The 57,671-nt window shown below is 42.4% G+C and carries 59 protein-coding genes (1 of these 59 running past the window's edge); 39 read left to right on the forward strand and 20 right to left on the reverse strand.

Going from position 1 to position 57,671, the window contains the following annotated elements; translation table 11 throughout:
• Positions 1-171: 171 nt before the first annotated feature.
• Positions 172-1,380 (forward strand): NAD(P)/FAD-dependent oxidoreductase, encoded by a 1,209-nt coding sequence (locus FCL54_RS13685; protein WP_138127209.1) that lies wholly within the window; start codon positions 172-174, stop codon positions 1,378-1,380.
• Between the two features lie 23 nt (positions 1,381-1,403).
• Here the strand turns inward: FCL54_RS13685 and FCL54_RS13690 are convergent, their stop codons facing one another.
• Positions 1,404-2,642, reverse strand: coding sequence for an erythromycin esterase family protein (locus FCL54_RS13690; RefSeq protein ID WP_138127457.1), 1,239 nt, complete (start codon positions 2,640-2,642; stop codon positions 1,404-1,406).
• Positions 2,643-2,751: 109 nt separating this feature from the next.
• Between FCL54_RS13690 and FCL54_RS13695 the strand changes: the two genes are divergently transcribed.
• The 5 genes from FCL54_RS13695 to FCL54_RS13715 all read left to right on the forward strand — a co-directional run bounded on the left by FCL54_RS13695 (position 2,752) and on the right by FCL54_RS13715 (position 6,951).
• Entirely contained in the window at positions 2,752-3,129 is a 378-nt protein-coding gene (locus tag FCL54_RS13695) for a hypothetical protein (RefSeq protein ID WP_138127210.1), read from the forward strand.
• Between the two features lie 82 nt (positions 3,130-3,211).
• A complete protein-coding gene (locus FCL54_RS13700; protein WP_138127211.1) occupies positions 3,212-3,655 on the forward strand; it encodes a MarR family winged helix-turn-helix transcriptional regulator in 444 nt (147 codons plus the stop codon).
• Positions 3,656-3,820: 165 nt separating this feature from the next.
• Positions 3,821-4,219 carry a DoxX family protein gene (locus FCL54_RS13705; RefSeq protein ID WP_138127212.1) on the forward strand — a complete coding sequence of 133 codons (399 nt, stop codon included), beginning with the start codon at positions 3,821-3,823 and terminating at the stop codon, positions 4,217-4,219.
• A gap of 158 nt (positions 4,220-4,377) precedes the next feature.
• Complete coding sequence (locus FCL54_RS13710) at positions 4,378-5,964, forward strand: long-chain-fatty-acid--CoA ligase (protein WP_138127213.1); 1,587 nt, start codon at positions 4,378-4,380, stop codon at positions 5,962-5,964.
• Between the two features lie 105 nt (positions 5,965-6,069).
• Positions 6,070-6,951: an NAD(P)-dependent oxidoreductase gene (locus FCL54_RS13715; RefSeq protein WP_138127215.1), complete on the forward strand. Its 882-nt coding sequence runs from the start codon at positions 6,070-6,072 to the stop codon at positions 6,949-6,951.
• A 111-nt stretch (positions 6,952-7,062) separates the two neighbouring features.
• Here the strand turns inward: FCL54_RS13715 and FCL54_RS13720 are convergent, their stop codons facing one another.
• The gene (locus FCL54_RS13720; protein ID WP_138127217.1) at positions 7,063-7,365 is read right to left on the reverse strand and encodes a hypothetical protein; all 303 of its coding nucleotides are present in this window, start codon (positions 7,363-7,365) and stop codon (positions 7,063-7,065) included.
• A 600-nt stretch (positions 7,366-7,965) separates the two neighbouring features.
• Here FCL54_RS13720 and FCL54_RS13725 point away from each other — a divergent pair.
• A complete protein-coding gene (locus FCL54_RS13725; RefSeq protein ID WP_138127219.1) occupies positions 7,966-9,252 on the forward strand; it encodes an MFS transporter in 1,287 nt (428 codons plus the stop codon).
• A 39-nt stretch (positions 9,253-9,291) separates the two neighbouring features.
• Here the strand turns inward: FCL54_RS13725 and FCL54_RS13730 are convergent, their stop codons facing one another.
• Entirely contained in the window at positions 9,292-10,356 is a 1,065-nt protein-coding gene (locus FCL54_RS13730) for a DctP family TRAP transporter solute-binding subunit (RefSeq protein ID WP_138127221.1), read from the reverse strand.
• Between the two features lie 92 nt (positions 10,357-10,448).
• Between FCL54_RS13730 and FCL54_RS13735 the strand changes: the two genes are divergently transcribed.
• From FCL54_RS13735 to FCL54_RS13775, 9 genes are all read left to right on the forward strand, one after another.
• Positions 10,449-12,044, forward strand: coding sequence for an ATP-binding protein (locus FCL54_RS13735; protein WP_138127223.1), 1,596 nt, complete (start codon positions 10,449-10,451; stop codon positions 12,042-12,044).
• Positions 12,045-12,060: 16 nt separating this feature from the next.
• Positions 12,061-12,753, forward strand: coding sequence for a response regulator (locus FCL54_RS13740; RefSeq protein ID WP_138127225.1), 693 nt, complete (start codon positions 12,061-12,063; stop codon positions 12,751-12,753).
• A gap of 260 nt (positions 12,754-13,013) precedes the next feature.
• Entirely contained in the window at positions 13,014-14,072 is a 1,059-nt protein-coding gene (locus tag FCL54_RS13745) for a TRAP transporter substrate-binding protein (protein WP_138127227.1), read from the forward strand.
• Positions 14,073-14,388: 316 nt separating this feature from the next.
• Positions 14,389-14,895: a TRAP transporter small permease gene (locus FCL54_RS13750; protein ID WP_138127229.1), complete on the forward strand. Its 507-nt coding sequence runs from the start codon at positions 14,389-14,391 to the stop codon at positions 14,893-14,895.
• Positions 14,895-16,316: a TRAP transporter large permease gene (locus FCL54_RS13755; protein WP_246055267.1), complete on the forward strand. Its 1,422-nt coding sequence runs from the start codon at positions 14,895-14,897 to the stop codon at positions 16,314-16,316. Before FCL54_RS13750 ends, FCL54_RS13755 begins: the two co-directional genes overlap by 1 nt.
• A gap of 27 nt (positions 16,317-16,343) precedes the next feature.
• On the forward strand, positions 16,344-17,795 hold the full coding sequence (locus FCL54_RS13760) for an NAD-dependent malic enzyme (RefSeq protein WP_138127231.1): 1,452 nt from the start codon (positions 16,344-16,346) through the stop codon (positions 17,793-17,795).
• A gap of 135 nt (positions 17,796-17,930) precedes the next feature.
• Positions 17,931-19,139 carry an MFS transporter gene (locus FCL54_RS13765; RefSeq protein WP_138127233.1) on the forward strand — a complete coding sequence of 403 codons (1,209 nt, stop codon included), beginning with the start codon at positions 17,931-17,933 and terminating at the stop codon, positions 19,137-19,139.
• A gap of 10 nt (positions 19,140-19,149) precedes the next feature.
• Entirely contained in the window at positions 19,150-20,208 is a 1,059-nt protein-coding gene (locus tag FCL54_RS13770) for a tartrate dehydrogenase (protein WP_138127235.1), read from the forward strand.
• A gap of 25 nt (positions 20,209-20,233) precedes the next feature.
• A complete protein-coding gene (locus FCL54_RS13775; protein ID WP_138127237.1) occupies positions 20,234-21,154 on the forward strand; it encodes an AEC family transporter in 921 nt (306 codons plus the stop codon).
• 123 nt (positions 21,155-21,277) lie between these two features.
• Here the strand turns inward: FCL54_RS13775 and FCL54_RS13780 are convergent, their stop codons facing one another.
• Complete coding sequence (locus FCL54_RS13780) at positions 21,278-22,198, reverse strand: zinc dependent phospholipase C family protein (RefSeq protein ID WP_138127239.1); 921 nt, start codon at positions 22,196-22,198, stop codon at positions 21,278-21,280.
• A gap of 257 nt (positions 22,199-22,455) precedes the next feature.
• Here FCL54_RS13780 and FCL54_RS13785 point away from each other — a divergent pair, with 257 nt between their 5' ends.
• The gene (locus FCL54_RS13785) at positions 22,456-23,010 is read left to right on the forward strand and encodes a GNAT family N-acetyltransferase (RefSeq protein ID WP_210238527.1); all 555 of its coding nucleotides are present in this window, start codon (positions 22,456-22,458) and stop codon (positions 23,008-23,010) included.
• Between the two features lie 598 nt (positions 23,011-23,608).
• Here FCL54_RS13785 and FCL54_RS13790 read toward each other — a convergent pair.
• The 6 genes from FCL54_RS13790 to FCL54_RS13815 all read right to left on the reverse strand — a co-directional run bounded on the left by FCL54_RS13790 (position 23,609) and on the right by FCL54_RS13815 (position 30,987).
• On the reverse strand, positions 23,609-24,535 hold the full coding sequence (locus tag FCL54_RS13790) for a DMT family transporter (protein ID WP_138127240.1): 927 nt from the start codon (positions 24,533-24,535) through the stop codon (positions 23,609-23,611).
• A gap of 12 nt (positions 24,536-24,547) precedes the next feature.
• Positions 24,548-26,008 (reverse strand): amidase, encoded by a 1,461-nt coding sequence (locus tag FCL54_RS13795; RefSeq protein ID WP_138127242.1) that lies wholly within the window; start codon positions 26,006-26,008, stop codon positions 24,548-24,550.
• A 15-nt stretch (positions 26,009-26,023) separates the two neighbouring features.
• Positions 26,024-26,581 (reverse strand): ribonuclease FAU-1 family protein, encoded by a 558-nt coding sequence (locus tag FCL54_RS13800; protein ID WP_138127244.1) that lies wholly within the window; start codon positions 26,579-26,581, stop codon positions 26,024-26,026.
• The gene (locus FCL54_RS13805) at positions 26,578-27,030 is read right to left on the reverse strand and encodes a GNAT family N-acetyltransferase (RefSeq protein WP_138127246.1); all 453 of its coding nucleotides are present in this window, start codon (positions 27,028-27,030) and stop codon (positions 26,578-26,580) included. The genes FCL54_RS13800 and FCL54_RS13805 overlap by 4 nt, the downstream gene beginning before the upstream one ends.
• A 79-nt stretch (positions 27,031-27,109) precedes the next feature.
• Positions 27,110-28,876, reverse strand: coding sequence for a B12-binding domain-containing radical SAM protein (locus FCL54_RS13810; protein WP_138127248.1), 1,767 nt, complete (start codon positions 28,874-28,876; stop codon positions 27,110-27,112).
• A 545-nt stretch (positions 28,877-29,421) separates the two neighbouring features.
• Positions 29,422-30,987 (reverse strand): hypothetical protein, encoded by a 1,566-nt coding sequence (locus FCL54_RS13815; RefSeq protein ID WP_138127250.1) that lies wholly within the window; start codon positions 30,985-30,987, stop codon positions 29,422-29,424.
• A 298-nt stretch (positions 30,988-31,285) separates the two neighbouring features.
• Between FCL54_RS13815 and FCL54_RS13820 the strand changes: the two genes are divergently transcribed.
• Positions 31,286-32,332 carry a class I SAM-dependent methyltransferase gene (locus FCL54_RS13820; protein WP_246055269.1) on the forward strand — a complete coding sequence of 349 codons (1,047 nt, stop codon included), beginning with the start codon at positions 31,286-31,288 and terminating at the stop codon, positions 32,330-32,332.
• Positions 32,333-32,380: 48 nt separating this feature from the next.
• Here FCL54_RS13820 and FCL54_RS13825 read toward each other — a convergent pair whose 3' ends face one another.
• The gene (locus FCL54_RS13825) at positions 32,381-33,148 is read right to left on the reverse strand and encodes a DUF4931 domain-containing protein (RefSeq protein ID WP_138127252.1); all 768 of its coding nucleotides are present in this window, start codon (positions 33,146-33,148) and stop codon (positions 32,381-32,383) included.
• 36 nt (positions 33,149-33,184) lie between these two features.
• Positions 33,185-33,718: a DinB family protein gene (locus FCL54_RS13830; RefSeq protein WP_138127254.1), complete on the reverse strand. Its 534-nt coding sequence runs from the start codon at positions 33,716-33,718 to the stop codon at positions 33,185-33,187.
• Between the two features lie 155 nt (positions 33,719-33,873).
• Here FCL54_RS13830 and FCL54_RS13835 point away from each other — a divergent pair, with 155 nt between their 5' ends.
• Together FCL54_RS13835 and FCL54_RS13840 are read left to right on the forward strand one after the other, a co-directional pair.
• On the forward strand, positions 33,874-34,347 hold the full coding sequence (locus FCL54_RS13835) for a glutathione peroxidase (RefSeq protein ID WP_138127256.1): 474 nt from the start codon (positions 33,874-33,876) through the stop codon (positions 34,345-34,347).
• A gap of 572 nt (positions 34,348-34,919) precedes the next feature.
• A complete protein-coding gene (locus FCL54_RS13840) occupies positions 34,920-35,528 on the forward strand; it encodes a DedA family protein (protein ID WP_138127257.1) in 609 nt (202 codons plus the stop codon).
• A gap of 11 nt (positions 35,529-35,539) precedes the next feature.
• Here the strand turns inward: FCL54_RS13840 and FCL54_RS13845 are convergent, their stop codons facing one another.
• Positions 35,540-36,187 carry a DUF429 domain-containing protein gene (locus tag FCL54_RS13845; RefSeq protein ID WP_138127259.1) on the reverse strand — a complete coding sequence of 216 codons (648 nt, stop codon included), beginning with the start codon at positions 36,185-36,187 and terminating at the stop codon, positions 35,540-35,542.
• 73 nt (positions 36,188-36,260) lie between these two features.
• Between FCL54_RS13845 and FCL54_RS13850 the strand changes: the two genes are divergently transcribed.
• From FCL54_RS13850 to FCL54_RS13880, 7 genes are all read left to right on the forward strand, one after another.
• Entirely contained in the window at positions 36,261-37,334 is a 1,074-nt protein-coding gene (locus FCL54_RS13850) for an aromatic acid exporter family protein (protein WP_171016845.1), read from the forward strand.
• Positions 37,327-37,737, forward strand: coding sequence for an SLAP domain-containing protein (locus FCL54_RS13855; RefSeq protein WP_138127263.1), 411 nt, complete (start codon positions 37,327-37,329; stop codon positions 37,735-37,737). The genes FCL54_RS13850 and FCL54_RS13855 overlap by 8 nt, the downstream gene beginning before the upstream one ends.
• 122 nt (positions 37,738-37,859) lie before the next feature.
• Complete coding sequence (locus FCL54_RS13860) at positions 37,860-38,852, forward strand: TAXI family TRAP transporter solute-binding subunit (protein ID WP_138127265.1); 993 nt, start codon at positions 37,860-37,862, stop codon at positions 38,850-38,852.
• A 154-nt stretch (positions 38,853-39,006) separates the two neighbouring features.
• Positions 39,007-39,540 carry a DUF1850 domain-containing protein gene (locus tag FCL54_RS13865; protein WP_138127461.1) on the forward strand — a complete coding sequence of 178 codons (534 nt, stop codon included), beginning with the start codon at positions 39,007-39,009 and terminating at the stop codon, positions 39,538-39,540.
• A 19-nt stretch (positions 39,541-39,559) separates the two neighbouring features.
• A complete protein-coding gene (locus FCL54_RS13870) occupies positions 39,560-41,506 on the forward strand; it encodes a TRAP transporter permease (RefSeq protein WP_138127462.1) in 1,947 nt (648 codons plus the stop codon).
• 348 nt (positions 41,507-41,854) lie between these two features.
• The gene (fumC, locus tag FCL54_RS13875) at positions 41,855-43,243 is read left to right on the forward strand and encodes a class II fumarate hydratase (RefSeq protein WP_138127267.1); all 1,389 of its coding nucleotides are present in this window, start codon (positions 41,855-41,857) and stop codon (positions 43,241-43,243) included.
• Positions 43,244-43,376: 133 nt separating this feature from the next.
• On the forward strand, positions 43,377-43,742 hold the full coding sequence (locus FCL54_RS13880) for a VOC family protein (protein ID WP_138127269.1): 366 nt from the start codon (positions 43,377-43,379) through the stop codon (positions 43,740-43,742).
• Between the two features lie 75 nt (positions 43,743-43,817).
• Here FCL54_RS13880 and FCL54_RS13885 read toward each other — a convergent pair whose 3' ends face one another.
• The 3 genes from FCL54_RS13885 to FCL54_RS13895 form a co-directional block, all read right to left on the reverse strand.
• A complete protein-coding gene (locus FCL54_RS13885; RefSeq protein ID WP_138127271.1) occupies positions 43,818-44,159 on the reverse strand; it encodes a YflT domain-containing protein in 342 nt (113 codons plus the stop codon).
• A 303-nt stretch (positions 44,160-44,462) separates the two neighbouring features.
• Complete coding sequence (locus FCL54_RS13890) at positions 44,463-45,308, reverse strand: TerC family protein (protein ID WP_138127272.1); 846 nt, start codon at positions 45,306-45,308, stop codon at positions 44,463-44,465.
• Between the two features lie 471 nt (positions 45,309-45,779).
• Positions 45,780-46,328: a beta-class carbonic anhydrase gene (locus FCL54_RS13895; protein ID WP_138127274.1), complete on the reverse strand. Its 549-nt coding sequence runs from the start codon at positions 46,326-46,328 to the stop codon at positions 45,780-45,782.
• Positions 46,329-46,428: 100 nt separating this feature from the next.
• Here FCL54_RS13895 and FCL54_RS13900 point away from each other — a divergent pair, with 100 nt between their 5' ends.
• The 3 genes from FCL54_RS13900 (at position 46,429) to FCL54_RS13910 (ending at position 47,988) form a co-directional block, all read left to right on the forward strand.
• The gene (locus tag FCL54_RS13900) at positions 46,429-46,713 is read left to right on the forward strand and encodes a YwdI family protein (RefSeq protein WP_138127276.1); all 285 of its coding nucleotides are present in this window, start codon (positions 46,429-46,431) and stop codon (positions 46,711-46,713) included.
• Positions 46,714-46,896: 183 nt separating this feature from the next.
• Positions 46,897-47,628, forward strand: a complete 732-nt coding sequence (locus FCL54_RS13905) for a hypothetical protein (protein WP_138127278.1) — start codon at positions 46,897-46,899, stop codon at positions 47,626-47,628.
• A 75-nt stretch (positions 47,629-47,703) separates the two neighbouring features.
• Positions 47,704-47,988 carry a hypothetical protein gene (locus FCL54_RS13910; RefSeq protein WP_138127280.1) on the forward strand — a complete coding sequence of 95 codons (285 nt, stop codon included), beginning with the start codon at positions 47,704-47,706 and terminating at the stop codon, positions 47,986-47,988.
• A 2-nt stretch (positions 47,989-47,990) separates the two neighbouring features.
• On the opposite strand, the gene FCL54_RS13915 is transcribed toward FCL54_RS13910, so the two are convergent.
• From FCL54_RS13915 to pxpB, 3 genes are read right to left on the reverse strand one after another with little or no spacing between them, the layout of a single operon-like run.
• The gene (locus FCL54_RS13915) at positions 47,991-48,932 is read right to left on the reverse strand and encodes a 5-oxoprolinase subunit C family protein (RefSeq protein ID WP_138127282.1); all 942 of its coding nucleotides are present in this window, start codon (positions 48,930-48,932) and stop codon (positions 47,991-47,993) included.
• Positions 48,929-49,699 (reverse strand): LamB/YcsF family protein, encoded by a 771-nt coding sequence (locus tag FCL54_RS13920; protein WP_138127284.1) that lies wholly within the window; start codon positions 49,697-49,699, stop codon positions 48,929-48,931. The genes FCL54_RS13915 and FCL54_RS13920 overlap by 4 nt, the downstream gene beginning before the upstream one ends.
• Positions 49,696-50,427, reverse strand: coding sequence for a 5-oxoprolinase subunit PxpB (pxpB, locus tag FCL54_RS13925; RefSeq protein WP_171016846.1), 732 nt, complete (start codon positions 50,425-50,427; stop codon positions 49,696-49,698). Before pxpB ends, FCL54_RS13920 begins: the two co-directional genes overlap by 4 nt.
• A gap of 125 nt (positions 50,428-50,552) precedes the next feature.
• Between pxpB and fliW the strand changes: the two genes are divergently transcribed.
• From fliW to hag, 3 genes are all read left to right on the forward strand, one after another.
• The gene (gene fliW / locus FCL54_RS13930; protein ID WP_138127286.1) at positions 50,553-51,014 is read left to right on the forward strand and encodes a flagellar assembly protein FliW; all 462 of its coding nucleotides are present in this window, start codon (positions 50,553-50,555) and stop codon (positions 51,012-51,014) included.
• A 6-nt stretch (positions 51,015-51,020) separates the two neighbouring features.
• A complete protein-coding gene (csrA, locus tag FCL54_RS13935) occupies positions 51,021-51,257 on the forward strand; it encodes a carbon storage regulator CsrA (RefSeq protein ID WP_138127288.1) in 237 nt (78 codons plus the stop codon).
• Between the two features lie 131 nt (positions 51,258-51,388).
• A complete protein-coding gene (hag, locus tag FCL54_RS13940) occupies positions 51,389-52,285 on the forward strand; it encodes a flagellin Hag (protein WP_138127290.1) in 897 nt (298 codons plus the stop codon).
• A gap of 385 nt (positions 52,286-52,670) precedes the next feature.
• Here hag and FCL54_RS13945 read toward each other — a convergent pair whose 3' ends face one another.
• Positions 52,671-53,525 carry a DNA endonuclease gene (locus tag FCL54_RS13945; RefSeq protein ID WP_138127292.1) on the reverse strand — a complete coding sequence of 285 codons (855 nt, stop codon included), beginning with the start codon at positions 53,523-53,525 and terminating at the stop codon, positions 52,671-52,673.
• Positions 53,526-53,614: 89 nt separating this feature from the next.
• Between FCL54_RS13945 and flaG the strand changes: the two genes are divergently transcribed.
• The 6 genes from flaG to motB form a co-directional block, all read left to right on the forward strand.
• Positions 53,615-53,956, forward strand: a complete 342-nt coding sequence (flaG, locus tag FCL54_RS13950) for a flagellar protein FlaG (RefSeq protein WP_246055271.1) — start codon at positions 53,615-53,617, stop codon at positions 53,954-53,956.
• A 108-nt stretch (positions 53,957-54,064) separates the two neighbouring features.
• On the forward strand, positions 54,065-55,537 hold the full coding sequence (gene fliD / locus FCL54_RS13955; protein WP_138127296.1) for a flagellar filament capping protein FliD: 1,473 nt from the start codon (positions 54,065-54,067) through the stop codon (positions 55,535-55,537).
• A 2-nt stretch (positions 55,538-55,539) separates the two neighbouring features.
• Positions 55,540-55,923: a hypothetical protein gene (locus FCL54_RS13960; protein WP_138127298.1), complete on the forward strand. Its 384-nt coding sequence runs from the start codon at positions 55,540-55,542 to the stop codon at positions 55,921-55,923.
• Positions 55,924-55,938: 15 nt separating this feature from the next.
• Positions 55,939-56,319 carry a flagellar export chaperone FliS gene (gene fliS / locus FCL54_RS13965; protein ID WP_138127300.1) on the forward strand — a complete coding sequence of 127 codons (381 nt, stop codon included), beginning with the start codon at positions 55,939-55,941 and terminating at the stop codon, positions 56,317-56,319.
• 32 nt (positions 56,320-56,351) lie between these two features.
• Complete coding sequence (gene motA, locus FCL54_RS13970) at positions 56,352-57,167, forward strand: flagellar motor stator protein MotA (protein ID WP_138127302.1); 816 nt, start codon at positions 56,352-56,354, stop codon at positions 57,165-57,167.
• Positions 57,167-57,671, forward strand: partial view of a flagellar motor protein MotB gene (gene motB, locus FCL54_RS13975; RefSeq protein ID WP_138127304.1) — the 5' portion only. It continues 275 nt past the right edge of the window; the window shows 505 of its 780 coding nt (coding positions 1-505); the start codon lies at positions 57,167-57,169; the stop codon falls past the right edge of the window. The genes motA and motB overlap by 1 nt, the downstream gene beginning before the upstream one ends.

Raw genomic sequence — 57,671 nt, forward strand, 5'->3', positions numbered from 1 at the left:
TGGGGAACTAACGAAAAGAAAGCCGGATGCGGGAAAGCCGCACGTCCGGTTTGATGAGGGGTCCGAGGGCGAAAGCCCTCGTCCTACTCTACTTGATGAATAATACGGACATAGAGTTCAAATAATGAAAAAGATCATGTGATTCGAAAGCTTCATAAGGAGGCCGCAGCAATGGATTTAATTTCGGGTAAGTTTTATTGGCCCACGACGTTTCAAGATGCTCCAACATACCCGGTGTTAGAAGAGGATATCGATTGTGATGTTCTGATTATTGGCGGCGGAAGTTCTGGTGCCCAATGCGCATACTATTTAAGTGAAACCGATCTGGATATCGTAGTGGTTGATAAAAGAAGAATTGGAGCGGGAAGTACCAGTGCCAACACTGCACTTATGCAGTATTCCGGCGAGAAAATGTTCTATGAGCTTGTTAATGCTTTTGGTGAGGAAATAACGGCCAGGCATTATAAATTATGCAAAGAAGCGATGAAAGAGATCGAGAAGCTTTCCGGCAAGATAGATATTGAATTTAAACTAAGAGACACACTCTATTATGCAAGCTATGAAGAAGATGTAAAAAAGCTTGAGAAGGATTACAGTTATTTAAAAAAGTACGGCTTTGAGCTTGATTGGCTGAATCAAGAACAGATTGGATCCATTTATCCCTTTGAAAAGCGTGCTGCAATTTATTCATATAACGACGGGGAGTTTAACCCCTATAAGTTGACTTTCGGATTACTGGAAGAAGCGAAGAAGAATGGTGTACGGGTCTTTGAGCATACAGAAATTAATGGTAAAAAGCTGGAAAGCGACAATGCAACCTTTTATACAAAAGGGAACCATGCTATCAAAGCCCGCCAAGTGATAGTAGCATGCGGATACGAAACATTAGAATTTAAACTTGAAAAAAATGCGTTGTATACGAGTTCATATAACGTAGTTACAAAGCCAGTAAAAGACTTTAACGGTTGGCATAACCGAACACTGATCTGGGAAACGGCTCGCCCGTATGTATACATGCGGACAACTGCTGATGATCGAATAATCATCGGAGGACTTGATGATAATACAACCTACCCCGAAGATAGGGACTCTAAAATATTGAATAAAAAGGATAAACTGATAGAAGAATTCAATGAACTGTTCCCTGATATACAGGTTGAACCTGACTTTTATTTAGCTGGTTTCTACGGCTCGACGCATGATGGTCTGCCTATTATAGGGATATATGATGTATTCCCAAATTGCTATTTCCTCTATGCATATGGAGACAACGGTACGGTATACAGCCAGATGCTTTCTAAAATACTCAGGGATGTAGTTGCAAAAGGATCAAACCCTGATCTGGAAATCTATCTTCAAAACCGTCCGCTTGTTAAATAATAAAGGAGAGAAATGATCTCTCCTTAAATTTGTTTAAGCGGGTTCAACGCATTTGTCTGGTCATGGTAAATGAAAGCATCATAGCGGCTCGCCATCACAGAAGGAACATAATTCCCATACCGTTCATAGTCAGGGTTATACACAACCCCTATTGCCCGATGTCCGACGGTTTCCTTATATGAAGTGCTATTTTGGCCTAACAGCAGCATTTTATCTTCTTCTCCGGCCAGGTGCATAAGGTCTTCCCAGCTGCCGCTCATCGCTGGAGGAACCATCATTTTCTCCATTGGAGCTCCCCATTCGGACCCTGCGATCACAGTTCCGCGATGAGTCCCAAAACCGATCGCAAAGACATTTTCCTGCCCTTCATTTTCGCGGATAAGCTGGCCGACATTGACCATTCCTTCTTCTTTCATGTCCGTAGCCCTCGCATCACCGATATGGGTATTATGTTCCCAAACGATAGCTTTTGCGTCTTTTCCGTGAAAGTCCATCAGCCTGTTGAGCGCTTCAACCATGTGCATATCACGGATATTCCAGGAATCCGGACCGCCTTGAACCATAGACCGGTAATACTCTTCGCCGTTTTTGGCTACAAGTGCATTGATTTCAAGGTTAAGCGATGATTCTTCATCGTGTTTATACTGGCTTTTATGATTCTGAATTTCCATCAGTAATGCAATTACTTCGTCCACGCAATCCTCGGATAAAAACGAAGCTGATACGCCATAGTCCTGCTCAGTTCGCTCATATGGCTGGAAGCAGGAAAAAGCCCTTTTTGCAATCTTTACATCCTCAGAGCCTATCTTTTCTAAGTAGTTTATAATCTCTTCCATGCTTTCGTACAAACTGTAAATATCGATACCGTAAAAACCTATCTTTTTGTCCTGCTTGGAGTTGCTGTTAAAGTCCTTTAGCCATTCGACAAGTTCTTCGATCTCTACGTTAGCCCACATCCAGGTTGGCCATCTTCTAAAGTCTTTCATTGCGTCATCTACACTTGTTGATGCACCCTCATAAGATTTGATATAGCGGTTGAGTTCGTAACAGGAGGGCCAGTCCCCTTCTACTCCAACAAAGTTAAACCCTTTATCTTTCACAAGGCGTTTTGTTAGTTCGGCACGTGTTTTGTAAAATTCCGAAGTACCATGGGAAGCCTCGCCAAGAAGGACGTATTTTGCATCACCAATTTCATTTATTAAGTAATCAAGGTCATCATAGTTAGTCAAACGGACAGCATCTTGTTTAATTTGTTCCACCATTTTCTTATTGTCCAAACAAGATCCCTCGCTTTCATAAATTTCTTATAGTATCTTTAACCTTAAGAATAGCTTTTAAACGATGAAAATAAGCTGAGGTGGCGTTTTTTATATGAAAGAAAATGTACGTTTCATTCAAGCCTTTGTCGGCGGGTTCATGGGTCCTTCTTATGAAGTTTCAATTGATTTAAAGGATAAGACAGTAACATACAAATCTTTTGAGAACGGCTATGAAGAAAAGGGTAAAATGGTAAAACACCTGGAAAAAGCGGAAGAGGATTTTTTATTGAACAAATTATCTTCTTGCAACATATTAGAATGGAAAAAGAGATATGAGCCTGACTACCCTGTGATGGATGGAACTAACTGGAGTGTGAAAGTGGAAACGGAGAAGGATAGTTTAGAAAAATCAGGTTCGAATGCCTATCCAGAAGAGTGGTGCTTGTTTTGTAGAACAATGGAGGAGATAACAGGAAAAGAATTTCGATAATCTAAGGGCTTGACATACTACCTGAGGATTTTATATAATTATCTCGAATTCAAGATATTTATTTTCGAAAGGTTATGATTGAATGGACCATTTAACAGAGAAAGATCTATCGTTAAAATTGTTTATCGTTCTTGCCAGGGCAAGCCGGACGATTACCGATCATGCGAAAAAAGATATCCAGAAGCACGGGCTCAATCATACTGAATTTGCTGTTCTTGAGCTTCTTTACCATAAGGGGGACCAGCCGCTGCAACAGATCGGCGAAAAAATCCTGCTGGCAAGTGGAAGTATTACGTATGTCGTTGATAAGCTCGAACAAAAAGGGTACTTGCAAAGAAAGCCATGTCCGAATGATCGCCGCATCACGTATGCCGTGATTAGTGAAAAGGGCAGAGGGCTAATGGATGAGATTTTTCCAAAACATGAAGAGTGGATACACAGCCTTCTTTCCGGACTTTCGAATGAAGAAAAACAAACAGCAATTAAGTTGTTGAAAAAGCTGGGGCTACATGCAGAAAAGCTGTAAGAGGCGGCTTTTCTTGCCTAATATCTTGAATTCAAACTATTTTGCTTCAACGTATTATTGCTTCAAAAGGCATAACTAGGAGAAAAGCTTTTATTTTTTAAAAATATATCTCGAAATAGAGATAATTGGTTTCGAGATAAAATCACAGAAAGGGATGAAAGAAAAATGATGAGTATTGGTTTGTTGTTGATTCGAGTAGTAATTGGTCTAACGTTTGCAGCCCATGGCACGCAAAAGCTTTTTGGCTGGTTTGGCGGACACGGAATTAAAGGGACAGGTGGATTCTTTGAATCGATTGGTTTGAAGCCCGGGGTTACGCTGGCAGTTATGGCCGGTATTGGAGAGGTTGCCGGTGGCGTATTATTTGCACTTGGCTTCCTTACGCCACTAGCAGCATTGCTGATCATTGTTCCTATGCTTGTTGCTATTTTAAAAGTACACGGTCCCAACGGTTACTGGATAACACAGAATGGCTATGAGTATAATTTGATGCTGATCGTTATCGCACTGGGTATAGCACTCATTGGTCCTGGAAGTTACGCTGTTGATGCTTTACTTTTCTAACATAAAGATTGTCTTAAGAACCTTCTTGATAGGGAGGTTCTTTTTGTTCGCTCAATTGTTATATAACAATAGATAGTTTTTATAGTACAGAGAAAAAGCTTGTGATATAATGACGTTAGAATTTTCAGAATAAATAAATGAAGGAGCGGGTTGAAATTATGAATGTCCCTTTATTGTTAACCGAATTTCTAGATCGGGCAGTTCGTTTATACGGAGATAAACCAGCCATTATCAATGAGGACGACACGTATACTTACAAGGAATTGAATAAGAGGGTCAATCGGCTATCACACGGCTTGCGGGCCCTTGGCATCCAGAAAGGTGACAGGGTTGCTTATCTTGCTCCAAATACATTGGAGATGCTGGAAGGTTTCTATGGGATTTATCAGCTAGGGGCGGTGATGGTTCCTTTAAACATTCGGCTAACACCAGAAGATTATTTGTATATTTTAAACCACAGTGAGAGCAAGGCTTTGTTTGTCGATACAGAGCTTTTTCATTTGATCGAACCGATTAAAGAAAAGCTGACAACCGTTACTGACATCATCGTCCACTATGCTGAAGAATCTACTGATCAATACCGTTCCTATGACAACTGGTCAGGTTCTTTTCCTGAAGACGCTTTTGACAGAGAAGAGCTTTCTGAAGACGATGTATGCAGCCTTTTATATACTAGTGGGACGACAGGAAAGCCGAAGGGCGTTATGCTTACCCATCGGAATAACTATTTGCACGCCTTAAGCACGATGCATCATCTTCGTGTGTCCGATCGTGATACATTGCTCCATGTTTTGCCGATGTTCCATGTGAATGGTTGGGGCTCTCCGTTTTATTATACTGCTAACGGTGCCACACAAGTGATGCTTAGAAAGGCAGACCCGGCCATTATACTGGATAAAGTAGAAAAGCATCGGGTTTCCATTATGCACATGGCACCGACTGTTTTAAACGCCGTTCTAGATAAGTATAATTCGAAAAAGCCAGAAATCGAACAGGATGTAAGGGTAGTGATAGCCGGATCTGCTCCACCGCTAGCTTTCGTTTCAAGGGTAGAAGAAGACCTTGGCTGGGAATTTATCCAGGTATATGGAATGACAGAATCATCGCCTTTATCACTTGCTTCCTATATTCGATCCCATCACCTCGATGAGCCAAAGGAAGAACACTATCGAACTAAAGCTAAAGCCGGGGTCGAGATGATCGGAAATGAAGTGAGAGTCGTGAACGATGAAGGAGAAGAGGTAGCCTGGGATGGGACGGAAATAGGCGAGGTTGTTACAAGAAGCAACGGAGTGATGAAAGGCTACTGGAAAAATGAAGAGGCAACACAGGCTGCAATACGCAATGGCTGGCTTCATACCGGAGACATGGGAGTTGTCGACCATAAAGGGAATATAGAAATTGTTGACCGGAAAAAGGACATCATTATAAGCGGCGGAGAAAACATTTCTTCAATAGAAGTTGAGGGGATATTTTATGAACATCCGGAGGTTATAGAAGCCGCAGTTGTGGCGATTCCTCACGAAAAGTGGGGAGAAACGCCGCATGCGATTATTGTACCGCGCAACGGAGCAGAACTAACGGAAACGGAAATGATTCAGTTTGCCAGAGAACGGCTGGCACACTATAAATGTCCGACATCGGTTTCCTTTCTGGAGGAGCTGCCGAAAACAGCGTCAGGAAAGATTCAAAAAGTCCATTTGCGTAATCAGTTCTGGGAAAACAGAGAGAAAAAAGTTAATTAAAAGCTATAAACCTGTCATAATTAAAATGGCAGGTTTTTTCATGGACAGTGACAGGAATAGAAAAAGAAACGTCGAAACGAATCTTAAACAGAAAGGATGATGAACGTGACGGTGACGAAGGAAAATACGACAATCGGCTTCATTGGGACAGGAGTAATGGGCAAGAGTATGGCGAAAAACCTTTTAAAGGAAGGGTATTCGTTAAACATTTATACGAGGACAAAAGCGAAGGCTGTAGAGTTGATAGAACTTGGTGCCGAGTGGAAGGACAGCGTCGCAGAGCTAGCTGCAGAATCGAACGTGATCATTACAATCGTCGGCTATCCAAAAGATGTAGAAGAAGTTTATTTTGGAAACACTGGCATTCTGGAAAATGCAAAACCTGATACATATGTCATCGACATGACTACGTCCAGGCCAGCTTTAGCTGAGGAAATCTATAGCTATGCATTATCGAAAAAGATCTATGCCCTTGATGCACCGGTTTCTGGAGGAGATATAGGAGCACGGGACGGAAAGTTAGCGATCATGGTAGGCGGGGAACAGGAAGCTTATGATGTCGTTTTCCCGATCTTAGATGTGATGGGCGGAAACATTGTCTTGCAGGGGCAGGCAGGCGCCGGGCAGCATACAAAAATGTGCAACCAGATTACGATCGCATCCAATATGATCGGTGTTTGTGAAGCAATCGCCTATGCCCAAAAAGCGGGCCTTGAACCAGAAAGAGTATTACAAAGCATCACGACAGGTGCAGCTGGAAGCTGGTCCCTCAGCAATCTTGCGCCACGGATGATTTCTGGAAACTACGAACCTGGCTTTTACGTGAAGCACTTTATAAAAGATATGAAGATTGCCCTTGAATCAGCAAAAGAAATGGGTGTCATGACCCCGGGGTTAGAGTTGTCATTATCACTGTATAATGAACTCTCGGAAAAAGGAGAAGAAAACAGCGGAACACAGGCGTTAATTAAATTGTTTGAAGATTAATAATGGAGAAGGGCTCGTTGCCCTTCTCTTATTTTAAACATTCTTTTTCTGTAACCGTGTCTTTTTAAAGGGTAAAACAATATAAACCACGAATATAGTAAGTATTGAAGCTTACTTTCGATTTCGTTTTTCCATTTCTTCTGAAACAACAAAAGCAAGGTCATCGTTGCCAAACATCTGCAGTACGCCAAGTACGGTTTGAGCCGGGATCTCTTCCGATTCTTCCTTTGGAACCGTCAGCTCGAGGACTTTTTCAAGAGAGAGGTTCTTTCCCTGATTCGGATACGCACGCTCATACAGTTCCTTTGGATTCAGACCATTGTTCACACACCACTGGGCAAAAACAAGAATCATCATATTTTCATCCTGCTGATAGTTTTCGATAACTTGCTTCTCTATATCTTTTCGATCCATAACGAACGCTCCTTTTAATGCCATAATCTAAAAGCTATAAGTCTCTTTATTTTAAAGGAACAAGACCCTTAATGGCTAGTACTGTTAATCTATTGTAAAAAAACAATAAAAAAATGCCTTTGGGTTCATCACCAAATAAATGGTTTAAATCTTAGGCTGCTTTCAAAAACTATGTTGCTCTTTCGAAGAAGAGTGGCTGATTTACGCTTCAGGATACTCGCTTTCAGCGGAGCGGGCGGTGAACCACCTCGGTGCAAAACATCAGAGGGTTGATCATTATTAGAGGACACCAGTTCCGTTATTTGTGACAAAAGGGTTATTTTTTGAAATTATAGGACACTGGTTCCGTTATTTACTGGGAAAACGCCTATTCTGTTCCGATTTTAAGCAAATAGCGGAATGTATGTCCTCATTTATTTTTAAAGTTGTGTTTTTATACAAATAGAGGACTCAATGTCCTATAAATCCAATCCAACTTTAAGCTGCCTACTGATGCCTTCGGTCGAGGTCTCGCACCTTCCGTTTCCATCAGTGTGAAGAGTGGCCTTTTTATCTGTAAAGGCTAGTATTCTAAAATAAAGTGTTTCTAGGGGGAACGCTATGAAAAAGAAAGAGATTTATTCATGGACGATGTATGACTGGGCCAACTCGGCTTTTGCTACGACTATAATGGCTGCTGTGCTTCCTGTTTACTTTTACGATGTAGCAGCAAAAGGAATCGACAAAACGTTGGCGACCTCTTATTGGGGGTATTCCCAGTCGATCGCCGTTCTGATTGTGGCGGTGATGGCGCCCGTGCTGGGGGCAATCGCGGATTACTCTAATTCTAAGAAAAAGTTTCTTCGTTTCTTTGCATACATGGGGATCCTTGCAAGCGTCCTTCTCGCATTTGTAGGGGAAGGGGATTACCTGTTGGCTTCTTTCTTAATGATAATAGGAACGATAGGTTTTTCCGGGGGAAACGCATTTTATGATGCATTCTTGCCAGAAGTAGCTTCAAAAAACGAGATCGACAGCGTTTCTGCCCGGGGATATGCATTCGGTTATATAGGGGGCGGGCTCCTTCTAGCAATAAACCTGGCGATGATTATGAAGCCGGCTCTGTTTTTCCTTCCGAACACCCTGGTGGCAACACAGGTTTCCTTCGCAAGTGTGGGAATCTGGTGGTTCGTCTTTTCGATCCCTCTGTTTAAAAATGTTCATGAACGGAAACATGCGAACAAAAAGCTGGAAGGTTCCTACATCAAAATCGGTTTTAAACGTGTTGGCAATACATTCAGGGAAATCAACCAGTATAAACAGCTCCTGTTATTTTTAGTTGCTTTCTGGCTTTTTAACGATGGTATCTCAACCATTATTAAAATGGCAACCATATACGGAAGAGACATTGGGATAGGCTCTAATGACTTGATCGCAGCGTTATTAATCACCCAGTTCGTAGGAATTCCGTTTGCATTCTTCTTTGGCTGGCTGGCAAAAAAGATAACTGCAAAACGGGCGCTGTTCCTTGCACTCTGGATTTATGTACTAATCGTTATTCTCGGATACTTTATGACCAGTGCCCTGCATTTTTATATTCTGGCAATGGCGGTAGGCTTCGTCCAGGGTGGGGCTCAGGCTTTAAGCCGTTCTATCTTTGGAAGCATGGTACCTGATAACCGGCATGCCGAATTTTACGGGTTTTACGGGATCTCGGCGAAATTTTCAGCAATCTTTGGGCCATTCTTGTTTGGCCTGGTAGGTCAGCTGACAGGGTCTAGCCGTTTGGGAATCTTTTCGCTCGTCATTTTCTTCCTCGTTGGAATCTTCCTATTAAGCAAGGTAGATATCGAAAAAGGAAAAGAGGAAGCGGAGAGCATGGAACCAGGAAAAGAGATCTCAATATAATAAAAGGAAAAAGAGGCAGTTCATGCTGCCTCTTTTGTGTTACTCCGAATTTAACCGGTACTTGTTTCTTACGCTTTCCAGCTTGTTCATCAGGTCCTTCCCGATCAACGGTTCAAATTTCCGATAGACGCTTTCAAATTCATTCATCCATCTTTCTTTTTCCCCGGGGGTTAAATGATAGACTTTTATATCTGACGTTTCCTCGATTTTATCCAGGGCTGATTTGTTCATAATTACCGCATAATGTTGATTCCATTTCGTTGCTTCTTCCATAGCCTCTGTTATATCTTCCTGGATATCCTCCGGGATGTCTTCCCAAAAATTCTTATCCATTAAAAGAACATAACCTAAAAAGCCGTGATTGCTTATCGTCATATATTTTTGCACTTCAAAAAACTTTTTTGAGTAAATATTTGAGAGCGTATTTTCCTGTCCGTTAAGCCGTCCGTATTCTAAATTTCTATACGTTAGGTTAAAAGGTACCCGGCTTGTGCTGGCATCTAAAGCCTGAAATTGCGATTCGATGACTTCACTTGGCATGATACGAAAAGTTTGGCCTTTAAAATCGTCTGGTTCGATAAGAGGGTTTCGATTGCTTGATACTTGTTTAAACCCATTGCTCCAGAAGGAAAGGCCGACTAAATTCTTCTGCTTCATTTTAGACAACAGTGTTGTGCCTATTTCCCCGTTCAATGCTTCGTTTACGGCTTCATAGGTAGGAAACGCATAGGGCAAGTCGATTATCTGCAACTCAGGTACAACGGAGGAGAGTTTGGAGGTCGCCGGTGCAATCATCTGGATATCCCCTTCTTTAAGGGCTTCCAATTCCTCTTCATCAGAATAAAGCATTCCGTTTGGAAAAACCTCTACTTTTACTCGATTATTCGTTTTTTCCTGTACAAGGTCGGCAAATTTTTGGGCGGCCAGGCCTTTAGGTGTATTTTCTGCAACAACATGACTAAACTTAATAACAATTTGCTCGTTCAGTCCTTCTTGATCATCATCGTAAGCGATTTCATTTTCTTTTGCTTGAAGGTTGTATACGGAAGCAGACAAAATGCCTGCAATGATAATAACTAAGATTGTCCACATAGCATTTTTCATGATGGCACCTCTTAAAGGAGTTTGAAAACATTGTAACACACGTTTTATTCCGTGCTAAAATACATTTACATGGATGAAAGGATTTTTTTAATATGAAGGGTAATGCACTTCCAATACAATTAAAAATTACAATACTAGCGTTCAGTGTTGTTTTGTTCTCGTTACTGATCGGCGTATTTATTTCCGTTAGTAATATTGAAAGCACGAAGGAAGAAGAACTGCGCAAGAGAACGATGATAACAGCAAGAACGGTTGCTCAGGTTCCTGAAGTAAAGCGGCATATCAAGGAACCACAGGGCTGGAAAGCGATCAATCCCATTGTAGAAAGAATCCGGATTATCAACAATGCGGATTATATCGTTGTTTTGAATAAGGAACGGATCAGGTATTCCCATCCTGTAAGCTCCATGCTCGGTACTGTGTCCAAAGGAAAAGATGAAGCGGCGGCATTTGCGGAGCACACCTATACCTCGCTTGCGAAGGGGGAGGCGGGAGTGGCAGTAAGAGCGTTCGTACCGATTTTAAATGAAAGGCATGAGCAAATCGGAGTCGTTATTGCCGGAAACCTGATGCCGACTTTCTGGGAGATGCTGGCCGGAATGAAAAGGCAAGTGGGGCTTATCATGCTGCTGACGCTTGCTTTTGGGATCATCGGATCTGCCTTATTAGCAAGACATATTAAAGAGCAAATGTTCCACCTGGAGCCCCACGAGATTGTACGCCTCCTTGTTGAGCGTACCGCAGCGTTCAATGCGATGCACGAAGGAGTCATAGCGATCGATAATAGGGAGCTCATCACAGTCTTTAACGAAAAAGCGAAAAATATGCTTGGGGTGAAAGGTGATGTTGTAGGAAAACCTATCCGTGAAGTGGTCACGGATACACGGCTACCGGAAGTGCTCCAGCGAAACAATGGCATCTTTAATCAAGAGATACAGGTCCAGCAGCGAAACATCATGAGCAATCGCGTTCCGATCCTCGTAGAAGGCCAGGTTGCCGGGGCGGTTGCTATTTTCCAGGATCGAACCGAAGTGACAAAAATGGCGGAAGAGTTAACCGGTGTTAAAGCTTTTGTGGAAGCTTTAAGGGTACAAAATCACGAACATTTGAACAAGCTCCATACAATAGCAGGCCTGATTCAGCTTGGAAAACAGGAAAAAGCATTACATTATGTTTTCCAGGTGTTTGAAGAACAAGAGGAGCTGACACGTACATTAAGCAAAAACATTGGCCATGACAGCCTGATCGGCCTTCTTTTAAGCAAAGTGAGCCGCGGAAAAGAACTTGGAATCAAAGTCGATATCGATCGAAACAGCAGGCTAGAAGAATTTCCCGAGGGCATCGACCAGCATGATTTTGTCCTGATTTTAGGGAACTTGATCGAAAACGCGTTTGCTGCATTAAACGATATAGAAGACCGTAAAAAACGTGTTTTTGTCGGGATCGAACAAAATGAACAAACGTGCACGATCGTGGTAGAAGATAACGGAAAGGGCATCAGCGAAGAGGAAAAGGAAAAAATCTTTGTAAAAGGCTATACGACGAAACAAGAAGTAGGCCATGGAATAGGGCTTTACATGGTTAAGAATATTGTTGAAAAAGTAAATGGAGAGCTTGAAGTTGATTCATTCATTGATGAGGGGACAAGCTTTGTTATCACGCTTCCAATGCATGAGTTTGACAAATGAGGGAGGGGGTTGAACAATGGCTAAGGCCAAAATCACGGTTTTATTGATAGAAGATGATCCGATGGTCCAGGAGGTTAACAGGCAGTTTGTTGAACGGGTAAATGGTTTCAAGGTTATAGATAAAGCGGACAACGGCAAGGAAGGCATGAAAAAGATCAAAGAATTGAAGCCTGATCTAGTTTTATTGGATGTATTTATGCCTACAAAGGATGGGCTGGAGGTTCTATACCAGATAAGAAAAGGCCAGCTCAGCACGGACGTTATTGCCATCACAGCTGCTTCGGACAGTGAGACGATCAAAACGATGCTGCAAAATGGAGCCGTTGATTACATCGTAAAGCCCTTTAAATTTGAGCGAATAAAAAAAGCTCTGGAGAACTATCGGGACTTTAGAGGAAATCTATCAAACAAAGAAACACTGTCTCAAGAGCAGATTGATCAAATGCTAATGAAGACAACCGGGAATCAGCGAGTGGAGGAAAAGATCGATCTTCCAAAGGGGCTTAACAACTCGACTTTAAAGCAAATCAAAGAATACATTTCCAGGCAATCGATCGCTCAATCTGCTGAAGATGTGGCAGAAGGTATTGGGATTGCCAGGGTTACAGCACGCAGGTACCTGGAATATTTAAAAGAAACCGGCCAAATAGAGTTATCTGTCCAGTATGGCACCGTTGGCAGGCCGGTAAACCGTTACATGAGAAAATAGGCCGTTTTGGTCATTGAGTTAATTTTAATTTAAAAATTCATTATAAAGCCATTTTGAAAGAGAAAACGGTCTTACTTTCAAGATGAGCAAGAATAGCTAAATCTCCCTGATGACAGGGGGGATTTTTTTATTTTACTACCAAAGACCAAAAAGACCAAAATGTCCATTATGTTCATAATATTTAAAACCTGTATTGAAAACGCTACCATTTAGTTAGATACTTAATATTTATTTTTTTCGGAAAACTTAGGAGGGGTAAAATGTTTAAAAGATGGTTAATGCTAACAGTCGCAGCTGTCATGTTAATAGGAGCGCTAGCAGGTTGTGGCGCTCGTTCAGAGAATGCCAGTGGAAATAGTTCGGATTCTGAAAAGGGAAGCGAAGGATCCGACGATAAAATTGTTGTTAAGTTCTCTCACGTTGTTGCAGAGAACACGCCGAAAGGACAAGCAGCAGCGATGTTTGAAGAACTTGCAGAAAAATATACGGACGGAAAAGTTGATGTTCAGGTCTTCCCTAACTCCCAGCTTTACAATGACGACGATGTATTGGCTGCAGTACAGCAAAACAACGTACAAATGGCGGCACCAGCTACTTCAAAGGTTTCAAAGCTATTCCCGGAATGGCAGGTTTTTGATCTCCCATTCGCATTCCCTGATACGAAATCAGTGCAACAGGCAATGGAAAGCGAAGAAATCGGCGGCAAGTTGTTTAAGATGCTGAAAGATGAGCAGCTACTCGGCCTTTCGATGTGGGATAACGGATTTAAGCAGATGACACTTGATGACCATGCATTGATAAAGCCGGAAGATTTTGCGGGACAAAAGTTTCGTGTAATGTCCAGTAAAGTATTGGAAGCCCAATTCGAAGCAGTAAATGCAAACCCAACTCCAATGCCTTTTAGTGAAGTATACAGTGCACTTGAACAGGGCGTAATCGACGGCCAGGAAAACACACTTTCAAATATTTATTCTAAAAAGTTCCATGAAGTCCAAAACTACATGACGCTAAGTAATCACGGTTATCTAGGTTATGCAGTTATAACTAATGACAAGTTCTGGAACGGGCTTCCGGACGATGTACGTAAAAACATGGAAAAAGCACTTGAAGAAACAACAAAATGGGTTCGTGAAAACGGTGAACGCCTGAATAACGAAAACTTAGAGAAGATTAAAGAAGACGGCACGCTAAAAGAAATCCATGAACTTACAGATGAAGAAAAGCAAGCATGGATCGATGCGATGGACCCGGTATACGACCAGTTTGAAGATGAAATCGGTAAAGATCTAATCGACGCTGTTAAAGAACTTCGAAAGTAACAAGAGAGAATGGCTTTTTTCTAAAAGAGGGTTTGTTAAAGGAAATCGCTTCTAGAAAAGTTGATTGGAGCGGAAGGTGCGAGACTCCAGCGGGAGCAGAGGGACAGGTGAGACCCCGGAAGCGCCAACGCGCTGAGGAGGCTCACCTCCCGCCTGCGGAAAGCGAGCAACCTGAAGCGGAGATCAACCACTCCTCTTTATAAACAGCAACCACGTATTATGAAAAAAGTCGAAAGAATGAAAGGGGGCTTCCTCATTAGCCCTCTTTTTTAATAACAAAAAATAAATCGAGTCTTCTCAAGAGGATGTGAAAAAAATGAAGATGATCAATACATTCTTAGATCGAGTGGAAGAGATCATTGTTGCCGTTTCTTTAACGATTGCTGTTGCCCTAACGTTTACGGAGGTCATACTAAGAAAATTCTTCGGTTCCAGCCTTGGTTTTACACAAGAAGCAGTCATTTATCTTTTAATTATCGCAGGACTAATCGGGGCGTCGATCGGGGTTAGAAAAAAAGTACATCTTGGCGTTGACCTTGTAATCCAACAATATTCTCCCAAAGTGCAAAAAGCAATTGTTATTGCAACCACCACAATCAGTGTTTTATTTTGTTTAACATTCACTTTCCTTGGAATAGAGCAAGTGCAAGTAATCGCGACATTCGGCCAGGTAACGCCTGAAATGGAGATTCCACTCTATATTCCTATCATGGTTGTTCCGATTTCATTTGGACTAATGTCGTTTAGGTTTATCCAGCAGTTAGTGAACAATATCAAAACACCTGCTGAAGAGATTTTACAACAGGAAGAAGGTGCGCATTAATGGATATGGCCGTAAATAAACAGACACCTGAGATGAATGAAGGAAATCCACAAAAAAAATCTCCTCTTAAAAAGCTGCTTTCAAGCCTCGTGCTCGTTGCTGCACTTGGCGGTGTCATTTATTCTGTACAAACAAGTAACATGGGGCTGGCGCTGTTTTCCTTGTTATTCCTGTTAATGCTGGTTGGCCTGCCGATTGCCATTTCTCTAGGGTTAGCCTCCTTTTTATCAATCTATTATTTTACAACAGATCCTCTCGCGGATATGGCCGGGAAGATATTTTCAGGATTGAACTCCTTCCCGCTGATGGCGATTCCATTTTTCGTTCTTGCCGGAAATATTTTTACAACAGGCGGGGTAGCCAAGCGGTTGATTAATTTAACGAACGCCTGGGTCGGGCATATTCCCGGAGGGCTTTCTATCGCAGGGATCGTCTCCTGTGGCTTATTTGCAGCGATTTCAGGTTCTTCCCCGGCTACGGTAGTTGCGATCGGAAGCATCATGATACCAGCGATGGTGAAGCACGGGTATGAAAAAGACTATGCGGTTGGTTCTATCTCCACAGCGGGTTCCCTTGGAATTCTGATACCGCCGAGTATACCGATGATCGTATACGCTGTGACAGTTGAGCAATCTGTTGGAAAACTTTTCATCGCAGGAATTATACCAGGGATTTTACTGGCTATTTTACTTGCGTTTGTAAGTTTTACGATCGCAAAGAAGAATGACTTTGCTAAAGCTGAAAAAGCAACATTCACGGAAAGACTGAATGCATTAAAGGCTGCTGTATGGAGCTTATCGCTGCCGATCGTTGTTATCGGCGGAATATACTCCGGTATTTTTACCCCGACTGAATCAGCTGCTGTTGCTGTGGTTCTCGGGCTAATTGTAGGTTTATGGATTCATAAAGACTTACTTTTAAAGGATCTGCCGGGAATTTTAGTAGAATCAGCTAAAACAACGGCAATGTTGTTCTTTATCATTACAATGGCGATGACATTCGCGCATATTCTGACCCTTGAACGTATTCCGCATGAGATCGCTTCCATTATTACAGGCTGGAATGTAGGGCCGATCGCATTCCTTTTAATTGTGAATGTGCTGTTATTCCTTGCAGGGCAGTTTATGGAACCGACCGCTATTATTACGATCCTTGCACCTATTCTCTTTCCAGTCGCGATGGCTTTAGGGATTGACCCGATCCATTTTGGAATCATTATGGTGGTAAACATGGAGGTTGGAATGATTACTCCACCGGTCGGCCTGAACCTGTATGTTGCGAGTGGCATAACAAGGATGCCTCTGATCGATGTTACAAAAGCGGCCTTCCCATGGTTGATCGCCATGATCATCGGGCTGATACTTGTAACATATATACCGGAAATAAGCCTCTGGCTGCCTAACTTATTATATGGAAACTAGTGATGGATAAAGAAAGGACGAACCGCAATGTCTGTACCAAAGAGTGTTAATCACAGCATTATATTACGTTTAGAAATCGATAAAGAAATAGCTTCATTTGGACAAATCGCCACCGTTATCGGCGGGCTTAATGGAGATATAGTCGCGATCGACGTCATCAATGTTGGAAGAGAGAGAACGATACGTGATATAACGGTTACAGTCTCAGGCCAGGAACATAGTGATTTGATCGTCCAGGAAGTAAAGAAAATGTCCGGGGTAAAAGTGATTCACGTGTCAGACCGAACGTTCCTCGTGCATCTAGGCGGAAAAATAGAAACAAAGCTAAAGCTGCCGATTAAAAACAGGGATGACCTATCAAGGGTATATACTCCTGGAGTGGCCCGGATCAGCTCTGCGATCCATGAAGATGAATCACTTGCATATTCTCTCACGATCAAAAGGAATACGGTTGCTGTCGTATCGGATGGGTCTGCAGTGTTGGGGCTTGGCAACATCGGGCCAAAAGCAGCGATGCCAGTGATGGAAGGAAAGGCGATGCTGTTCAAGCAGCTTTCAAACGTCGATGCTTTTCCGATATGCCTTGAGACGCAGGACACTGATGAAATAGTGCAAACGATTAAAGCGATGGCGCCCACTTTTGGTGGGATCAACTTAGAAGACATTTCATCTCCCCGCTGCTTTGAAATTGAGCAGCGTTTAACCGAGGAGCTGGACATCCCTGTTTTTCATGATGACCAGCATGGAACAGCAGTTGTTATTTTAGCGGGACTGTTAAACGCGCTGAAATATGTCGGTAAAAACTTACGGGACTGTAAGATAGTAGTATGCGGAATAGGTGCGGCAGGAATTGCGTGCACCAAAATGCTGTTAAATGCAGGAGCGAAAAATGTCATCGGAGTAGACAGGGATGGTGCCCTGGTCCGGAGCGTTAAATATGAAAGTTCAGCATGGGAGTGGTATGCTGATAATACGAATCCTGACCAGGAAGCGGGACCGTTATCAGATGTGATCAAAGAGGCAGATGTCTTCATCGGAGTTTCTGGTCCCGGTGTTCTAAAACAGGAAGATGTTAAAAATATGGCAGAGGGATCGATCGTGTTTGCGATGGCAAACCCGACACCTGAAATTACTCCGGAAGAAGCAGAACCTTATGTGAGTGTTATGGCGACAGGGCGTTCAGATTACCCTAACCAGATTAATAACGTTCTTTGTTTTCCGGGTATATTCAGGGGTGCTCTGGATTGCCGGGCTTCCAGGATTACAGAAGAGATGAAGCTTGCAGCAGCAAAAGCGATCGCCTCTTCGGTCACTGATGATGAATTGAACCCTGATTATATTATTCCGGGAGTATTCAATGAAAAGGTGGTCGAAAGGGTGCGTAAGGCAGTGATAGAAGCAGCTTACGAGTCTGGCGTTGCCCGTAAAGATCAACAACATACAAGAAAAATAAACACCGAAAGCCTTGAAATGGTTTAATAGGTGATTACTATGGCTGACTTAAATTGGTCTGATATTTTCTGTACAGCGAAACTTTAGGTTGCTGGCAGGTGAATATTGGCGCCTGCCTTTAAGTCAGCCCGATTTTTTCGAGAGGACAGGGGAGAAGTCAACGTGATAGAAGCACGCACAAAAACATTTTGGAAAACAACCATTGCACTTAGCATCGGTTCTCTGCTTATATTTGCCAACGTCTATTTTACTCAGCCAATCCTGCCTGTACTCACAAAGGAATTCCATATATCTCCGTTAATGTCGAGTATGTCAGTTTCATTGGTTATTCTTGCACTCGGGATATCGTTATTCTTTTATGGCCCTTTATCTGACAGTGTCGGGCGGAGGGGAATCATGATCGTGACGATGGCCCTTGCAACCGTTGCAACATTTTTAGCTGCCTTCGCTCCAAACTATGAAACGTTGATTGTTATCCGGATCATTCAGGGAATATGTCTTGCGGGATTGCCGTCCCTTGCAGTCGCTTATATCGGGGAAGAATATGCTCCGACAGCACTTGCGGTGGCAATCGGCATTTATATTAGCGGAAACACGATCGGCGGTATGTTTGGCCGTATGCTGAGCGGCATTTTGACAGATTTATATAACTGGCGTTTAGCCTTTATCGTTATGGGCTGTATCAGTCTTGTTCTTTTTGTTCTTTTTATTTTACTGCTGCGGCCATCCGAGCACTTCACACCAAAAACTTTCAACTGGAAGAAGGCGCTGAATGATTATAAAGGGCATCTTTTAAATCCAGAGCTAAGATTAGCGTATCTTGTAGGGGGTTTACACTTCTTCATTTTTGTTGGCCATTTTAATTATGTTACTTATCTATTAAGCAATGAACCGTATAATTTGCCGACAAGCTTGATCGGTGTATTATTCCTGACCTACATAGCAGGCACGATTAGCTCTCCTATCGCAGGAAAGCTATCTAACCGGCTTGCCCAATCAACCTGTATCAAAATCGGTATCTCCGTCATGGTAGCAGGTTTCTTAGTGACATTGATTCCAAGTGTGTTTGCTATTATTGCCGGTCTGCTATTAAACTGTTTCGGATTCTTCTTTTCCCATTCGATCGCAAGTTCTTGGGTGAGCGGCAGGGCAGAGTACTCAAAGGCAAGTGCATCAGGATTGTATTTGATCTCTTACTATATCGGCGGCAGCCTTGGCCCGTTTTATCTTGATCCGTTCTGGAATCTATGGTCATGGGATGGCGTAGTGATCGGCTGCTTGCTGGTGCTTGGTGCCACCACTTATTTAGCATTTGAAATGAAAAAGCTTGAGCATACATCTGAAAGCACATTATTAAATAAGTCTTACTAGGAGGATAACGATGAAAAAGATGAATATAGGAGTCATTCCAGGAGATGGTGTCGGAAAAGAAGTGATGCCGGAAGCGGTAAAGGTCTTAGATGCCATTGCAGAAGTTCATGGCGGTCTTTCCTTTGAGTATAAGTCGTATCCTTACAGCTGTGAATACTATCTGGAACATGGGAAAATGATGGCAGACGACGGGCTTGAACAATTAAAGAACCACGATGCTGTCTTTCTGGGAGCGGTTGGAAATCCCCAATTAGTTCCTGACCACATTTCGCTCTGGGGTTTATTGATCGCGATAAGAAGAGAGTTTGAACAGGTGATCAATGTCCGCCCCGCCAAGCAATTAAGAGGTATTCAATCACCGCTCGCCAATCCGAAGGGCTTTGATTTTGTAGTGGTACGGGAAAACAGTGAAGGGGAGTATAGTGAAGTCGGCGGAAGGATCCATCGGGGAGCTGATGAAGTAGCGATCCAAAACGCTGTTTTTACCAGAAAAGGAACAGAACGTGCGATGCGTTTTGCGTTTGATCTTGCAAAAGAACGAAACAGCCATGTGACAAGTGCAACAAAGTCAAACGGCATCGTCCATTCGATGCCATTCTGGGATGAAGTATTTCGTTCTGTTGGAGAGGATTATCAGGATGTAGATACCGTTTCGAATCACATCGACGCTCTTGCTGCCTTTTTAATTACCAGGCCCGAAGCGTTTGATGTTATTGTAGCGAGCAACCTTTTTGGTGACATTCTAACAGATGTAGGAGCGGCGATCATGGGTAGTATCGGAGTCGCGCCTGCTGCGAACATAAATCTGAACGGAAAATTCCCTTCGATGTTTGAGCCCGTACACGGTTCAGCTCCCGATATCGTCGGAAAAGGGATCGCCAATCCTGTCGGCCAGATTTGGACTGGAAAAATGATGCTTGATCATCTGGGAGAACAGGAACTGGGCCAGAAACTTCTAGATGTGATAGAAGAGGTGCTGGAAGCAGGGTATAAAACACCTGACATCGGTGGAAACGCTACTACAAAAGAGGTAACAGAAGAAATTGCCCAAAGATTGAAAGCTCTTTAAGAAGTGGAATTCTGGAGCTAGCTAAATGGAATTTTTCTATATTTTTATAAACATTATTGTTCCGGTATTTATTTTGATCGGAATCGGAGCATGGCTCCACAGGGTATTTATGCTTGACCTCTATACACTTGCGAAAGTGAACGTTTATTTTCTTATTCCTGGATTCGTGTTTACCTATTTGTATAAAACGGAATTTTCTCTGCAGTTATTTTCACAGGTTCTACTATTCTTCCTGATATTGATCGTGGTTTTGTACTTTGTCGTGCAACTGATCAGCAAGATGTTCCATTTTAACAAAGGAGTAAGAGTAGTTTTCACGAACAGTGTCCTTTTATTTAACGCTGGTAACTATGGGGTTCCGGTGAACGATCTTGTCTTCAAGCATGACCCGTTCGCATTATCGATCCAGGTAATCGTGATGACATTGCAGAACATACTAGCTTATTCTTTTGGGATCTTTTCTTTTAAAGCGGTAGAAGAAGGGCGTTTGAATGCTTTGATGGGGCTTTTTAAAATGCCTGTTATATACGCCATGGCGATCGGGATATTGCTTAATCTATTAAATGTGGATTTGCCAGGATTTATAACGACTTCAGGTGAGTATATCGCAAATGCAATGATAGGGATCGCATTGGTAACATTGGGTGCTCAGGTCGCCCAGTTGAAGTTTAAGCGCGGTATTTCCTCATTGTACATCAGCCTGTTTGTTAGGCTGTTACTCGGTCCGATTCTGGCATTGAGCATTATCTATTTGTTTGGTTTTAAGGGAGTGTTAGCTCAAGCCCTATTCATTGCTTCTGGAATGCCAAGCGCTGTTAACAGTACGATCATCGCACAGGAATACAAAACCGAAGTTGACCTTGCCGCGCAGATCGTATTGCTGTCCACCATTCTAAGCATGGTTTCCGTAACGGCTGTTATATACTTTTCAAAGGTTTTGTTCTGATAATAAAAACGAGGATGAATCATAAGTGTCTGACTCCCTCCGAAAATCTAGATAAACTTTGCCACGGGTTTATCTAGATAACGTATTGGAGGGTTCTGACACTTTTTTTGAGTAAATCCTCTACTACAAGATCGGTTCAAAATGCTTGTTTTCTAACCCTGCAGTGCAATCCTTCCCGGTATCATAGGAAAGGTTGCCGATTTTTTCTTTAAGTGTTTCTCGTGTTTCCGTATCGTTGGTTTTCCAATATTGCAAAACCAGCTCAAGGATTTCAATGCCCTCATCCTCAGCATTTTCCATTAGTTCATAGAAGGATGCGTTATTTTCTTCTTTTTCTACCGCTGGATGAAGCCAGGTGTTCTTTTCCTCGTTTAGATAATCCTTCTCTTCAAAGTTCTTTTGATAAGAAAACGGTGAGATCAGGTTTCCTAGTATCCGGTTTTTCCAGCCGGAAGGGTCGTATAACACCTTCAACGCTTTGACCATGTGTTGATAGGAAACTTGCACGTAATTGGCAGGCATACGGGAATGGGCACCGGGAAATAACCGATCTACTAAACTTGTAAGCATCTGTTCAATCTGATGATCCAGTTTCTTCCCAACAAAAATCTGCTCATAGACAGGCGTTTTCCATGTCTCAATATTTCGCAGCTTTTTCATTAATAACGTATCGATAATAATCTCTAGCTTTTGATGCCTGTTTCCTTCGTTTCCTGAACGGTAAATAATATATGGATGGGTGTTACGGTCCAGAATATGGTGTGTTATGAATCCGAGGGTGTATGCAGTCAGTTTTGTATCATGCTGGTGTTCTTTTCCATACTCAATCATTTCCATCAAAAACTGTCCGCAACGCGTGTAATGGATCTTTTCTCCGATCTCTTGTACAGGTGTCGATTTCCACGGCCAGAAGTTATGGTAAAAGAAAGGGTCAGGACCCTGGGTGCCGAGTCGAAAGTAAGCTTCAAGCCCAGCGGCAGGATCATATCCAGCTTTCTTTGCAATTTTTTCTCCAAACAAAATGTGTGTCCAGACGTTTGGCAAGACTACCACTCCCAAATTCCACTATTTTCTTCTATTATACAGCAAGGACTTGAGATTCTTGCCAGAAAAATTGGATTGCTTTTAGCAGATTGGAAGATTATAGTTAATTAAACGAATCTAAAGGGGTTGTGAATATTGCGTACGATTATTGCAGTAGACGTTTTTGCACGTGTAACAAAAAACAACACGGAAGCGTCAAAATAGGGGATCGCCCTTGCTGCGCCCCTGCGTCCGTGAAACAAACAGGGGGAAGTAAATTGATCAATACAAGAAAAATTTTAACAGGTTCAAAAATTAAATTACGCGCTATTACAAAAGAGGACTATGAGCCGTTTGCAAGAATCGAGAATGTGATGGAAAGCCGACTGTTGATGAATGACGGCATACCGTTTCCACCAACGATGGAAGAGCATGAATCGTTTCTAAACGGTATCAGCAGTGATAAAGATGATTACATGTTTGCGATTGAGACGCTTGAAAGCCAGGAATTTATCGGCACTATTGCCGTCTACAAAGTTAACTGGAAGAACGGAACCTGCTATGTAGGGATCTCTATCGGTCCTGAACATCAGGGAAAAGGCTACGGAACGGATAGCATGAACACATTGCTGGACTTTATTTTTCAGTACATGAACGTAAATAAAGTGAAACTAGAGGTGTTCGCTTTCAACAAGCAGGCAATTCGTTCGTATGAAAAGTGTGGTTTTTCAGTTGAAGGTACGTTGAGGGAAGAGATTTTCCGTTATGGTAAATTCCATGATGTACTTGTGATGGGACTTTTGCGCAGGGATTATATAGAAAACATAAACTAGATGGAAGCTGGCTTCTCCTTACCGGGGGAGCCGGTTTTTTTCATATTTTCCTTCTCCTACTACCCGGGATGTGGTGTATAAAGCGATGGAGAAGTTAGAGCAGCTAAGCGGAGTTAGTGTGATTGACTGAGAGCCTTTCCTGGCACTGAGTTGTTCTGATGAATAGGAAAAAGAGATACATTATAGCGCAAATGGCAGATGATTAACACGGCTTTGAATTTATAGGACATTGAATCCGCTATTTGCCTTTAAAACAGCAATTAGTGAGTTTTGAGGACATACGTTCCGCTATTTCATCAAAACCGGATCAAAATGGGCGTTTTCACAGTAAATAGCGGCACCAGTGTCCTATAATTATTTAAAACATTACTTTTGGGCACAAATAACGGAACTGATGTCCTCTAATAATAGAGACATCAGGAATATTAAAAGGGACGAACTTCAAAAAGGATTTGTAATCCTTTTGGGGCAGCCCCTCACAAATTTTAATCCCTATTTTTCAAGAAAGTATTTCTCAATATCATTAAGCATCAGGTTTGCGGCTTTAATACCGCCAGCAGTGTTCCAGATTGCATCGCTAACTTTATGGGCGATTAATCTAATGCTGTTGAACCGTCTTACCCTGGTTAACACGTGCTTTCTTTGACTGATGCCTGTGAAAGCGCAGAAAGATAAAAATTCCTGAAAGAATAACAAAACCGCCGGCCATCTGCGAAGCATGGATCTTTTCGCCGAGTATGAAATAAGCCAGGATCGAGGCTCCGATCGGCTCTCCAAGAATGGACATCGAAATTACGGAAACACTGATCCATTTGACTACCCAGTTAAAAATAGAGTGTCCGAGAAGCGTTGGGAACAGGGCTAAAAGAACAAAAATAGTCCAATCTTTTGCAGGGTATCCGACAAGAGGAACCTGGATAATCAGATCGTAGATAACGAGTGTTGCGACTGCCATTCCGTATACGAGGAACGTATATGGAATAAGATCAAGCCGCTTTCGGACATTTTGCCCAAACAACAGGTAGCCGGTAACCATTGCACAGGCCAACAGGGCAAGAACATCTCCAATCAGAGCCATTCCGCTAACTTGGAAATCTCCCCAGCTGATCACAAAGCTTCCGATTATCGCAAGTATTCCACCGGTTATTGCGCCAAACGACAATTTTTCCTTAAAAAACAAGTATGTCCCGATAAAAGCAAATAGAGGCTGTAAAGTTACAAGCACAACAGAGCTGGCAACGGAAGTATAGTTAAGCGATTCAAACCAGAGAATAAAGTGAAAAGCAAGAAAGACTCCGGCAAGCGTACAATACCAGAAGTCTTTTTTCCTGATTCGTTTTAACTGGCTTCGATAGTTTACTAACAGCCAGGGTGACATAAACAGGACGGCGAACAGCAGGCGGTATGTCGCGATAATCGATGCGGGTGCTGACGAGACTTTTACAAAGATAGCTGAAGTCGAAACAGAAAGCACTGCTATGAATATAGCGGCATAGGGATTGATGATCGGTTTATCTTGTTGCATATTCTCATTCCTTTAAACAGGTTCTAGATTGATATTTTTAAGTTCTGCAGTATCTCGGTCATAGGTGGTGCATCGTTTGTAGCCCCGAAACTGCCTTTCGAATCGTTCCCCCAATTGAAATAACGCTTCTTCATTTCCTGTGCTGCTGATCAGTTGAATCGAAAGCGGCATGCCCTCAGCATCTTCAGCTACTGGGATCACAAGAGAAGGGAGCCCCCATACATTTGCATATGCGATATAGGGCATATAAACCTTAAACGTTTTTCGAATGGAAAACAGCTGCTTATACAGTTCTCCGTGAAGAGGTGCACTGCTATGGTATACGGGCAGGACAAGAATCCGCTGGGAAAAATATTCTTCCAGGGCAATGTCACCGCGATGGAGAATCTCCCGAATCTCGCCAACTCGTTTTTTATTGGGCTTAAACAGTCTGGTTCCGATTAAAGCCCATGTTAAATAATAATGTATCTCCGAGTTTTTAAACATCTTTTCTTTCATATATTCCTTTAATGGACTGCCATTTCCTTTGTCAGAAAGCAGCCCGGTGATACCTTTACCGCCGTCTAAAGACATGATCTCCTGCCAGATCAAGGAAGATTCTTCAAAAAAAGGAGGCGTTTGCCGTTCGACCGCATGACTTCCTGAAAAGTCTTCAGCAAAGCGCTCGACGATTCTTTCTGTGTCCTCTCCTAAAGGAAATTCAGGGTGTTTCCTTGGAATCGTAAGGGTGAATGAAGAAAGGTCAACCTTATTCGGTGTAAAGTCTGATATGATGCTGTTGACGAGCCTGGCATCACGGACGGTTTTCCCCATAGCCCCGATTCCAAGCATACGTTCTTGCTCATCGATTTTAATAAAAGGGAAGTTCCCCTGCTGGGACACCTGATTATTTCCAGATTTAAAGCCGACAACGCCGTTGAAATGAGAAGGGAAGCGTATAGAGCCGCCGATATCGGCACCCAGTCCCACTGCAGCACCGCCAACCGCCATCAGTGCTCCTTCGCCGCCGCTCGATCCTCCTGATGTTTTGTTTAGGTCCCATGGATTATTGGTTCTTCCATAATGTTTGTTATCAGTTTCCTGGCAGAAGCAAAGCGCCGGCGTATTTGTTTTTCCGAGAATGATTGCGCCTTCTTCTTTTAATCTGGCAATCACATAAGCATCTTCCTGCTCAATTTTTCCTGCCCTGTAAGGAAGGCCGCCGGTCGTTTTCATTCCTTTTACATGGAAACATTCCTTCACACTGATCGGCACTCCGTGTAGCTTGCCGGAAGCCCTGCCTTCTTCCACCTTCCTATCAGCCTCTAACGCTTCCTTCCTGGCTTCTTCAAACCGATTTTCCACCAGGCAGTTGATCTTAGGGTTGATCTGTTGTAAATGCCTGATATACGTATCGGTTGCTTCTGCAGAAGAGATCTGGCCATCGGCTATCTTTTGGGCGAGCGTGACTGCATCGAGGTCTAATATAGACATTTTTCATCCCCCATTTTAAAAGAATAGTTTCTTATGGCTGGCCTGTAACATGTTCTTAACGTCAGTGGCTGTACGTTGCAACAAAGGGAATAAGGATTGTTCTAGCTGCAGCATAATTTTTTTAGCTTCATTGTTTGCGAGAGTAAAATCTTCTTTTGTAATTTTTTTATTCGCATATGCGTCTAGTAATTCATCTTCATCCAACAAATGGATTTTGCCATTTGAAAAGACCACGATATCTAAGTATAAATCATCGAACCATGGGATGCCGTTTTTGTCTATGCCAGAAGTTTTTATGATATCGATATACCACTGGACAATAGAATGGGAGGTATCTACCATCGTAGTGATGACATGGTTCTCTCCCTCAGGAAAGTGCTGAAACCAATGGTAGCCGCTGTCTGCAGAGCAAATAGCAGTTTCATGATAATGAAAGATCAACGGTTCTCGTACCCGCTTTAACTGAAGCCAGCCGATATAGCCATTGAAGTCTGGCTCTTCCACTTTTTTTACATGAAATTCACGCTCGGGTACACGCGCCCAGTTTCTCCAGTCAGCGTATTTCCGTTTCATAACTTCTCCCTTAAAATTTTTTGGAGGATGATTTTTGGTTCCCCTTTTTCGTCGGTGTATGTGCCAATAATATCAAATCCGTATTTTAAGTTAAGGATTAACATACCCTTCCATTTGTTCTTTGTTTTTGTCTGGATGGATTGATAGCCGGTTTGCAAGCACCAATCATGCTGCTTTTTCATCAGAGTGGAGGCGATGCCTTTTTCCCTATAAGCTGGTGATACGCCGCCAAGCCAGCTGTAATAGTGCCCGGATTTACGCTCATAACCAATTTTATAGGCGATAACAGATTCGTCTATAGCTAGAAAGATAGATGCATTTTCTTTCTTTTTTAAGCTGCTGAGAATGCTTTCTTTGTTCAAATTGCCAAAGATCTCCTGATTCAAACGGAAGATTTGATCCAATTCAGATGCAGGAGGAAGTTCTTGAATGTAGTGTTTGTATTCCATCGCACACCTCTTTCAAAATGCATAATAAAACGTTCTAGAAAGAGGAGAGAATTCCTCTAACCAGAACGTTAAGTTAATATTAATTTACTTGCTGTTTCAAATCCCTTACAGGCGTTGAAAACAAGTAAGGTTTCGCTTCTTTTGGATTGTAATAGACAAGGATCAATGTTTCCGATTCCTTGATTTCTTTCGTTTTAAAATAGTATTCCAGATCAAACGGCAGAAATTCGATCAACGTATGTTTATGAAGGTCGCGCTCTGTTAACTGAAGAGAGCGGAAACCTTCTCTAAGCAGGGCAGGATCTTCCGTGAATCTTTGCAGATATTCAGAGCGGACACTTTTTTCAAGGCGATCATCCCACCATGGTTTACGCGGCTTATGTTTGTGACTCATAAAATAATCGAGCTTCATTAGCCCTTCGATCACTGGCCATTCAACAGTTTTTCTTTCCTGCAGAAACTCCGCAAGACGCTTGAATAGGTCTTCCAGCTGGTGGCCGATTCTTGACCAGCCCTGGTTATCCCAATAAGTCCCAAAATCCTGGAAGAAATCAAACGGCGTCTCAAAAACGCTTGATACGAGAAACTCAGAAGTGTGATCCATCCGGTGGTCGTTCCAGTACTTTTCCAGGACATCTTCTACCTGCTTGATGCGGGTGATGTCATCAAAGGAGAGCACGTTATTGCCGAGTATTTCATATGGCGAGTTATCCATGTAGATATAATCATGCTTTTCTGCCCGCAGCCTTACTCCTGTACCGCGCAGCATTTTTAAGAAGCCAAGCTGGAGCTCTTCCGGACGAAATTCAAATACGTCATTAAACGTTTGTTTGAAAGATGTGTAATCTTCCTCAGGCAAGCCGGCGATAAGATCAAGGTGCTGATCGATTTTTCCGCCTTCTTTTACCATTGTGATCGTCCGGGCGAGCTTTTTGTAATTTTGCCTTCTCATCACAAGCTCATTCGTGGCATCATTTGTAGACTGGATGCCGATTTCAAAACGGAACAATCCAGCTGGAGCGTTTTCGTTTAAAAATTCGAGCACTTCCGGGCGCATGATGTCAGCAGTGATCTCAAACTGGAACACCGTGCCAGGAAGGTGGCTTTTAATAAGAAAATCAAACATGTCCATCGCATAATCCCGCTTGATGTTAAAGGTTCTGTCGACGAATTTGATCGTTTTAGCACCATGCTCCATCAGAAACATGATTTCCTTTTTCATTAATTCTGCGTCGAAGTAGCGTACGCCAACTTCGATGGAGGATAAACAGAACTGGCAAGAGTATGGACAGCCACGGCTCGTTTCCACATAGGTCACGCGCTTTGAAAGCTGCGGAAGGTCTTCTTCAAATCGGAAAGGGGAAGGGACTTCCTTAAGGTTGAGCTTCGCTCTTGCGGGATTAATATGGTTTTGGCCGTCTTTACGATAGGCGATACCATTAACGTTTTCACAGTTTTTGCCCCGTTCTATTTCGGAAAGCAGCTCTTTGAATGTTGCTTCGCCTTCTCCCATGGCGATGAAGTCGATCTCGGGAATCCGATCAAGCCAGTGATAGACATCATACGTCACTTCAGGCCCGCCCACGATAATCTTCAGGTCCGGGTTGATTTTTTTCAGCATACTCATGACAGGGATCGTTTCTTCGATGTTCCAGATATAGCAGCTGAATCCTATAACATCGGGCTTTTTGCTGTAAAGGTCTGTTACGATATTCATGACAGGGTCATTGATTGTATATTCAGCCATCTCGACGTCGAAATCTGGAGCGGCATAGGCTTTCAGATAGCGAAGTGCGAGGCACGTATGGATATATTTTGCGTTTAGTGTACTTATTACAGTCTTCATGTAACCATCTCAATTCATAGAAGGGTATTTTCGAGAACAAAGGGGACGATCATCTTATCTATTATAATAGACAAGCTATTAGAATGTTAATGCTTTTTGATTGGAAAAGGGGCTTTTTTTGGTAGGAGCATTTTCACTCTCCTTGTCGGCTTGTAGGAGGCATAGACTCTTACATGCGAGCATGACGGATCTATGCCTCCTACAAGCCTTGTCGCTACGCTCTTATAAAAAAGATTTGTTAATCTTTTTTTAGGGAGAGCAAAGAAGTTTCGCTTCGTGGTCTAATTTTAAAAGTTTTTGTAATTAGTTTTGTTAAAGGAAAATGCTTCTAGAGAAGTGGATTGGAGCGGAAAGTGTGAGACACCACGAAAATGTATTTCCATTTCCTTCGTGCGATGATTCCCTGCCGAGGCTCACCGCCCGCCCACGGAAACCGAGCAACCTGGAGCGGAAATCAACCCTCCCCTTCTGGATAAAAAAGTTCATGTAAATAGCCAGTAAAAAAATTGCACCCGTTTTATGCCGGGTGCAATTTTTGGAATTTACTAGAGAATGTATGGGCCGATTACGATAAGTACGATCCATGTGTTCAGGGCGATGAAGTAAGAAACTTTTGAGATGCTGCCCCATTCATCGTTGCGGCCAAATTTATTAAAGAGCCAGGTTAACACTCCCAGTAAAAGTGGGAGGATGACGACGCTTCCTGTAAAGGTTAAATAGGAGGGAGCGAACGTGTAAAAGGGATTGTTAAAGATGAAATGTATCAGCGCGATTTGCGTTAATAGATACAAGACGATGGATGTTGTTCTGACCCAGCGTTCATCGTTTTCAATCGCATTCACGTTTACGACAAGCATTGCGAACAGGAAGATCGCGGTAGGAATGATCCACATCATGCTATTAAAGATTACCATCAGCGCACCCATTAAAGCCTGGAATGTATCAGCCGATGCGTTTTTCCAATCTTCTCCGGTGAGCTTCTGGCTTTTTTCGATAACATCGGGATTGGAGCTTGCTGTTGCCAGTGAGTATCTTCCATTCTCATGGTCCATCCAGAAAAGGGTTTGATCGTCTCCAAACACCGGAAGCACGGATTGCTGTTCACTCGTACTCCTTCGATTTGCAAGCCATTTATCATCTTTCTGTATAGCTTCATAAATGTTCACGGAGTCTTTTTTCTGGATACTCGCTCCGCGAGCTGCGAAGAACAATGTCGGCTTCTGGCCTTTTAAGGCAAATTGAAGATAGGCAGGATCCTGCAGCTTTGAACCCGCTTTTTCTTCAAATAGGTTAACCGCTTTAAAGGAAGGCTCGCTTGAAAGATTTTCAAACGGGATACTGGTATGGAGGGCACGGTATTCCCGTTTTCCCTGGCGGATCGCAAAGGTGTTATACACCACTTCGAGTCCGGCTTTGTTTTCTATATAATCAATGCTGAATATATTCTCCCCGGGGTTCATCTCGAGTGTGAACATGTCAGTAGCAGTATAAGAATTTCCTGCCTCTGCTTTATAGTAGGAAAGCTTCTTCACTGTTTCTTTTGGGTTAGAAATCACAATAAAGGAAGGGGCATTTTCAGGAATAACAACGGAAGATATCGGGTCTTTGGTTTCTCCTGCAGGTGTTGCTGCTTTTGTTTCAGTGTTTACGGTGAAAAGTTTATTTTCTTTCCATGCTACGATGGTGCTTTCAGACGCGGATAGCCCCGTAACATTATCTAAGATCGTTGTTTCTTCGTTCCCTTTTAAGGAAAGCAGCGTTCCGTCTTTTATATAAATCGCTTCATTATCTTTTGCCCAGTAAGCATCATCGATACCGATGCCAGCAGGTATGCTGCTTTCGTTTTTAACGTTTAAAGCTTTATCCAGCTTTAGATGAACGATCTTTCCACTTTCAGGTGCATAAACGGAAAATCCATCCTCATCACTTCGTACAAAAGGATCTGTTTCTCCGGTTGTGATCGGCAGCGGAATGGAGCGGCTCCAGCCTTCATCAGGAAGCTGTATTTCATTTTGCAGGTTTTGAAAAATCAATAAGCCGATTAAGACAGCGCTAAGAATGAGCGGAAGCCCTATAGCTTTTAATAAATGCTTGTTTTTAAATTTTGACATTTGTGTCCCCCATTTACCTATTTTCTTTTTAGCTTTGCATTCTCTAATCTTTTGGCTGCAAAGCTGCTTTAAAGCAGTAAAACGGAACGGATTTGATTCAGTCTACCCCCTTTTATATAACGAAAAATTTTCGCCTAAATTAATAATAGTTATACTTAATGGAAAAATCAAACAACTTTTCAAAAAGCCAGGAGATATATCGGGCGGTATTTAAAGTCTGAAAATTAAAACAAATAATTGACGTAAATGAATTTCACATGGGATACTTAAGGAAATCCTTTATGAGGAGTGATTCATTTTGGCAATCGCAAAACCGGTCGTAATCTATCCGTATACAGAAGAGGATTTTGAATATACCGAATTGACGCCAACCTATCGTGCAGACCTTCGCAATGCAACGAATCAGGGACTTGATAAGTTTATCAATGCAAATCTTGTGAGTGATTGGTCACAGTTAACCTGGAAAGATGTCGGGAAGCCTTATGAAGTGAAAAACTTTTCAAAAGATCGATTAGAATGGGAGACTGAGCATCAGCAGACGATGCCTGTAAAAACTTCTTGGGAATATTTTAATAAAGCGTTCCATGAGCTATTCATCACCGATGTTCCAGTTGAATTATCCGCAAAAAAGAAAGCGCTTAAAAAGAGCTTTAAGCAATTTGATTTTAAAGAGGTTAAGAGCGGAATAGGAGATCTTGTACAGCTCTCGTTATGGAATTACGCACATCGGATAGAAGACGGCGTCTGGGATCCGAGGGGGAAACGGGCGTTATTTGAAAGGCTGGACGTAAAGAATCCGAGAATACTGTTCCTTGGAGCGGCAGAGGGGTATGAAGCGATGCAGCTTCATGCGATGTATCCAGGCGGAGAAGTAGTTATGGTAGATTACGACGAGTTTTGCAAAACGGACAGGTTCGGGAAGTTTCCAACGACATATCCGTTTCTAGGATCAAATCCGCAGACCGGAAGCCCTAAAGTCTGGTATAAAGATCAGATGAATATTACATACCTTGTAGAAGATATCCGGAATTTGGAATTTGGAAAGGAATTCGATATCGTCCTTAGCGTCGGTCTTCTAGAGCATGTACCAGATCAGCATAAGCCTGAAATCCTCGACATGCACCGCCGTTTCGTCAAGCCGAACGGATATATGATCATGACAACGCCGCGTAACCAGTTTAAGTCCAGAATGTACTATAGAGTGATGGCGGAAATCATGAATCATACTTACCGGGAGCTGATGGATATCAGGCAGATGGGGCTTTATGTGTACGAGCATGGTTTTGATATCGTAAGGCATGGCTATATAAAGGTCCATAACGGTATTGTTGCCAGAGAACGGTAAAACACTGTAGGTCAACTGCGAAAAAAGGCTCCTTTTTAAGAGAGCCTTTTAAGCATAATGATAGATTTTCTTAATCTGCTCTGCTACTTCACCGACCCTGTTTGCCACCTGAGGGATGGAGTATCCGACAAAAAGGGGAGAGGCAGGGAAACGAGGGATAACTTTTGCAGCTATTTTGCCCTTGATTTGATAGAAAAAGAGATTGTAGCTGTTGCACTTGCTGTGAAAATGGTGAAGAACATAATGGACTGCATCCTGGATATAATCGGAAAAAACTTCGATATCTTTAAGATCACCCATGATGCTATTAAATTCATAAAAGCCCATCCGAGGTTTAGTTGAGATCGTAAAACGGACACTTTTTTCTTCGGCAATCGTGATTCCTTCAAATTGTTCCTCGTTGACGTACTGATGATAGTCAACCTGTTCAAGACCGACGATTTGCATATGCGGGTGTGCGATTGTTCCGCCGGATAACGGTCCATGGTTTTTATAAAACAGCACGGATTGGTATTGCTTGCTGTTTACCATCTCCAGCCATTGCCGTATACCAAAGCGAATAACCCTGTAAAGGTCTTCTTTTGGATAGAGGGAAAGTTCCCCGTCACATTGTTGTGTTTCGATAAGAACAGTTTGATAGGTGTTTTGCAATGTTGGATACTTATTTTTCAATAGAATGATCGGTCCGTCTTCAGCAATAATATCGGTAAGGTTTTCACGGTCACAAAAAGGACAGGCAGCTTTCCGGTTAACGATGCTTTCTGGTTTTTGGCGGCCGAGGTGGGAATCAAATACAAGATGTGTTTTCGAATTCACGTTTTCACCTGCTTTTAAGAGATTTCTGGTTGGATTTTACATGGTACTTTGAAGGTTGTACATTTTCTTTAAGATTCTGATTTGCCCCCTGTGGTTAAGCTCATCTTCTAAGACATGAAACCACTTGAAATAGTTATTGCCAGGTTTTCCGCCCCAGAACATAGACTGTTCATACAACCATGAATCGGGAAGTGTCGCAAAGGTTTCGAGCGTTTTATCACGTGCTTTTTCAAGCTCTTTAAGATAAGCTTCAAAAGGCTTATCCCTGTAAATCCTAGCCTCTGGCCCAAGCTGAAGGGCAGGGTTCAGCGAATCTATTTCTTCTTCAGTCAAATATCTGCCTTCGAAGGTTTCGATCTGGTACGCTTTCTCAATAGCGGCAATATGGGACAGCAACATGCCGATCGAATTGGCGCTTTCCTCATAGCGGAAATCTAGCTGTTCAATCGAAAGCCCTCTTACTTCATCGAGTGTTGTGATTCTAGTAAAACGCAGCATCGCAACTAAACGTGAAAATTCCATTGAATAACCTTCCACTTTATCGATCAAAAATAAACGTGAAGCATCCATATTATCTCTTCCTCTCACAGAAATGGACTCTTTTAAATTTATGATAGCGCTTTCTGGTAAAGAAAGGTAGAAAAACTTTCAGCACATCGATTAGGGCTTTACATTGGGAAAAAGAGTACCACACGTGGTATGAATAGAAGAAAGGAGGAATAAAAATGTCAGTTTATGATTACTCTGCTAAGAAAATATTAGGAGAAGAAAAACCTCTTTCAGATTATGAAGGAAAGGTTCTTGTTATCGTTAATACTGCCAGCAAATGCGGCTTTACCCCCCAGATGGACGGGCTTCAGGAACTCTATGACAAATATAACGATAAAGGATTAGAAATCCTTAGTTTCCCATGTAATCAATTTGGCAAACAGGACCCGGGTTCAAATGAAGAAATCCAGGAATTTTGCTCACTCAATTACGGCGTCTCTTTCCCGATGTTTGCAAAAGTGGACGTAAACGGGGAGGATGCACATCCGTTGTTTCAATATTTGACAAAAGAATCTCCTGGAATCCTTTCTGAGAAAATAAAGTGGAATTTCACAAAGTTCCTCGTTAACCGTGAAGGAGAAGTTGTAAAGCGCTTTGCACCTATGACAGCTCCTGAAAAAATGGAAGAAGAGATCCAGAAGCTATTATAAGGGAAACTCTTCGATTGAGGAGCTAGGCGAAGACAGAGGGAGAGCTGTTTTTTATGGTGCAACTTACACCCGGATAAAATATTCACCGTAAGCATTTAAATATAATGCAACTCATCCAATATATACGCCTGGAAATCCGGGGTTTGGAATTATAGGTCATTGAATCCTCTATTTGCGAAAAAAAACTACTTTTCAAAAAAATGAGGTCATCTATTCCACTATTTGCTTAAAACCAGACCAAAATCAACGTTTTCTCGGTAAATAACGGCACCAGTGACCTATAATTGTTAAAAAATCTCTCTTTGTCACAAATAGCGGATCTAGTGACCTCAAATAATGATGGTAATGCCCTTTGCGACGAGTAGGCTATCCACCCGCCCAGCGGAAAGCGAGCATCTTGAAGCGGAAATCCACCATTCCTTGGTTTAAAAAACAATAGAGTTTGCAAAAACAGTCTAAGATTTTAACCACTATCTTTGTAAATATTCTTGAACCTTTTGATTGTTTCATACGTCTTTAAAGTGTGTTGGTTAAATTCGGTTAGATGGATATGCGAATGGAGTTGGTATGAAGTGGAGATTGAATCGGTAATACGTGCGGTGGAGGGATATGGTTATCTTGGAATATTTCTTAGTTTATGTTTCGGCTTGATCGGTTTGCCCGTGCCGAATGAGATATTTGTGATGGCGGTGGGGTTTGCTGCATCTTCTGATTTCCTTTACACGTTTCCAGCCTTTTTGGTCACGCTTGGCGGGATCTTATTCGCTCTGACATTAAGCTATGCGGCTGGAAAATATATTGGACTACCTATCCTAACTTATCTGGAGCAAAAAGAGGCCTTTCGAAAACCGCTGGCTAAGGCCACCAGCATGATAAGCCGTTACCAGGAGAGGGCACTTTTTATCAGTTATTTCTTTCCGGTAATCCGGTACCTTGTTCCTTTTTTAGCGGGAATGGGAAGAATGGGTTTTTCCCGGTTTGCCATTCGTGCCTATAGTTCGGCAATCGTATGGGTTTTACTGTTCTTTAACTTCGGTTTCTGGGCAGGTTTGTCGCATAAGCAGCTGCCTGGCAATGTAACTGTCGTTTTATTTCTTGCAACAGGGGGTTTACTGCTGGTTACTTTGTTTTTAAAATTAAGGACAGGTCTAAAACAGAAAAATAAAGCCCGTCATCCATAAGAAGAAATTTTTCAACAGCTGTAATCAAAAGGATGCTGTGGCGGCTCTGCTTTTTCACACCATATCGACTCTTTATGGAACCATTTCCATGCAGCGAACGCAGCCGCACAGGAATCGATTTTATGAGTGGAACGGAACATATCCCCCGGTATCCCGGTGACCTTTTGCTCTTCAAACCATTGCTTGAGTTTCTTCATTCTTTCCGGCTCTTTTTTATAACGTAAAACGGTCTCAATGTCTTCGTTCCGCAAGCCGATCGCTGCCCCTGGATGCACTTCCACGATTGAAACATTGTTTTTAGCATCTAAAAGACCAATTCCCCTCGAGATGGCAATCCCTCTTAACGTTAAATAAACCATCCTTGTTGTAGTGGGAGTCATAATGGAACCGCTTTTCATTCCTTTTTCGATAATCTCTCTCCGCAATGAACGGTCGCCTGGCCTGTCACCGCCTCCATCATTATAGGAAAGCGGTGCGTCGATCCCGATAACAAGAGGTGATGTTTCTGCTTCTTCTTCCACAATTTGATAAATTTCTCTATCCCCAATCCCGCTCACATTCTTTTTGAAAAACAGCTTGTTTCCTTTTTCTTCAAAAATGGACAGAGACGTATCCGCTTTGTTAGATGGGCCCGCTAAATCGATTCCGATTACTTTCATATCAAAAGCTCCTTTAAGCATCGTTATAAACATATTATAATAAGGGTAGCATATGTTTGTTAGGATGATCACAATGACCACACTAAGACGAAAAGTGTTTAAATTTGTAGGCGGACGGATTCTTAAAACAGGACTAGCAGCTTTTATTACGGCATGGATCTGCGCCATCCTCGATTGGCCAGCTCTATTTGCTGTGATGACCGCAATCGTAACGATCGAGCCGACTGCTGCGGATTCCATTAAAAAAGGGATAATACGTTTTCCTGCTGCAGCAATTGGAGCAGGCTTTGCGATGCTTTTTGAAGCCTTTTTGCATCAAGAGCCTATCACCTATGCGCTTGCAGCCATGTTTACGTTGATCGCCTGCCACAGACTCCATTTGGACGCAGGGATGCTTGTTGCAACATTAACGGCAGTAGCAATGATTCCCGGAACTGAGGCACACTTTATGGAATCTTTCTTTATAAGACTCGGCACAACGATGACAGGAATCGTTGTGTCGACGGCAGTCAATTTCTTTATTCTGCCTCCGAAGTTTAATCCGATGATTACAGAGAGTGTCGACAGGTTGTATGAAACGGCAGGCAGTCTGGTGGCGGATGTTACTAATATTAATATGCATAAACAGAAGCAGGTAGTGGCATACCAGAGGTTGAGCAAGTCACTCGAACGGACTTACCAGCTGATCAATTATCAGCGGGAAGAGTGGAAATACCGCAGACATAGCATCAATGAAATTAGAAGCTTTAATATGCTGTTAAAGAAGCTCGAGTACCTGCAGAAAATTCTCTATCATATTGGGAATTTGATCCACAGGGCGAAAGATGAAGAACCTTTAACAGATAAAGAGAAGGAACTTATTCAAAAAACCGGGCTTTCACTTTCGGCGGTGTTCCGGGATCCGCTTCACCAGATTCCGGCAGAACATTACGTGTTGATCGATGAATTGGATCATGTTTTCAGGCGCTTGAATCAACAGCAGATCGAGCGGGAGTCCAAGAGATACCATCACCATTTTTCTGCCAAAGTCGTCCTTGTATATGAACTGCTTGCCTTGCATGACGTCCTGGAAGACCTCGACCACCTTTGTGACCGTGAACTGAAGGCTGAGCAGCTCTCACCAAAGGAGGAACCGCTCCATGAATAACGATTTAGTGTTTGAGCCTGCATGGGAACGCACATTATCGGACAGGGATCGGAAACTAATACAGAAGCTTCACAGAACAACAACCTTAAGACATGACCAGGTCTCTTTTCATAATCTTAGGGCAGCAGTGAATTATAAAGGAGATTTGCTCGCAACTGTTTTAGTCCAAAATACAACGGGCAAAGAAGTTAGCTTTCCTGATACAAAACTTGTCTATACAGAATCGGGAGTAAGCGTGGCTGAATGGAAGTTTTCTATCTCGTCTTTAACCATTCCTGCTTACAGCAGCATGCCATGGACATTTATCTTTCCAAGTGGCTCTCTCGTTCATCCTCCCGAGATAAAAAATTGGAACGTCGCGAATTTACAGGAAGAAGATACAACACAGGCAGATAGAACATGAAAAAGGAACTGGAAAAAATTCCACGTCTCGTTATTGGCTGATAATTTGACCAATTTTGTTTAATATATGATAAACTAGAATTGTGAAAACATTGTTACATTATTTGTAAAAGGGGGATAAGTATGCGTAAAAAAGGTTTTCTAGCATTAATTCTTATGTTAGCGGTTTCAATGGTTCTTGCTGCATGCGGAGGCAATAACGGAGGAGGCAACGATGGCGGGGGCGACTCTGCTGGCGGAAATGGCTCTCCGGATCAATTAAGCCTTTTAACCGGGGGAACTGGTGGAACTTATTTTCCACTTGGTGGAGAAATTGCGACAATCATTAAAGATGAGACAGGCATTGAAGCAAATGCGCAATCTTCAGGAGCTTCTGTAGAAAATATGCAAACGCTTAAAGATGGAGATGCTGACCTTGCGTTTACCCAGACAGACATCGCAAGCTATGCGACTGAAGGAAAACTTATGTTTGAAGATGCCAAGGTCGACAACGTTCAGGCGATAGGCACGCTCTATCCTGAAACGATTCAAATCGTAGCATTAAAGGACAGCGGTATCAATTCAGTTGAAGACTTGAAAGGGAAAAAGGTCTCTGTGGGAGCTCCGGGAAGCGGAACTTATGCAAACGCTGAACAGGTCCTTGAAATACATGGCATTTCCATGGATGATATCGAAGCACAGCACCTTGCGTTCGATGAATCGACTGAAGGAATTCAAGATGGAAATATCGATGCTGCTTTCATTACTTCCGGAACTCCAACAGGTTCAGTTGAGGCATTATCTGCAACTAAAGCTGTAAAGATCATTCCGATTGAAGAAAGCAAAGCAGAAGAACTACAGGAAAAGTATCCTTACTATGCGAAAGATGTTGTTAAAAGCGGAACGTATAAGCTTGAAGAGGATGTGCCAACTGTAGCAGTTCTTGCTATGCTGGTTGTAAGAGCGGACCTTGATGAAGATTATGTATACGATATCACAAAAGCCATCTTCGAAAACACCGATAAGATCACCCATGCAAAAGGAGAGATGATCACAGCGGAATCAGCGCTTGACGGTGTTGGCATCGACCTTCATCCTGGTGCGGAGAAATACTTTAAGGAAAAAGGCTTGAAATAATAAGTTAGATTAAAGGAGTTGCCAACAGCAGAGGCTGACTAATCAAAAGGTTTTGCCCCTCCGCAGCACTTGAAGCAGCGAAAAAGAAAACGGCTGTAAATGTGCCCTGACAGGAGACGGCCTTACCTTATGAGTCAGCCTCTCTGTGTTATCTATGAGACATCCCAGTAAATTACTGTCTAAGAAAAACTTTGTTGTTTTGCTGCTGTTACTCGTGCTTGTAATAACCCTGTTTGTTCCTATCCGTTCTGTAGTAGCAGTGGAATTTGAAAACACGGGGAAGCTGGTTGCATATTATCCGGCATCCTCTCCTCAGAAATTTGCTATTCGCTATACCCATTCCGTCCATAAAACGCCAGTACTTGAATCGTATCGCCTGGCGAAAAACAATGACATTGTCCAGTATGAATTAACGTATGAGAATTTTGCGATAGGAATGCCTTCTAACGCAGAGGAAGGGGAGAGGTTTGTCCAGAGAGATGGAAAATACATCATCGAAAACATGGACAGGGCTTTTCCGTTTATTGATGTACGTGTCGGACAGGTGGTAGCGAATCATACCCTTATCATAGAGGGGAAAGAAGTACCTTTTCACACCTTTACGAAACCCGGCTCATGGGTAAGATTAAAGGCAAAAAAGATAAGCCTGTGGCAGGCCTGGAAAGGAGTAAATATCCTTGACCGATAAAAATCAGGAAAATAACCAAATGACCGAAAAAGAAACACAGGAACTGATGGCCAAGTATGACCCTGAAGCAGGGCATCGGCAGCTGACCGGGATTCTTGGCTGGGTTGCCATGATCGGTCTTGTCAGCTTTTCATTGTTTCAGCTTTACACCGCAATTTTTGGCGTATTCACCGCACAGATACAGCGCTCTATCCATCTGGGTTTCGCCCTGGGGTTAATCTTTTTATTGTTTCCTGCTTCGAAAAAAAGGAGAACAGGAAAAAAAGGGCGTTTTCAAATCGCCTGGTATGATGGATTGCTGGCTTTGCTCGGCGTCTACGTCGGCTCATACTGGCCGATGAATATCGATGAACTGGTAATGAGAGTCGGACGGTTGAACATGCTTGATTTAACCGTAGGATTTATCGCGATACTCCTTGTTTTAGAGGCTACAAGGAGAGTTGTCGGCTTGCCGATCACCATTATCGCTACTTTGTTTCTTGCCTATGCTTACGCGGGTCCTTATATGCCGGGATTTCTTGAGCATAGAGGGCTTAGCCTTGACCGTATTATCCGGTCAATGTTTTTTACGACAGAAGGTATCCTCGGTACACCACTAGCCGTTTCGGCGACCTTTATCTTCCTGTTCCTCTTATTCGGGGCATTCCTGGTGAAAACCGGGGTAGGGCAATATTTTAACGACCTTGCCCTCGTTATTGCCGGACGCCGTATCGGGGGACCTGCAAAGGTAGCGATTTTCTCCAGTGCCCTGCAGGGAACAATCAGCGGAAGTTCGGTTGCAAACGTAGTAACTTCAGGTTCTTTTACGATTCCGATGATGAAAAGGCTTGGGTATCGTAAAGAATTCGCTGGAGGAGTAGAAGCAGCAGCTTCAACAGGCGGCCAGCTCATGCCCCCTATCATGGGAGCAGCAGCCTTTTTGATGGTCGAGTTTATCGGTGGCATTTCCTATTGGGAAATCGCAAAAGCTGCCGCAATTCCGGCGATTCTATATTTTACGGGAATCTGGATCATGACCCACTTTGAAGCAAAACGGATCGGCTTAAGAGGAATGACAAAAGAAGAGATGCCTGACAAAAAAGAAGTATTGTCCAAAATCTATTTGCTTCTTCCGATTGTGGCGGTTATTTTCTTCTTAATGTCCGGTACGAGTGTAACCCGAGCAGCACTTTATGCGATTCTTACCACAATCCTTGTCGGGGCCGTCAGGAAAGAAACAAGGATGGGCGTCCGAGATATTATTGATGCCCTTGCCAACGGGGCACGAACCGCCCTTGGCGTTGCAGCGGCAACTGCAGCTGCGGGTATGATTGTAGGTGTAGTAACTCTGACCGGATTAGGGCTGAAATTCGCGAACGGGCTTGTTGATATGTCAGGAGGAATCCTGCTGTTAACACTTTTCTTTACGATGATTGCGTCATTGATCCTCGGGATGGGTTCACCGACAACGGCAAACTATGTCATCACGTCAACGATTGCGGCTCCTGCGCTTATTTTGCTTGAAGTGCCGGAATTGTCCGCCCATATGTTTGTTTTTTATTTCGGAATCGTCGCTGACATCACGCCGCCGGTTTGTCTTGCCGCATTTGCTGCAGCAGGCGTATCGGGAGGAGAACCGATACGAACGGGAATACAATCGGCAAGACTCGCGATTGCGGCCTTTATCATCCCGTATATATTCGTCCTGTCACCTGAACTTCTCATGATCGACACGACATGGACTGGAATTGCACTTGTTGTATTAACATCGCTTGCCGGCATGATCAGTATCGGGGCTGGGATGATCGGTTTCTGGATGAGAAAAATTAATCCTGTTGAGCGAGTTCTTGCGGTTGCTGCCGGTTTATTGCTTATTTATCCGGAGGGCTTCTCAGATACAGCAGGCCTTATATTGTTTATTGCTCTATTTGCAATACAAATGTTCTGGAAAAAAGACAGCGGAGACCATCAGCCGCTTAATGCGTAAAACATACAAAAGCCACTATCTTCCAACGAAGATAATGGCTTTTTATTTCCACAATTTTGCGATACGATTATAATAGATACATAAAAGGAATTAATAGAGAGAAAAGCTGATTTTTCTCGAATAATATGGTAGTTTTTAATGCAAAACTCTGGTAAATCACTGTTTTATTTTTTAAAGTTATAATTGGAACCACGAAGCAAAGCATCTTTGCTCTCCCGACTCTTTGTATTTAAGGATTTGTCGTGCTCGCATATAAAAAGCCTTGAACACAGTAGAGTCGACAGGAGAACAAGATGGCTACATCAATATCCAGTAGATTACAGAGCCGAAAATTAAAGGAGGATCCTTATGGATTACAGAATTGAACGCGATACGATTGGAGAAATGAAAGTACCAGCCGATAAAATGTGGGGAGCACAAACCCAGCGAAGCAAAGAGAACTTTGCAATCGGTACTGAAAAAATGCCTTTGGAAGTTGTTAAAGCGTTTGCAATCCTAAAGAAAAGTGCTGCACTAGCGAATCAGAAGCTTGGCAAACTAAGCGATGAAAAAGCACATGCGATTGTACAGGCTGCAAATGAAGTGATCGAAGGAACATTGGATGAGCATTTCCCGCTTGTTGTATGGCAAACAGGAAGCGGTACGCAGTCAAACATGAACATGAACGAAGTAATCGCTTACCGCTCTAACGAAATCCTTAGTGAAAAAGGCGTTGAAGAGCGCGTACACCCTAACGATGATGTCAACATGTCTCAAAGCTCTAACGATACGTTTCCGACTGCATTGCATGTTGCAGCTGTACAGGCCGTTGAAGACAAATTATATCCTGCATTGATCGAGCTAAAAGAAACCCTTTACCAGAAGTCACAGGATTTTGAAGACATTATCAAAATCGGAAGAACACACTTGCAGGACGCTACTCCGCTAACACTTGGTCAGGAGATCAGCGGCTGGCACCGCATGCTCGTTAAATGTGAAAACATGCTTCTTGAAAGCGTGAAATACATGAAAGAGCTTGCGATCGGCGGCACTGCGGTAGGAACCGGCTTGAACGCACATCCGGATTTCGGTGACATGGTTGCTGAAGAGATCAGCAACATTACCGGCAAAACGTTCGTTTCTGCCCAAAATAAATTCCATGCGCTTACAAGCCATGATGAAGTAACACATGTTCACGGCACATTAAAGGCACTTGCTGCAGACCTTATGAAAATCGCTAACGATGTAAGATGGCTTGCAAGCGGCCCTCGTTCCGGTATCGGTGAAATTACAATTCCTGCTAATGAGCCTGGAAGCTCGATCATGCCAGGAAAAGTAAACCCAACCCAGAGCGAAGCATTAACGATGATCGCTGTTCAAGTTATGGGTAACGATGCGGCGATCGGCTTTGCAGCGAGCCAGGGTAACTTTGAGCTTAATGTTTTTAAGCCGGTCATCATCTATAACTTCCTTCAATCAGCCCGTTTGTTAGCAGATGGCATGCGTTCCTTCAACGACAAATGTGCAGTCGGCATCGAGCCAAACGAAGAAGTTATCCAGGAGCATGTGAAGAACTCCCTGATGCTCGTTACAGCGCTCAACCCGCATATCGGTTATGAAAACGCAGCGAAAATCGCAAAAACAGCCCACGCGGAAGGCACGACATTAAAAGAAGCAGCACTAAAAACAGGTCTTCTAACAGAAGAACAATTCGACGAAATCGTACTCCCGGAAAGCATGATCGCACCAAAAGAATAATACCATTACATCAGGCGGGAACCACAGCGGTCCCGCCTGTTTTATAGCTTAGGGTCAGACCCCTATCCACAATGTGGATAAAGGGGTCTGACCCCACTTAAACTGTGGGTAACTTGCAAACTGGAGGTAAATGATGTTTCTAAAGCTTGAATGTGTTTCCATCCACACGAAAGATATTGAAAAGTCAGTTCGTTTTTATAAAGCGATGGGATTAAAAGAGAACTGGAAAATCGAAAGGGAGCGTGAGGGTGGTCAAACCTGGACGTTGATCGGTTTAAAGTTTCCGGATGAAAAAAGTTCTGAGCTTGTTTTGAGCAATCACCCTGAGATTACATTTACAGAAGTGGAAATATTAGTTGAAGATGTAAGGTTAACTTATAAAAAGTTAAAAGAAAATCCTGAAGTGAAATGGATTAGGGAGCCGTTCCCAACAGAATCTGGCCATGCAGCTGTAATGGAAGCCCCGGATGAAAACGTGTTTGTACTGGTTGGAAAATAAGACAGCATAAACCCCCATTCGATTTGAATGGGGGTTTCCAGCTTAATAGGGGATATTAACCAGGGAATTTATTAATTACCAGCCGGATGCTTGATCTTGATCCGTGCAGAAAACAAAGACTTTTCCTTTGTCCATTTCCGATTCATAACGCTCAGCTTCTGATTCAGAAAGGCCGAGCTCTTCCATTTTCTTGCGAAGCTCGTCTCCTTTTTTCTCAAACATTGTTCCGACTGATTCAAGGCCAAGCTCTTTCATTCCTACCGTGTTAGCCTCGGCTTCATCAGCTAAACGATCTGTCCGGTCCTGATCATGAGACATGATATATATATTCTCTTTATCAACACCGCGATCTTTTAGCGCTTCAACGTCCTGTTTTAGCGTTTCAGTATCTTGATATTCTCGAACTAAAGGTTTCATTAAATAACGCCTCCTTTTTTTGTTCACAGGTACTATTCCACGTTTTGCCTACGGGTTAAACTTTTAGCGGGATATTTGAGTAAATCGTGCTAAAATGGTGGAATTTAGAAATTGTGTAAAATAGGAGAGGAAAAGAAAGGGTAGAGATGAAGAAGAAACGGACTTTAAAGAACAAAAAAGATGGAGCGTTTGCCCCATCTTTTGTTACCGTATAGGAGATTGTTCGGAGCGGCTAAAAAGTTTAAACCGCAACTAAGCCTCTGTTTTCCTTTCCTTTAAGGCTTGCCGATCTGTGAGTTTTCTCTATCTGAAATTCCGGTCCATCTGCCTTGTCTCCTGGTCAACAACTTCCTCCAATTCATTCTCACGCCGCTCTTCCTGAGGTGATTCCTCTTTTGTCCCGGATAAAAACCAGCCTGCGATTGCTATCAAAGCAAAGACGCTCCAGAAGATAATTTTCCATGCTTTTGACTCTGGAAAGTGCTCATCAAGATAGCCCAGGGCAGGATGCGCAAGAGTGAATATCGCAAGCTTAACGCCGACCCAGCCAACAATAAGAAATGCCGCAGTCTCGAGCCCTGGCTTTCTATGAAGCAACCGTACAAACCAGTTTGCTGCAAAACGCATGATGATCAGTCCGATTATTCCGCCTAAAAGAACAACAGTGAATTGACCGCCGTCCATACCGCCAATTTTCATCCAGCCGCTCTCAGGAAGCGTCAAAGCAAGGGCAACCGCTGCTAAAATCGAATCAACCGCAAAGGCGATGTCGGCCAGCTCCACTTTGAAAACAGTTGTCCAGAAGCCATGTCCCTTTTCATTCTTCTGTTTTTCTCTATCGGGTTCTTCTTTCTTTTTATGAAGGAAAAACTTTCTTACAATATGATTTGACGCCAGGAACAACAGGTAGATGGCACCGATCGCCTGCACCTGCCATACGTCGACTAAAAAAGAAATCGCAAACAACGAACCGAAGCGAAATACGAAAGCTCCCCCGAGTCCATAAAATAATGCTTTTTTACGTTTTTCCGGCGGAAGGTGCTTTACCATTACCGCCATGACAAGCGCGTTATCCGCTGCCAAAATCCCTTCAAGACCGATCAGAACCAAAAGTACCCAGCCGTATTCTGCCAAAAGAGCCAAGTCCATGAATAAGACCCTCCTTTAAAGTAGTTAACCTAAAATAGAAAAGACCTTACCACGAATGGCAAGGTCAAAATTTCCATCAAAAAAGACCTTTACCATTCGATCGAAGGCAAAGGTCTTGCTAACAACGTACGTTGCCAACAAAGCCGAGGATGAGGTATCCTGGAATGACGACTTTGCTGTACAGCTACTCCCCTTTGGAGAACTATTTGGTTAAATTAAATATACCATGGTTTGAGGGGGAGTCAATATGTTTTTTTGCAAAGGGCTTTGATAAGCATTTCTGCTCTCCCGGGCGGCTCTTAGTGAATCAAGCTTCTTACATGCGAGCATGACGCAGCTTGCTCCACTAAGAGCCTTGTCGCTACGCTCTTACGAAATAGATGGTTTGGTCATCTGTTTTTTAGGGAGAGCAGAGATGTGTTGCTTTGTGGTCTTATTAAAATATTTTCAAAAAGGTTAGGTACTTAAAAGTTAATCAGTTACTTGCTCTAGTTCGCCGTTTTCCGGGTTGATGACGAGGCCGTGGACTGTAGCGTATTTAGGTAAGAGTGGATGGTTTCTTATTCTGTCTACGCTCAGGCGGACGCCTTCGGTGACGTCTTCGGCACCTTGAAGCCAGTTTTTCAGGTCGATTCCAGCATGCTCAAGTGTGTCGACGACTTCATCTGATACTTCCTTGCGCATTTTTTCTAACACTTGATCTGGCTGGACTGCACAGCTGCCGCAGTCGTGGTGCCCGACAACCCATATTTCTTCAGCTTGAAGTTCATATACACCGACAAGAAGGCTTCTCATAATGCTTCCGAATGGATGGGAAACGAGTGCGCCAGCGTTTTTCACAATTTTGATGTCGCCATTTTTAAAGTTCATCGCCTGTGGAAGCAATTCGACAAGCCTCGTATCCATGCAAGCAAGAATGACAATATTTTTATCCGGGAATTTTGATGTTGTAAAAGCTTCGTATTCCTTATTTTCAACAAACTTCTTGTTAAAATCTAATACTTCTTGTAATCTTTCCATTGTCTTTTCGCTCCCTCATGAAATTTTGGTTAGTTTTATTTTATAATAAGAGAAGACAAGTTTAAAGAAGAGTGACCCGATTAGAAAGGAGTTCCAATAAATGAGAGAAATACCGGTTTCATCAATCGTTGAAAAAATGGCTAAGAAAATGCGACGAGTCGAGTTTAACATAGAAGAAAATGATGCAGATGTGAACGGGATTCGAGAAGATATCAGTGCCATTAAAGCGTACTGTGAAATCCTTCTGGAATCAGAAGGGGCAAAACCAAAGCCTGCTCCGTTCAAACAATCTGCTCCTGTCCAGAATCAGATGAAGCAACAGCCTTTAAAGTCTGAGCGCTTAAAAGAGGAAGATGGCAACGGAGATTCCATATTTGATTTTTAGCTAACGGCCGCGAAATGCGGTCTTTTTTTACTCAAAGAAAAATATAAATTTGCAGCTAGATGGCAAATGTATGCAACTAGCTCCTTTTTCTCCATCTATAAGCGAGTTTCCTTTAACAAGGTTACAGAAAAGAATTGACGGGAAAACATCTTAGAAGGCTAAAAAGTTAAAGGGAGGCATATCATGAGCTGGCTGCCATTTATATTTGCATTGTTTCTCGTTGTTGTCCATCTCCTTGCTCAATATATTCATGTTATCGATTCCATTTCAAAAAAACGCGTATTATCCATAGCCGGCGGTGTCTCGGTCGCATATGTTTTTATTCATATTCTGCCAGAATTTAAACATCACCAGGAAGCGATCGAACAACAGGCGGAATGGCTTTCTTTTTTAGAGCATCATGTTTATATGACCTCGATGCTTGGTTTAATCATTTTTTATGGATTGGAAAAAGCAGTGAAACATTCCAAGAAAAAATATAAAGAGGAATATGGCGAAAATAAACCGAGCCCTGGTGCTTTCTGGGTACATATGAGTTCTTTTTTCGTCTATAATGCGTTGATCGGATACCTGCTTGTTCATCGTGAAGGAGAAGGAGGCTGGGTTAATCTCCTGCTCTATTCGATCGCCATGGGCTTGCACTTTTTTGTAGTGGATTACAGTTTAAGAACACATCATAAAGACAGGTACACAAACAAAGGAAGGTGGATTTTGTCGATTGCGCTTTTAGTTGGATGGGGAGTAGGTGCGTTAACCGAAATTCCTGATCCGATGCTTGCTTTATTATTTGCCTTTTTATCCGGGGCTATTATTCTTAATGTACTGAAGGAAGAGCTTCCTGAAGAACGCCAGAGCAGTTACTGGTCATTTGCGCTGGGAGCTGCCGGCTACATGATTTTACTTATTGCAGTCTAACACGAGATGTAATTGTTGCCATAATAAAGTAAGACATTCTGGGACAACCTTGTACATAAGAAAGGAGGTCCGAGAATGCCTGAACAAACGCCATTTTTTCCAAATTACGGCGCATTTGATAGTCATTTGAAGCTCAACCATGACACATATAACGTTTATATTAACGATGAATATATAGGAAACAAAATGCTTTTCAGTCAAAATGAAACGATGGATGATATGGAAGACCATCTTCGAACAAGTGGATTTTACAACTTCCAGGCCGAACTCGAAGGCGACCATTACCGGATTCAAACACTCGATGAAGATGAATCAGATGAAATTAAATTTGAAGCAAAGCACTACTTGAGCCTGCGTTAGCGTTAATATACGCCTGCCCGAACCGCTATCTGGCTGAGTTCCTGCTCGATTTCAAGAACAGATGCCTTAGCCTCCTCAACGGTTGCTTCTTTAAAGCGAATCTTCCCGCCGGGTGGGAGCTGGGCAAGCTTTGAAATATCTGATGAGATGACAGTACCGATTCTGGTATAGCCTCCTGTTGTCTGCCGGTCTGCCATCAAAATAATCGGCTGTCCGCTTGCGGGGATCTGAATGCCCCCTAAAGGGATTGCATCTGAGTATATATCAGCATTGCTTTTATGCTCAATTTTAGGTGAATCAAGACGATAGCCCATACGGTCAGACTGCGCGGATACGGTATGGACAGAAGTAAAGAAAGTATGGATCGCTTCATCTGTAAAATAATCTTGATGGGGACCTAATACGACATGTATCTCAACTTCTTTTTTATAATCAGGAATCTCGGATGAAACAAGCCCGATTCCTGCCTTTCCTGTTGTCTCAAATCCTTCAATTCTGTCTTCCTTTTTTAAAGCCTTTCCGATTCCTGCCTTTTCATAGGTTGATTTGCTTCCCATTGTGATAGGAACATCAAATCCTCCTGCAACGGTGATATATGCTCGTATTCCTTTTTTTGGAGCTCCAAAAGAAAGCACGTCACCTTTTGCTACTTCGAATGATTTCCACATCGGTGCTGGTTCGCCGTTCAGTGTTGGAGATAAGTCAGCGCCAGTTATAGCAATTTGAAAGGTGGATTGGATTTCAAGCTCCGGCCCTTTTAAAGTGACTTCGATTCCCGCTTCGTTTCGTTCATTCCCAACTAAAAGATTGCCGACCTGAAGTGCATAAGAATCCATCGCTCCTGAGACCACAACGCCATACTGCTGATATCCCCAGCGCCCAAGATCCTGAAAACTCGAATAAACACCTGGCTTTTTCACAAAAAATAAAGGCTTATTCTTCACAGGCTGGCACCCACCTTCTGTACCGTGATGCTTTCCTCTTTAAAACGGTCTCGAAGCGCTTCAACGAACTGGAGGGCAGAAGGACTGTCACCATGCACGCATACGGTATCCACTTTTATTTCAATCTGCGAACCATCTACGGCAGTGACTTTGTTATCCTGCACCATCGACAGCACCTGTTTAATCGCCGTTTCTTCATCATGAATCACGGCATTTTCCTCGCTTCTCGGCGTTAAAGTGCCATCAGGCTGATATGTGCGGTCGGCAAATACCTCGGATGCCGATCTAATGCCGACTTCTTCTGCAGCATTGATTAGCTCACTGTTTGCAAGGCCAAAGAGAATAAGATCAGGGTCAAAGTCTTTAACAGTCCTGGCAATTGCTCTAGCGATGGAAAAATCTTTTGCGGCCATGTTGTAAAGTGCGCCATGCGCTTTCACATGCTGCATCTCTACATTTTCTACCCTGCAAAAACCATGTAGTGCTCCGATTTGATAAAGGACCATTTGATAAACTTCCTCAGGGGTTACAGTCAGCGCACGGCGTCCGAATCCCATCATGTCAGGAAATCCTGGGTGTGCTCCGATTCCAACATTGTTCTCTTTTGCCCATTTTACTGTTTTTTGCATGATACTGGGGTCGCCGGCATGGTAACCGCACGCAACATTTGCAGAAGAAACGATTTTCAGAACATCTTCATCTCGTCCGATCTTATAAGCTCCAAAGCTTTCTCCAAGATCACTGTTTAAATCGATCGTTAAGCTCATCCTTTCATCTCCTCTCGCTTTACGTGATAAGTTCCCTGTTTCACTGCTTCTTCTATTTCAGCAAATTCCTCTTCATTTATAGCTTTGAAACGCAAGTAATCACCTGGTTTATAGAGAAATGGTTGTTCATTATCTGGCTGGAACAATTTTAAAGGTGTTCGTCCGATAATGTTCCATCCGCCGGGGGATTGGAACGGATAAATTCCTGTCTGGTCACCGGCAATGCCTACAGATCCAGCTTCTACACGAGCTTTCGGATTTTCATGGCGGGGAGTCGCAATCTTTTTATCAAGTCCGCCAAGATACGGGAACCCTGGCATGAAGCCCATCATGTAGATTAGATAGTCTTTTTGGGTATGTAAGGTAATTACTTCTTCTATAGATAGGTTATTTTTGTTTGCAACAAGTGCTATATCAGGTCCATATTCGTTTCCGTAAAGAGTTGGAATTGTGACTACATATGATGGTGAGAGCTTATCCTTACTTTCCTGCTGATCGAGCATTTCTTCTAGTTGTTGTTTTAAAGTGTCATAAGAAAGGTTCCAGGGTTCATAAAAAACGGTTAATGCCTTGTATGATGGAACTGATTCGATAATTCCGGTTATTTTTTTGCCTTCAAGTCCTTTACAAATCGAGCTGATTGTCCGATTTAATAAGGGGGAAGGTTCTTCCTTGAAAAATAGCTGTATAGCTGAATCACCCAGTGGCTGGAACGAATAATTATCCAATCGATCACCTCTTTTTTAAATAGAAATATTCAGTCAACTGTGTTTATTATAAGTATAAGGAAAAAATACGATCCAACAAAACGATAGAGCTTTAATTGAAATATGTCTATTAAAGGAGAAACTTGATGAAAATACAAACAACCCGTTTTGGGGAACTTGAGATTACTGAACAAAGCTTCATTATTTTTCCCAATGGGATACCAGGCCTTGAACAAGAAAAGGAATATGTCCTATTACCCGCAGACAACAATGATGAAACGCCATTTTTCTTTATGCAGTCTGTTACAAATGAAAATTTATGTTTCTTTCTATTAGACCCATTTTCTTTCTTTCATGATTATGACGTGAAGATAGACGATGGTACTATCGAAAAGCTGGAAATCAATGAAGAAAAAGATGTGTTGGTGTTCACGATTGTTACTGCGAAGGGCTCCTTAAAAGAAGCAACAACTAACCTGAAAGCCCCAATTATAATTAACAACACGAAAAAGTTAGGAAAACAGATTGTGTTGGATAACCAGGAATACATCATCAAGCAGCCCTTGTTTTCAGCAGAAAAAAACGCTGTATCGGCTGGCGGGGAGTAGAGTATTATGTTAGTTCTTGCGAGGAAAAAAGGCGAATCGATCGTAATCAATGATGATATTGAGGTTAGGGTAGTTGCGATAGAAGGAGATACAGTGAAATTAGGAATCAGTGCACCGAAAAGCGTGGGTATACATCGGAAAGAAGTATACGAAGCGATTCAAGAGGAGAATAAATCGGCTTTAGAGATTGATTTTGATCTAACAGAGCTAAATAACTTGAGCGGCAAGGGACAGGGAAAATAACCTGTCTCTTTTTTTATGGATTTTTTAAAAAAGTACTAAACAAGTCAAAATCAAAACCGATAAAAGAAATGAAAGGAAAACCAAACGGATGTGGTTTTTCTTAAAAAACAATACATGGAGGTAGATTTTTAATGAGAATTAATCACAATCTTGCAGCATTAAACACATTTAACAGAATGTCTGCAAACCAATCATTTGCGTCGAAAAGCATGGAGCGTTTATCTTCCGGACAACGGATTAACCGAGCTTCAGATGATGCTGCGGGACTCGCTATCTCTGAAAAAATGCGTTCACAGATTCGTGGCCTGAACCAGGCGGAGCGTAACGCTCAAGACTCCATTAGTTTACTTCAAACGGCTGAAGGCGGATTAAATGAAGTCCATTCTGTGCTTCAACGTATGCGTGAACTTGCAGTTCAAAGTGCGAACGATGGAAACACAGATACGGATCGTGCTAAACTTCAAGAAGAAGTCAATGAATTGGCGAAAGAAATTACTCGTATCTCTAATGATACAGAATTCAATAACAAGAAATTGTTAAACGGCTCTCAAGACTCTACCAATACAACAAATTTCACTGCAGCTACAGGTCTTACATTCCATATCGGAGCGAACTCTGGCCAAAACATCACAACTGATATCGGTTCGTTTGATGCATTCACATTAGGGGTTGATGATGCAGGCGGTGCTGTTGCTACTGATTCAGGTGGTGCTACAGCCACTGGGGGAATCAACATTTCTACGCAAACAACTGCAGATGCGGCTATCGATACAATCACAACGGCAATCGAAACTGTTTCGACAGCTCGTTCTTCCATCGGTGCGACACAAAATCGCTTGGAACATACGATTAATAACCTCAATACTTCAGCGGAAAACTTGACTGCTGCTGAATCTCGTATCAGGGATGTGGATATGGCGAAAGAGATGATGGAGTTCACTAAGAACAACATTCTTACTCAAGCATCACAGGCAATGTTAGCTCAATCAAATCAAATGCCTCAGGGAGTACTTCAACTTCTAAGGTAACTGATTTGCAGGGCGTCTTATCTGGCAACGGATAAGAGTATAACCGGGTGAATTGCTGGGACCTCCTTAAGCTTTGTCCCCCACAACGTGATCGGAAACGATGGGCGTGAAGGGTTGAAAAGGATTAAGATCTGGACAATCAGCAGCCAAGCTCCTGCTTCGAAAGAATGGAGAAGGTTCAACGACTAGGAAACACTGTCTAAGGCAAATGCTATGACAATGAATTCCGTAGGGTGGCAAAAGCCATTCGAAGTGCCCGGCCCTCTAGAAATAATAGAGGTGAAGATATAGTCTATTCTGTATCCGAAAGGAACAGCGGCAAAGCAAGCCAACCAACAACCTCAAGGTGTATTACAGCTTCTACGTTAATTTACTCGGATGGCCTTCAAAGAAGGCCATCCTTTCTTAATTCACTTATTTTGTAAACAACAGACCAATATGTTCGATGTATTTGGGAGGCGATTTCTTTATCGGTCATTCCGAATTTTTTAAGATTAATTAGTTTAACAATTTCTTGTTCGGTATAATTTTTAAATCTTTCCGAACTTGTGGCAATTACAGAATATCCAGGATAAATTTTATTGTATTTTTGTCTTTCTTTTTCAAAGCGATATTCCCAGTTGGTTTTATAAAACATAGAAGGACAGGATGTTGTACAGGTATTAATTGCTTTAAGAAAGTTATATGTATTTAAAGTGGAAGTAAAACGTAGTATATATCCATATCCATCTTTTCTTTTGTTTACTGAAAAATTGAAATGAAAAGTTTGAAGGATAAAATCTCGAAGTAGTTGAAGTTGTTCTAAGGAGTAGTTTTGTAGGTGAAGAAAAATATGGGGAGTAAGGTAAATTCTTTTTTCTCGATGGTTAATCCTTCTGGTGATAGAAAGCGAACCATCGTCCATATAAAGAATAGACAAGAAATATGGTGATTTACAATGGTTTAACATGGTTACAGGGACCCTCTTCTTCCCGTTGCTATTATAAAAATGCGGATATAGTTCAGTAAAAAGAGGGGTAGATTTAGATCTAAGGGTTTGGCTTTTGGGTGTAAGATACAGTATAGAAGGAAAAAATGAAGCCTTCCATTCTCTGTATTCCCTTTGGTTATCTCCATAGTGTTCTCTGTAACTGTTGCTTTTTCGTCTGGAGTTAGGGTATATCTTTGTTATTTCGCCATCTCCAATTATACTTGCTACCAATATATTTTGTTGATCAGGGTTAAGACTATAAAATTCCAAGGTGCTTTCTCCTTTCTCAATATAGAACGAATGTTCTCTTATATTATATCATAACAAAGGATCTTTTTAATAAAATCTCGGAGGTTAATGTGGAAATTTCAAAAACTATAAACAATAACTTAACTTATCAAACTAAATCATCTAGCTTCGACAGAAGTGTAGAGATTCTCAAACAAGTTGATCAAAAAACAAATGAGGAAAAGCCTACCAAAGAAAAGATCGATAAAAAAATAGAATCACTTAACAACTTCCTAAATCAGTCCCAAACATCACTAAAATTCCAACTCCACGAAAAACTAAAAGAATACTACGTCCAGATTATAGATACCAACACAGAAAAAGTTATCAAAGAAATACCTCCAAAAAAGTTCCTGGACATGTATGCTGTGACCGCTGAACTTCTTGGCCTCATGGTAGACGAAAAATATTAACAAACAATTCTAACTCTCTCAGGAGGGTTATTTTTTATTCAAATCACTAAACCTTATCCAACTTTTTCCGATATAAAAGATATGATGAACGGATCGGGAGTGAAATAAATGAGGATTACAGGAATGGCTTCGGGCATGGATATTGACCAGATGGTAAAAGACCTGATGAAAGCGGAACGGATTCCAATGGATAAGCTGTTCCAAAAGAAACAGACCTTTGAATGGCAGAAGCAGGATTACCGTGACATAAACCTTTCTTTATCAAGTATCCGGAGCATGGCTTCAGAATTAAGGTTTAGCTCAGCTTTTATCAGTTACAGTACAAATTCAACAAATGAAACGGCAGTTAAAGCATCGCCAACTTCTAACACATCGCCTGGGACTCATTCGGTCGATGTCGTAAGCCTGGCTAAAACCGCTAAATTAAATTCAGGATCAGCAATTCAAAACCTTTCAGGAACAAATGCAAAATCGACAGATAAAGTGTTAGCGGCAGGAACAACAGAAACGTTTACCGTGACAAATGGGGGAGGCTTAACTTCCACAGTTACTCTTGATGACACGGATACATACGGAAGCCTTGCTACAAAAATAGCAGGTGCAGTAGATGATTCAACCGGTGAGTCGCTTGGCTTAAGAGCGAATTTTGATAGCACCACATCCCGCTTCTTTTTCTCTACAAAAGAGATGGGTGCAGACAAATCGATCACCTTTCAAAACACAACCTTTGTCCAGAATCAGGTTCTTGCAGGAAGCGCTAATACTGCCTCAGGGACAGACGGAGCAATCACCTTTGATGGTATACAAGTTACAGGGCTCAAGCAAAACACCACAACTGTTAATGGAATCAAACTAGACCTGTTACAGGAAGGGCAATCGGCCACTATAACAGTGCAAAGCGATGTCTCTATGCCATTCGATAAAATCAAAGCGTTCGTTGAAAAATACAATGAAACAATTGAAGCAGCAGAAAAGGAACTTTTAGAAAAGCGTTACCGTGATTTCCCGCCGTTAACAGACGAACAAAAGGAATCGATGAGCGAAAAGGAAATCGAGCTGTGGGAAGAAAAAGCGAAAAGTGGGATGCTGAACAATGATCCGGTAGTAAGAGGTATATTGACCGATCTTCGTCGTGCCTGGCTTGACCCGGTACAGGGGATTCCCACAGGTGAATTGAACATGTTATCCCAAATTGGAATCAATACTGGAGACTACCGTGAAGGCGGAAAGTTGTTTATCGATGAGAAGAAGCTAAAAGATGCACTACAAAACAAACCAGATGAAGTCATGAACCTCTTCACTAAAGGATCAGAAGGAATCGGCGAAAGGCTTTACTCCAGTATAAATGAAAGCATAGACAAGCTCGGGAAAAAAGCTGGAACACCGGGGACTTCACTCGTCGATAACAGTGTACTCTCAAAAAGAATCAAAGACATAGATGAAAGAATGCGAGACTGGGAAGACCGTCTTACTAGGATAGAAGATAGATACTGGCGTCAGTTCACGGCACTTGAGACAGCGATGAACCGCATGAACCAGCAGGGCATGTGGATACAACAAAACTTATTTGGTGGGATGTAAGAATGCGTACAACGTACTTAGAAAAACTGGTTGATTTTACGGTCCAGCTTAAAGAAAACCTTGATTCCATAAAAACATCGATGGACCAGAATGAACCGGAACAGCTTGAGAGTTTTGATGAACTTGTGCTTCAGAGAGAAGTGATCATTTCTAAATTAGATGAAGAAATTCAGGGCAAGGAAACAAACTGGTCTGAAGAGGAAAAAAAATTGATACAAGAGCTACAGCAAATGGAAGCTGTTATAGAGCCACGACTCAGGGAGTTATATAATTCTTTTTCAAATCAGCTTACAAAAGTTCAACTGGGAAAAGCTGCTAGCAAAAAGTATCAGCCTGCCTACGCGAACACTTACTCAGATGGGTCTTTCATCGACCAGAGAAGATAAAAGGAGGAAACATGGATGGCGCTTAAAAATCCTTATCAAACATACCAGCAGAACGCAGTGAACACCGCTTCACCACAGGAACTGACATTGATGCTATATAACGGTTGCTTGAAATTTATAAAACTCTCAAAAAAAGCGATGGAAGAAAAGAACATCGAAGAGAAAAACACTAACATTCTAAAAGCACAGGCGATCGTACAGGAATTTATCGCCACTTTAAACATGGAAATCGAAGTATCTGCAGGAATGAAGCAGCTGTATGAGTACATTTACAACCGGCTGGTCGAGGCGAACATCAAAAACGATCAGGAAATTCTAACCGAGGTAGAAGGCTACATAACAGAGTTCCGGGACACCTGGAAACAGGCGATGGAAAAATCTAAAAATCGAAAATGACAGGAAAAAAGAAAGTAAAGAGGGTGAAATGATTGGATAAAACATCTTTGTTAGGCGTATTGCTAGGGTTGATCGCACTTGTTGGGGGATTAGTTTTAAAGGGAGCAAATCCAGCAGCATTACTTAATCCGGCAGCCCTCGTTATTATATTTTTAGGAACAGCCGCAACGCTTTTAATCGCATTTCCGTTTAAAGAGATTAAAAAGTTCCCGGTACTGCTTAAAATCATTTTTTCTAATAAACAGACGGATGACGTGAAAGATTTGATTCCAAAGTTCACTGAATGGGCAGGAACAGCCAGAAGAGAAGGGCTTCTGTCCCTTGAAGACCGTCTTGAGGAAATAGAAGATCCTTTTTTAAAGAGAGGCTTCATGCTGGTAGTCGATGGCCATCCGCAAGATCTGATCCAGGAGATTCTTGAAGAAGATATCGAAGCGATGAAAGAACGCCATAAGGTTGGAGCGGGAATTTTCACCCAGGCGGGAACGTACGCACCGACACTCGGAGTATTGGGTGCGGTTATCGGCCTCGTGTCAGCGTTAAGCCATCTAGATGACATCGAACTGCTTGGAAAATCGATTGCAGCGGCGTTTATCGCTACGTTGTTCGGAATTTTTTCAGGGTATGTTCTCTGGCACCCGTTTGCCAACAAACTAAAAAGAAAATCAAATGAAGAAGCACGAATCAAATATATTATGCTCGAAGGACTTCTTGCTGTTCAGGCAGGTGCATCCCCTCGTATCGTTGAAGACAAGCTCTTGGTTTATCTTCCTGAAAAAGAGCGCGTTCTGAAACCAGTGGAAGAGAAGAAAAGCGAAGCGCCTGTTAAAGAGGAGGTTGGAGCGTAATGGGCAGGAAGAAGAGGCATGACGACCATGAAGACCATGTGGATGAATCGTGGCTGATCCCTTATGCAGATATGCTTACCCTTCTTCTTGCGCTTTTTATTGTTCTCTTTGCATCAAGCCAGGTCGATGCCAGTAAGTTTCGGGCGATTTCTAACACTTTTAATGAAGTGCTAAAGGGTGGCTCAGGCGTACTTGAACAAAGTCCATCCATTATAGAGCCGATGGAAGAACTGCCTGTATCGTTACCTGATAAGCCTGAAGAACAGGAAGTCACGAAGGAAGAAGACAGCAAGATGACAGCTGAAGAAGATATGCAGGAATTAAAGGAACTGAAGGAAAAGATCGATACCTATATCCAGGAAAAAAAGCTTGCTTCTTACTTGAAAACAGACCTGACCGGTGAGGGATTAATGATCACTATCCGAGAAGCCGCATTGTATGGAAGCGGCCAGGCCAGCTTATCGCAGGATGCGAAAAAGCTAGCCAGGGAGATCTCCCGCCTCC

It is taken from the genome of Exobacillus caeni (assembly GCF_005747095.1).
Lineage (GTDB): Bacteria > Bacillota > Bacilli > Bacillales > Guptibacillaceae > Exobacillus > Exobacillus caeni.

What these genes read in the sequence shown, in the direction of transcription:
- FCL54_RS13815 (WP_138127250.1), bottom strand. Translation starts at nt 30,987, where the DNA reads ATGTCAAAATTTAAAAACAAGCATTTATTAAAAGCTATAGGGCTTCCG.
- FCL54_RS13845 (WP_138127259.1), bottom strand. Translation starts at nt 36,187, where the DNA reads ATGAAAGTAATCGGAATCGATTTAGCGGGCCCATCTAACAAAGCGGAT.
- FCL54_RS13795 (WP_138127242.1), bottom strand. Translation starts at nt 26,008, where the DNA reads ATGTCTATATTAGACCTCGATGCAGTCACGCTCGCCCAAAAGATAGCC.
- FCL54_RS13725 (WP_138127219.1), top strand. Translation starts at nt 7,966, where the DNA reads ATGAAAAAGAAAGAGATTTATTCATGGACGATGTATGACTGGGCCAAC.
- fumC (WP_138127267.1), top strand. Translation starts at nt 41,855, where the DNA reads ATGGATTACAGAATTGAACGCGATACGATTGGAGAAATGAAAGTACCA.
- FCL54_RS13745 (WP_138127227.1), top strand. Translation starts at nt 13,014, where the DNA reads ATGTTTAAAAGATGGTTAATGCTAACAGTCGCAGCTGTCATGTTAATA.
- FCL54_RS13830 (WP_138127254.1), bottom strand. Translation starts at nt 33,718, where the DNA reads ATGGATGCTTCACGTTTATTTTTGATCGATAAAGTGGAAGGTTATTCA.
- FCL54_RS13850 (WP_171016845.1), top strand. Translation starts at nt 36,261, where the DNA reads ATGACCACACTAAGACGAAAAGTGTTTAAATTTGTAGGCGGACGGATT.
- FCL54_RS13885 (WP_138127271.1), bottom strand. Translation starts at nt 44,159, where the DNA reads ATGAAACCTTTAGTTCGAGAATATCAAGATACTGAAACGCTAAAACAG.
- FCL54_RS13730 (WP_138127221.1), bottom strand. Translation starts at nt 10,356, where the DNA reads ATGAAAAATGCTATGTGGACAATCTTAGTTATTATCATTGCAGGCATT.
- FCL54_RS13870 (WP_138127462.1), top strand. Translation starts at nt 39,560, where the DNA reads ATGACCGAAAAAGAAACACAGGAACTGATGGCCAAGTATGACCCTGAA.
- FCL54_RS13705 (WP_138127212.1), top strand. Translation starts at nt 3,821, where the DNA reads ATGATGAGTATTGGTTTGTTGTTGATTCGAGTAGTAATTGGTCTAACG.
- FCL54_RS13735 (WP_138127223.1), top strand. Translation starts at nt 10,449, where the DNA reads ATGAAGGGTAATGCACTTCCAATACAATTAAAAATTACAATACTAGCG.
- FCL54_RS13900 (WP_138127276.1), top strand. Translation starts at nt 46,429, where the DNA reads ATGAGAGAAATACCGGTTTCATCAATCGTTGAAAAAATGGCTAAGAAA.
- FCL54_RS13720 (WP_138127217.1), bottom strand. Translation starts at nt 7,365, where the DNA reads ATGGATCGAAAAGATATAGAGAAGCAAGTTATCGAAAACTATCAGCAG.
- FCL54_RS13800 (WP_138127244.1), bottom strand. Translation starts at nt 26,581, where the DNA reads ATGAAACGGAAATACGCTGACTGGAGAAACTGGGCGCGTGTACCCGAG.
- FCL54_RS13890 (WP_138127272.1), bottom strand. Translation starts at nt 45,308, where the DNA reads ATGGACTTGGCTCTTTTGGCAGAATACGGCTGGGTACTTTTGGTTCTG.
- fliS (WP_138127300.1), top strand. Translation starts at nt 55,939, where the DNA reads ATGGCGCTTAAAAATCCTTATCAAACATACCAGCAGAACGCAGTGAAC.
- FCL54_RS13695 (WP_138127210.1), top strand. Translation starts at nt 2,752, where the DNA reads ATGAAAGAAAATGTACGTTTCATTCAAGCCTTTGTCGGCGGGTTCATG.
- FCL54_RS13770 (WP_138127235.1), top strand. Translation starts at nt 19,150, where the DNA reads ATGAAAAAGATGAATATAGGAGTCATTCCAGGAGATGGTGTCGGAAAA.
- FCL54_RS13710 (WP_138127213.1), top strand. Translation starts at nt 4,378, where the DNA reads ATGAATGTCCCTTTATTGTTAACCGAATTTCTAGATCGGGCAGTTCGT.
- FCL54_RS13835 (WP_138127256.1), top strand. Translation starts at nt 33,874, where the DNA reads ATGTCAGTTTATGATTACTCTGCTAAGAAAATATTAGGAGAAGAAAAA.
- FCL54_RS13690 (WP_138127457.1), bottom strand. Translation starts at nt 2,642, where the DNA reads ATGGTGGAACAAATTAAACAAGATGCTGTCCGTTTGACTAACTATGAT.
- FCL54_RS13740 (WP_138127225.1), top strand. Translation starts at nt 12,061, where the DNA reads ATGGCTAAGGCCAAAATCACGGTTTTATTGATAGAAGATGATCCGATG.
- FCL54_RS13805 (WP_138127246.1), bottom strand. Translation starts at nt 27,030, where the DNA reads ATGGAATACAAACACTACATTCAAGAACTTCCTCCTGCATCTGAATTG.
- FCL54_RS13700 (WP_138127211.1), top strand. Translation starts at nt 3,212, where the DNA reads ATGGACCATTTAACAGAGAAAGATCTATCGTTAAAATTGTTTATCGTT.
- FCL54_RS13750 (WP_138127229.1), top strand. Translation starts at nt 14,389, where the DNA reads ATGAAGATGATCAATACATTCTTAGATCGAGTGGAAGAGATCATTGTT.
- FCL54_RS13960 (WP_138127298.1), top strand. Translation starts at nt 55,540, where the DNA reads ATGCGTACAACGTACTTAGAAAAACTGGTTGATTTTACGGTCCAGCTT.
- FCL54_RS13790 (WP_138127240.1), bottom strand. Translation starts at nt 24,535, where the DNA reads ATGCAACAAGATAAACCGATCATCAATCCCTATGCCGCTATATTCATA.
- FCL54_RS13905 (WP_138127278.1), top strand. Translation starts at nt 46,897, where the DNA reads ATGAGCTGGCTGCCATTTATATTTGCATTGTTTCTCGTTGTTGTCCAT.
- FCL54_RS13865 (WP_138127461.1), top strand. Translation starts at nt 39,007, where the DNA reads ATGAGACATCCCAGTAAATTACTGTCTAAGAAAAACTTTGTTGTTTTG.
- FCL54_RS13920 (WP_138127284.1), bottom strand. Translation starts at nt 49,699, where the DNA reads ATGAGCTTAACGATCGATTTAAACAGTGATCTTGGAGAAAGCTTTGGA.
- FCL54_RS13760 (WP_138127231.1), top strand. Translation starts at nt 16,344, where the DNA reads ATGTCTGTACCAAAGAGTGTTAATCACAGCATTATATTACGTTTAGAA.
- fliD (WP_138127296.1), top strand. Translation starts at nt 54,065, where the DNA reads ATGAGGATTACAGGAATGGCTTCGGGCATGGATATTGACCAGATGGTA.
- FCL54_RS13755 (WP_246055267.1), top strand. Translation starts at nt 14,895, where the DNA reads ATGGATATGGCCGTAAATAAACAGACACCTGAGATGAATGAAGGAAAT.
- FCL54_RS13910 (WP_138127280.1), top strand. Translation starts at nt 47,704, where the DNA reads ATGCCTGAACAAACGCCATTTTTTCCAAATTACGGCGCATTTGATAGT.
- FCL54_RS13810 (WP_138127248.1), bottom strand. Translation starts at nt 28,876, where the DNA reads ATGAAGACTGTAATAAGTACACTAAACGCAAAATATATCCATACGTGC.
- FCL54_RS13685 (WP_138127209.1), top strand. Translation starts at nt 172, where the DNA reads ATGGATTTAATTTCGGGTAAGTTTTATTGGCCCACGACGTTTCAAGAT.
- csrA (WP_138127288.1), top strand. Translation starts at nt 51,021, where the DNA reads ATGTTAGTTCTTGCGAGGAAAAAAGGCGAATCGATCGTAATCAATGAT.
- hag (WP_138127290.1), top strand. Translation starts at nt 51,389, where the DNA reads ATGAGAATTAATCACAATCTTGCAGCATTAAACACATTTAACAGAATG.
- FCL54_RS13895 (WP_138127274.1), bottom strand. Translation starts at nt 46,328, where the DNA reads ATGGAAAGATTACAAGAAGTATTAGATTTTAACAAGAAGTTTGTTGAA.
- FCL54_RS13860 (WP_138127265.1), top strand. Translation starts at nt 37,860, where the DNA reads ATGCGTAAAAAAGGTTTTCTAGCATTAATTCTTATGTTAGCGGTTTCA.
- fliW (WP_138127286.1), top strand. Translation starts at nt 50,553, where the DNA reads ATGAAAATACAAACAACCCGTTTTGGGGAACTTGAGATTACTGAACAA.
- FCL54_RS13880 (WP_138127269.1), top strand. Translation starts at nt 43,377, where the DNA reads ATGTTTCTAAAGCTTGAATGTGTTTCCATCCACACGAAAGATATTGAA.
- FCL54_RS13855 (WP_138127263.1), top strand. Translation starts at nt 37,327, where the DNA reads ATGAATAACGATTTAGTGTTTGAGCCTGCATGGGAACGCACATTATCG.
- FCL54_RS13775 (WP_138127237.1), top strand. Translation starts at nt 20,234, where the DNA reads ATGGAATTTTTCTATATTTTTATAAACATTATTGTTCCGGTATTTATT.